The 55,202-nt window shown below is 66.6% G+C and carries 55 protein-coding genes (1 of these 55 running past the window's edge); 31 read left to right on the top strand and 24 right to left on the bottom strand.

Annotated features, from left to right (window positions below; translation table 11 throughout):
• The 3 genes from BO1_RS26845 to clpS all read right to left on the bottom strand — a co-directional run.
• Nucleotides 1–88 carry the 5' portion of an amino acid permease gene (locus tag BO1_RS26845; protein WP_043286614.1) on the bottom strand. It extends 1,325 nt beyond the left edge of the window, so the window shows 88 of its 1,413 coding nt (coding positions 1–88); its start codon is at nucleotides 86–88; its stop codon lies off the left edge, out of view.
• Between the two features lie 241 nt (nucleotides 89–329).
• On the bottom strand, nucleotides 330–2,621 hold the full coding sequence (gene clpA / locus BO1_RS26840; protein ID WP_028220202.1) for an ATP-dependent Clp protease ATP-binding subunit ClpA: 2,292 nt from the start codon (nucleotides 2,619–2,621) through the stop codon (nucleotides 330–332).
• Nucleotides 2,618–2,932: an ATP-dependent Clp protease adapter ClpS gene (gene clpS / locus BO1_RS26835; RefSeq protein WP_028205276.1), complete on the bottom strand. Its 315-nt coding sequence runs from the start codon at nucleotides 2,930–2,932 to the stop codon at nucleotides 2,618–2,620. The genes clpA and clpS overlap by 4 nt, the downstream gene beginning before the upstream one ends.
• Before the next feature lie 661 nt (nucleotides 2,933–3,593).
• Between clpS and cspD the strand changes: the two genes are divergently transcribed.
• Nucleotides 3,594–3,800 carry a cold shock domain-containing protein CspD gene (gene cspD / locus BO1_RS26830; protein WP_017776809.1) on the top strand — a complete coding sequence of 69 codons (207 nt, stop codon included), beginning with the start codon at nucleotides 3,594–3,596 and terminating at the stop codon, nucleotides 3,798–3,800.
• Nucleotides 3,801–3,934: 134 nt separating this feature from the next.
• Here the strand turns inward: cspD and BO1_RS26825 are convergent, their stop codons facing one another.
• Entirely contained in the window at nucleotides 3,935–5,548 is a 1,614-nt protein-coding gene (locus BO1_RS26825) for a multicopper oxidase family protein (protein ID WP_028220201.1), read from the bottom strand.
• 278 nt (nucleotides 5,549–5,826) lie between these two features.
• Here BO1_RS26825 and BO1_RS59445 point away from each other — a divergent pair, with 278 nt between their 5' ends.
• Both BO1_RS59445 and BO1_RS26815 read left to right on the top strand, forming a co-directional pair.
• Nucleotides 5,827–6,180: a hypothetical protein gene (locus BO1_RS59445; protein WP_156992412.1), complete on the top strand. Its 354-nt coding sequence runs from the start codon at nucleotides 5,827–5,829 to the stop codon at nucleotides 6,178–6,180.
• A 91-nt stretch (nucleotides 6,181–6,271) separates the two neighbouring features.
• Complete coding sequence (locus tag BO1_RS26815; protein WP_028220200.1) at nucleotides 6,272–6,853, top strand: lipid-binding SYLF domain-containing protein; 582 nt, start codon at nucleotides 6,272–6,274, stop codon at nucleotides 6,851–6,853.
• 185 nt (nucleotides 6,854–7,038) lie between these two features.
• Here the strand turns inward: BO1_RS26815 and icd are convergent, their stop codons facing one another.
• Nucleotides 7,039–8,295, bottom strand: a complete 1,257-nt coding sequence (gene icd / locus BO1_RS26810; RefSeq protein ID WP_028220199.1) for an NADP-dependent isocitrate dehydrogenase — start codon at nucleotides 8,293–8,295, stop codon at nucleotides 7,039–7,041.
• Between the two features lie 493 nt (nucleotides 8,296–8,788).
• Between icd and BO1_RS26805 the strand changes: the two genes are divergently transcribed.
• The 10 genes from BO1_RS26805 to BO1_RS60290 all read left to right on the top strand — a co-directional run bounded on the left by BO1_RS26805 (nucleotide 8,789) and on the right by BO1_RS60290 (nucleotide 21,357).
• Nucleotides 8,789–9,385 (top strand): pseudouridine synthase, encoded by a 597-nt coding sequence (locus BO1_RS26805; protein WP_028220198.1) that lies wholly within the window; start codon nucleotides 8,789–8,791, stop codon nucleotides 9,383–9,385.
• Nucleotides 9,386–9,740: 355 nt separating this feature from the next.
• Nucleotides 9,741–9,959 carry a hypothetical protein gene (locus BO1_RS57955; RefSeq protein WP_084688206.1) on the top strand — a complete coding sequence of 73 codons (219 nt, stop codon included), beginning with the start codon at nucleotides 9,741–9,743 and terminating at the stop codon, nucleotides 9,957–9,959.
• 246 nt (nucleotides 9,960–10,205) lie between these two features.
• Nucleotides 10,206–10,724 (top strand): DUF192 domain-containing protein, encoded by a 519-nt coding sequence (locus tag BO1_RS26800; protein ID WP_028220197.1) that lies wholly within the window; start codon nucleotides 10,206–10,208, stop codon nucleotides 10,722–10,724.
• A gap of 320 nt (nucleotides 10,725–11,044) precedes the next feature.
• The gene (gene fusA / locus BO1_RS26795; protein ID WP_028220196.1) at nucleotides 11,045–13,153 is read left to right on the top strand and encodes an elongation factor G; all 2,109 of its coding nucleotides are present in this window, start codon (nucleotides 11,045–11,047) and stop codon (nucleotides 13,151–13,153) included.
• Between the two features lie 216 nt (nucleotides 13,154–13,369).
• Nucleotides 13,370–13,885, top strand: a complete 516-nt coding sequence (locus BO1_RS26790) for a cupin domain-containing protein (protein ID WP_028220195.1) — start codon at nucleotides 13,370–13,372, stop codon at nucleotides 13,883–13,885.
• 290 nt (nucleotides 13,886–14,175) lie between these two features.
• A complete protein-coding gene (locus tag BO1_RS26785; RefSeq protein WP_084688205.1) occupies nucleotides 14,176–15,966 on the top strand; it encodes an ABC transporter substrate-binding protein in 1,791 nt (596 codons plus the stop codon).
• A gap of 29 nt (nucleotides 15,967–15,995) precedes the next feature.
• The gene (locus BO1_RS26780) at nucleotides 15,996–17,036 is read left to right on the top strand and encodes an ABC transporter permease (protein ID WP_028220193.1); all 1,041 of its coding nucleotides are present in this window, start codon (nucleotides 15,996–15,998) and stop codon (nucleotides 17,034–17,036) included.
• Between the two features lie 43 nt (nucleotides 17,037–17,079).
• On the top strand, nucleotides 17,080–17,946 hold the full coding sequence (locus tag BO1_RS26775) for an ABC transporter permease (RefSeq protein ID WP_043286632.1): 867 nt from the start codon (nucleotides 17,080–17,082) through the stop codon (nucleotides 17,944–17,946).
• Nucleotides 17,943–20,189: a dipeptide ABC transporter ATP-binding protein gene (locus BO1_RS52835; RefSeq protein ID WP_043286608.1), complete on the top strand. Its 2,247-nt coding sequence runs from the start codon at nucleotides 17,943–17,945 to the stop codon at nucleotides 20,187–20,189. Before BO1_RS26775 ends, BO1_RS52835 begins: the two co-directional genes overlap by 4 nt.
• A 631-nt stretch (nucleotides 20,190–20,820) precedes the next feature.
• The gene (locus BO1_RS60290) at nucleotides 20,821–21,357 is read left to right on the top strand and encodes a hypothetical protein (protein WP_028220191.1); all 537 of its coding nucleotides are present in this window, start codon (nucleotides 20,821–20,823) and stop codon (nucleotides 21,355–21,357) included.
• A gap of 256 nt (nucleotides 21,358–21,613) precedes the next feature.
• On the opposite strand, the gene BO1_RS26760 is transcribed toward BO1_RS60290, so the two are convergent.
• A complete protein-coding gene (locus BO1_RS26760; protein ID WP_028220190.1) occupies nucleotides 21,614–22,459 on the bottom strand; it encodes an aldo/keto reductase in 846 nt (281 codons plus the stop codon).
• A 156-nt stretch (nucleotides 22,460–22,615) separates the two neighbouring features.
• Between BO1_RS26760 and BO1_RS26755 the strand changes: the two genes are divergently transcribed.
• Nucleotides 22,616–23,362 carry a GntR family transcriptional regulator gene (locus BO1_RS26755; RefSeq protein WP_028220189.1) on the top strand — a complete coding sequence of 249 codons (747 nt, stop codon included), beginning with the start codon at nucleotides 22,616–22,618 and terminating at the stop codon, nucleotides 23,360–23,362.
• 55 nt (nucleotides 23,363–23,417) lie between these two features.
• Here the strand turns inward: BO1_RS26755 and BO1_RS26750 are convergent, their stop codons facing one another.
• On the bottom strand, nucleotides 23,418–24,911 hold the full coding sequence (locus BO1_RS26750; protein ID WP_028220188.1) for a CoA transferase: 1,494 nt from the start codon (nucleotides 24,909–24,911) through the stop codon (nucleotides 23,418–23,420).
• A gap of 122 nt (nucleotides 24,912–25,033) precedes the next feature.
• On the opposite strand from BO1_RS26750, the gene BO1_RS26745 reads away from it, so the two are divergent.
• On the top strand, nucleotides 25,034–26,278 hold the full coding sequence (locus BO1_RS26745) for a citrate synthase (RefSeq protein ID WP_028220187.1): 1,245 nt from the start codon (nucleotides 25,034–25,036) through the stop codon (nucleotides 26,276–26,278).
• Nucleotides 26,279–26,300: 22 nt separating this feature from the next.
• Here the strand turns inward: BO1_RS26745 and BO1_RS52830 are convergent, their stop codons facing one another.
• Entirely contained in the window at nucleotides 26,301–26,666 is a 366-nt protein-coding gene (locus BO1_RS52830; RefSeq protein WP_043286605.1) for a DUF2917 domain-containing protein, read from the bottom strand.
• Between the two features lie 241 nt (nucleotides 26,667–26,907).
• Between BO1_RS52830 and BO1_RS26735 the strand changes: the two genes are divergently transcribed.
• The 3 genes from BO1_RS26735 to BO1_RS26725 all read left to right on the top strand — a co-directional run bounded on the left by BO1_RS26735 (nucleotide 26,908) and on the right by BO1_RS26725 (nucleotide 31,568).
• The gene (locus BO1_RS26735; RefSeq protein WP_028220186.1) at nucleotides 26,908–28,350 is read left to right on the top strand and encodes an aminotransferase-like domain-containing protein; all 1,443 of its coding nucleotides are present in this window, start codon (nucleotides 26,908–26,910) and stop codon (nucleotides 28,348–28,350) included.
• Nucleotides 28,351–28,512: 162 nt separating this feature from the next.
• Nucleotides 28,513–29,961, top strand: coding sequence for a multidrug transporter subunit MdtD (mdtD, locus tag BO1_RS26730; RefSeq protein WP_028220185.1), 1,449 nt, complete (start codon nucleotides 28,513–28,515; stop codon nucleotides 29,959–29,961).
• Nucleotides 29,962–30,299: 338 nt separating this feature from the next.
• Nucleotides 30,300–31,568, top strand: coding sequence for an EAL domain-containing protein (locus BO1_RS26725; RefSeq protein ID WP_028220184.1), 1,269 nt, complete (start codon nucleotides 30,300–30,302; stop codon nucleotides 31,566–31,568).
• A 10-nt stretch (nucleotides 31,569–31,578) separates the two neighbouring features.
• On the opposite strand, the gene BO1_RS52825 is transcribed toward BO1_RS26725, so the two are convergent.
• Nucleotides 31,579–32,691 (bottom strand): sigma-70 family RNA polymerase sigma factor, encoded by a 1,113-nt coding sequence (locus tag BO1_RS52825; RefSeq protein ID WP_167338392.1) that lies wholly within the window; start codon nucleotides 32,689–32,691, stop codon nucleotides 31,579–31,581.
• 213 nt (nucleotides 32,692–32,904) lie between these two features.
• Between BO1_RS52825 and clpP the strand changes: the two genes are divergently transcribed.
• Nucleotides 32,905–33,549, top strand: coding sequence for an ATP-dependent Clp endopeptidase proteolytic subunit ClpP (gene clpP, locus BO1_RS26715; RefSeq protein ID WP_043286602.1), 645 nt, complete (start codon nucleotides 32,905–32,907; stop codon nucleotides 33,547–33,549).
• A 4-nt stretch (nucleotides 33,550–33,553) separates the two neighbouring features.
• On the opposite strand, the gene BO1_RS26710 is transcribed toward clpP, so the two are convergent.
• On the bottom strand, nucleotides 33,554–34,195 hold the full coding sequence (locus BO1_RS26710) for a TetR/AcrR family transcriptional regulator (RefSeq protein WP_043286599.1): 642 nt from the start codon (nucleotides 34,193–34,195) through the stop codon (nucleotides 33,554–33,556).
• A gap of 62 nt (nucleotides 34,196–34,257) precedes the next feature.
• Between BO1_RS26710 and BO1_RS26705 the strand changes: the two genes are divergently transcribed.
• On the top strand, nucleotides 34,258–34,833 hold the full coding sequence (locus BO1_RS26705) for an isochorismatase family protein (RefSeq protein WP_028220181.1): 576 nt from the start codon (nucleotides 34,258–34,260) through the stop codon (nucleotides 34,831–34,833).
• Nucleotides 34,834–34,947: 114 nt separating this feature from the next.
• On the opposite strand, the gene sodB is transcribed toward BO1_RS26705, so the two are convergent.
• On the bottom strand, nucleotides 34,948–35,526 hold the full coding sequence (gene sodB, locus BO1_RS26700) for a superoxide dismutase [Fe] (RefSeq protein ID WP_028220180.1): 579 nt from the start codon (nucleotides 35,524–35,526) through the stop codon (nucleotides 34,948–34,950).
• A 265-nt stretch (nucleotides 35,527–35,791) separates the two neighbouring features.
• The gene (gene xseA / locus BO1_RS26695) at nucleotides 35,792–37,162 is read right to left on the bottom strand and encodes an exodeoxyribonuclease VII large subunit (protein ID WP_028220179.1); all 1,371 of its coding nucleotides are present in this window, start codon (nucleotides 37,160–37,162) and stop codon (nucleotides 35,792–35,794) included.
• A gap of 573 nt (nucleotides 37,163–37,735) precedes the next feature.
• On the opposite strand from xseA, the gene lpxK reads away from it, so the two are divergent.
• From lpxK to BO1_RS26670, 5 genes are all read left to right on the top strand, one after another.
• Entirely contained in the window at nucleotides 37,736–38,788 is a 1,053-nt protein-coding gene (gene lpxK, locus BO1_RS26690; protein ID WP_028220178.1) for a tetraacyldisaccharide 4'-kinase, read from the top strand.
• Nucleotides 38,769–38,972, top strand: a complete 204-nt coding sequence (locus BO1_RS26685; RefSeq protein ID WP_028220177.1) for a Trm112 family protein — start codon at nucleotides 38,769–38,771, stop codon at nucleotides 38,970–38,972. The genes lpxK and BO1_RS26685 overlap by 20 nt, the downstream gene beginning before the upstream one ends.
• A 2-nt stretch (nucleotides 38,973–38,974) precedes the next feature.
• Entirely contained in the window at nucleotides 38,975–39,778 is an 804-nt protein-coding gene (gene kdsB, locus BO1_RS26680; protein ID WP_028220176.1) for a 3-deoxy-manno-octulosonate cytidylyltransferase, read from the top strand.
• 183 nt (nucleotides 39,779–39,961) lie between these two features.
• Complete coding sequence (gene adk / locus BO1_RS26675; protein ID WP_028220175.1) at nucleotides 39,962–40,624, top strand: adenylate kinase; 663 nt, start codon at nucleotides 39,962–39,964, stop codon at nucleotides 40,622–40,624.
• Nucleotides 40,625–40,791: 167 nt separating this feature from the next.
• Entirely contained in the window at nucleotides 40,792–41,550 is a 759-nt protein-coding gene (locus tag BO1_RS26670; RefSeq protein ID WP_028220174.1) for a 3-hydroxyacyl-CoA dehydrogenase, read from the top strand.
• Between the two features lie 95 nt (nucleotides 41,551–41,645).
• Here the strand turns inward: BO1_RS26670 and BO1_RS26665 are convergent, their stop codons facing one another.
• Genes BO1_RS26665 through BO1_RS59435 form a run of 3 tightly spaced genes read right to left on the bottom strand, consistent with a single transcriptional unit; the run spans nucleotide 41,646 to nucleotide 44,268 of the window.
• Nucleotides 41,646–42,485 (bottom strand): SirB1 family protein, encoded by an 840-nt coding sequence (locus BO1_RS26665; RefSeq protein ID WP_043286625.1) that lies wholly within the window; start codon nucleotides 42,483–42,485, stop codon nucleotides 41,646–41,648.
• Nucleotides 42,486–42,490: 5 nt separating this feature from the next.
• Complete coding sequence (gene murJ, locus BO1_RS26660; protein ID WP_028220172.1) at nucleotides 42,491–44,041, bottom strand: murein biosynthesis integral membrane protein MurJ; 1,551 nt, start codon at nucleotides 44,039–44,041, stop codon at nucleotides 42,491–42,493.
• Nucleotides 44,038–44,268, bottom strand: coding sequence for a hypothetical protein (locus tag BO1_RS59435; RefSeq protein ID WP_156992411.1), 231 nt, complete (start codon nucleotides 44,266–44,268; stop codon nucleotides 44,038–44,040). The genes murJ and BO1_RS59435 overlap by 4 nt, the downstream gene beginning before the upstream one ends.
• A gap of 161 nt (nucleotides 44,269–44,429) precedes the next feature.
• On the opposite strand from BO1_RS59435, the gene rpsT reads away from it, so the two are divergent.
• Complete coding sequence (gene rpsT / locus BO1_RS26655; RefSeq protein ID WP_028220171.1) at nucleotides 44,430–44,702, top strand: 30S ribosomal protein S20; 273 nt, start codon at nucleotides 44,430–44,432, stop codon at nucleotides 44,700–44,702.
• Between the two features lie 246 nt (nucleotides 44,703–44,948).
• On the opposite strand, the gene BO1_RS26650 is transcribed toward rpsT, so the two are convergent.
• Nucleotides 44,949–45,296, bottom strand: coding sequence for a DUF3579 domain-containing protein (locus BO1_RS26650; protein ID WP_028220170.1), 348 nt, complete (start codon nucleotides 45,294–45,296; stop codon nucleotides 44,949–44,951).
• 535 nt (nucleotides 45,297–45,831) lie between these two features.
• Here BO1_RS26650 and argF point away from each other — a divergent pair.
• Entirely contained in the window at nucleotides 45,832–46,761 is a 930-nt protein-coding gene (gene argF / locus BO1_RS26645; RefSeq protein ID WP_028220169.1) for an ornithine carbamoyltransferase, read from the top strand.
• A gap of 69 nt (nucleotides 46,762–46,830) precedes the next feature.
• Here the strand turns inward: argF and BO1_RS26640 are convergent, their stop codons facing one another.
• Complete coding sequence (locus tag BO1_RS26640; protein WP_043286594.1) at nucleotides 46,831–47,646, bottom strand: IclR family transcriptional regulator; 816 nt, start codon at nucleotides 47,644–47,646, stop codon at nucleotides 46,831–46,833.
• Nucleotides 47,647–47,856: 210 nt separating this feature from the next.
• Between BO1_RS26640 and BO1_RS26635 the strand changes: the two genes are divergently transcribed.
• Nucleotides 47,857–49,047 carry an acyl-CoA dehydrogenase gene (locus tag BO1_RS26635; RefSeq protein ID WP_028220167.1) on the top strand — a complete coding sequence of 397 codons (1,191 nt, stop codon included), beginning with the start codon at nucleotides 47,857–47,859 and terminating at the stop codon, nucleotides 49,045–49,047.
• Nucleotides 49,048–49,175: 128 nt separating this feature from the next.
• Here the strand turns inward: BO1_RS26635 and BO1_RS26630 are convergent, their stop codons facing one another.
• Nucleotides 49,176–49,814, bottom strand: a complete 639-nt coding sequence (locus BO1_RS26630) for a peroxiredoxin (RefSeq protein WP_028220166.1) — start codon at nucleotides 49,812–49,814, stop codon at nucleotides 49,176–49,178.
• A gap of 378 nt (nucleotides 49,815–50,192) precedes the next feature.
• Here BO1_RS26630 and BO1_RS26625 point away from each other — a divergent pair, with 378 nt between their 5' ends.
• From BO1_RS26625 to BO1_RS26615, 3 genes are all read left to right on the top strand, one after another.
• Nucleotides 50,193–50,495, top strand: a complete 303-nt coding sequence (locus BO1_RS26625; protein WP_028220165.1) for a DUF883 family protein — start codon at nucleotides 50,193–50,195, stop codon at nucleotides 50,493–50,495.
• A 259-nt stretch (nucleotides 50,496–50,754) separates the two neighbouring features.
• Complete coding sequence (locus BO1_RS26620) at nucleotides 50,755–51,141, top strand: phage holin family protein (RefSeq protein WP_028220164.1); 387 nt, start codon at nucleotides 50,755–50,757, stop codon at nucleotides 51,139–51,141.
• A 48-nt stretch (nucleotides 51,142–51,189) separates the two neighbouring features.
• Entirely contained in the window at nucleotides 51,190–51,666 is a 477-nt protein-coding gene (locus BO1_RS26615; RefSeq protein ID WP_028220163.1) for a DUF3318 domain-containing protein, read from the top strand.
• A gap of 31 nt (nucleotides 51,667–51,697) precedes the next feature.
• Here BO1_RS26615 and BO1_RS26610 read toward each other — a convergent pair whose 3' ends face one another.
• The 6 genes from BO1_RS26610 to nrdR all read right to left on the bottom strand — a co-directional run bounded on the left by BO1_RS26610 (nucleotide 51,698) and on the right by nrdR (nucleotide 55,158).
• Nucleotides 51,698–52,141, bottom strand: coding sequence for a type IV pilin protein (locus tag BO1_RS26610; protein ID WP_028220162.1), 444 nt, complete (start codon nucleotides 52,139–52,141; stop codon nucleotides 51,698–51,700).
• A 20-nt stretch (nucleotides 52,142–52,161) separates the two neighbouring features.
• Entirely contained in the window at nucleotides 52,162–52,686 is a 525-nt protein-coding gene (locus BO1_RS26605) for a pilus assembly PilX family protein (RefSeq protein WP_028220161.1), read from the bottom strand.
• Entirely contained in the window at nucleotides 52,683–53,471 is a 789-nt protein-coding gene (locus tag BO1_RS26600) for a PilW family protein (RefSeq protein ID WP_028220160.1), read from the bottom strand. Before BO1_RS26600 ends, BO1_RS26605 begins: the two co-directional genes overlap by 4 nt.
• Nucleotides 53,472–53,482: 11 nt before the next feature.
• Entirely contained in the window at nucleotides 53,483–53,932 is a 450-nt protein-coding gene (locus BO1_RS26595; protein ID WP_043286591.1) for a hypothetical protein, read from the bottom strand.
• On the bottom strand, nucleotides 53,929–54,465 hold the full coding sequence (locus BO1_RS26590; protein WP_028220158.1) for a GspH/FimT family pseudopilin: 537 nt from the start codon (nucleotides 54,463–54,465) through the stop codon (nucleotides 53,929–53,931). Before BO1_RS26590 ends, BO1_RS26595 begins: the two co-directional genes overlap by 4 nt.
• A gap of 210 nt (nucleotides 54,466–54,675) precedes the next feature.
• Nucleotides 54,676–55,158, bottom strand: a complete 483-nt coding sequence (nrdR, locus tag BO1_RS26585; protein WP_028220157.1) for a transcriptional regulator NrdR — start codon at nucleotides 55,156–55,158, stop codon at nucleotides 54,676–54,678.
• Between the last annotated feature and the right edge of the window lie 44 nt (nucleotides 55,159–55,202).

The following is a 55,202-nucleotide window of genomic DNA, read 5'->3' as shown; positions in this document are numbered from 1 at the left end:
TCGTCATCTGGCCTGCGGACAAGCCCTGGCGCAGCCCCTGCTCGCGCTCGACGATGGAGTCGAACGCGCCCGATTTACGTGGTACCACTATTACACCCCTGCTTTGCGCAAGCGCTTTGAGGCACTGCGCATCGTGAAAACGCCGACGGCGAGATAAACCCGCATTTTACTTTGAGGCGGCTCATCGGCCGTGGCGCCCCGGTACCGGTTCGCGCAACGGGTCGCCCAAATTTGCTTCGGATTCCTGATTCTTATCACCAAAATAAAACGGCGTAGCCCATATCGAGCTACGCCGTTGCGCCTTGACGCTTGCGCGCTTTTCGCGCCGCTTACTCCACTTCCACCGCTTCCGGATTGCGCGGCGCCGGCTGCGCGTCGAACGTGAGCTGGATCTTGTCCTCCGCGTCCACGTCCACGGTCACGCGGCCGCCGTTCACGAGCTTGCCGAACAGCAGTTCGTCGGCGAGCGCACGGCGGATCGTGTCCTGGATCAGGCGCTGCATCGGCCGCGCGCCCATGAGCGGGTCGAAACCGTGCTTGGCCAGATGCTTGCGCAGGGCGTCGGTGAAGAGCGCGTCGACCTTCTTCTCATGCAGCTGGTCTTCCAGCTGCATGAGGAACTTGTCGACCACGCGCATGATGATTTCCTCATCGAGCGCACGGAAGCTGATCGTCTGGTCGAGCCGGTTGCGGAACTCGGGCGTGAACAGGCGCTTGATGTCGGCCATTTCGTCGCCCTGCTCGCGCCGGGTCGTGAAACCGATCGTCGACTTGTTCATCGTGTCGGCACCCGCGTTCGTCGTCATGATGATGATGACGTTGCGGAAGTCCGCCTTGCGGCCGTTGTTGTCGGTCAGCGTGCCATGGTCCATCACCTGCAGCAGCACGTTGAAGATGTCCGGGTGCGCCTTCTCGATTTCATCGAGCAGCAGCACGCAGTGCGGCTTCTTCGTGACGGCTTCGGTGAGCAGACCGCCCTGGTCGAACCCCACATAGCCCGGCGGCGCGCCAATCAGACGGCTCACCGCATGACGCTCCATGTATTCCGACATGTCGAAGCGGATCAGCTCGATGCCGAGCGTGAACGCGAGCTGGCGCGCCACTTCGGTCTTGCCGACGCCGGTCGGGCCGGAGAACAGGAACGAGCCAATCGGCTTGTCGGTCTTGCCCAGACCCGCGCGCGCCATCTTGATCGAGGCGGCGAGCGCGTCGATGGCCGGATCCTGGCCGAACACCACGGCCTTCAGATCGCGGTCGAGCGTCTGCAGCTTGCTGCGATCGTCCTGCGACACGCTTTGCGCCGGCACGCGCGCGATCTTCGAGATGATCTCTTCGATCTCGCTCTTGCCGATGGTCTTCTTCTGCTTGGACTTCGGCAGGATGCGCTGCGCCGCGCCCGCTTCGTCGATCACGTCGATGGCCTTGTCGGGCAAATGACGGTCGGTGATGAAGCGTGCCGAAAGCTCAGCCGCCGCATTGAGCGCGCCCGACGAATACTTCACGCCGTGGTGCTCCTCGAAACGCGACTTCAGACCCCGCAGGATCGCGACCGTCTGCTCGACCGTGGGCTCGACCACATCGACCTTCTGGAAGCGCCGCGACAGCGCCGCATCCTTTTCGAAGATGCCGCGGTATTCCGTGAAGGTGGTCGCGCCGATGCACTTGAGCGTGCCCGACGACAGCGCCGGCTTGAGCAGGTTCGACGCATCGAGCGTGCCACCCGAAGCGGCGCCCGCGCCAATCAGCGTATGAATCTCGTCGATGAACAGGATCGCGTGCGGACGCTCCTTGAGCTCCTTGAGCACCGTCTTCAGACGTTGCTCGAAGTCGCCGCGGTATTTCGTGCCCGCCAGCAGCGCGCCCATGTCGAGCGAGTAGACCTGCGCATCCGCGAGAATGTCCGGCACTTCGCCGCGCGTGATGCGCCAGGCGAGGCCTTCCGCGATCGCGGTCTTGCCCACGCCGGCTTCACCCACGAGCAGCGGATTGTTCTTGCGGCGGCGGCACAGCACCTGCACCACGCGCTCGACTTCCGACTCGCGGCCGATCAGCGGATCAATGCGCCCGTCCTTCGCCATCTGGTTCAGATTCTGCGTGAACTGGGCGAGCGGGGTTTCCTTCTGGCCTGCCGCGTCTTCGGCTTCGGCATTCGCGTCGCTGGCCTTGGCGGCTTCGCCGCTACCGGTCTTCGCGATGCCGTGCGAAATGAAATTCACCACGTCCAGACGCGTGACGCCCTGCTGCTGCAGGTAGTACACCGCGTGCGAGTCCTTCTCGCCGAAGATCGCGACCAGCACGTTCGCGCCCGTGACTTCCTTCTTGCCGTTGGAAGTGGACTGCACGTGCATGATCGCGCGCTGGATCACGCGCTGGAACCCGAGCGTCGGCTGCGTATCGACGTCGTCCGTGCCGGGAACCGTAGGGGTGTTGTCGTGAATAAAGTTGCGCAGGTTCTGTCGCAGGTCTTCGATATTCGCGGCGCACGCTCGCAGCACTTCCGCCGCCGTTGGGTTATCCAACAGCGCCAGCAACAAGTGCTCGACCGTGATGAACTCATGCCGCGCCTGACGTGCTTCCATGAACGCCATGTGCAGGCTGACTTCCAGTTCCTGGGCAATCATGCTTCCTCCATCACACACTGCAGCGGATGTCCCGCTTGCCTTGCATGGGTAACGACTTGCTCAACCTTGGTCGACGCGATGTCCCGCGTATAGACCCCACAAACGCCCCTGCCCTCGCGATGCACCTTCAACATGATCTGTGTTGCGGTCTCGCGGTCCTTATTGAAATATTCCTGCACGACCATCACGACGAATTCCATCGGCGTGTAGTCGTCATTCATCAGCACGACCTTGTACATGGAGGGCGGTTTGACCTTTTGCTCCTGCCGCTCCACTACAGTTGAATCCTGCTTGTCCGGGATAATCGCCATACACCCATTCTAAACAACTCGGACAGGCCCGCAATCCTGCCGAAACCCGACCGGCCGTCCGGTGAACCGGGCCACGGCGCCTCGCGGACAATCCTGGCGCAGCCCCCGATTCCGGACTCGATCAGCCTCGCCCAAGCCACACTTCAAACCACATTGTGGCGGGCGCCCGGCTGCGGGGCCGGTTCGAACCATTGTGCCAGCAGCTTTCGGGCCACCGTCGAATCGAGTATCGCACAACCTGCGCGAGCACGTGGGCAGCTACTGTCGGCATCCGCACGCACGCTGTCAGATTTCGTGCTGCAGTGCATCCCATGTGAGTCGATTATGCGACTTTTCAAGACAGCTCGTGCAACTCGGACCGGATAAAAAACGAACCCGATGAATGCGTCGACAACCGGCTGCGATTCCTGTCAGACAGAGGCGCAAGAAAAGCCGGAAAAACCCTGGAAATGCGTTCTTTACAACGCGTCAGTGGACGTCTCAAAATATTCTTGACAGCAGAATAAAGAGCCTCAACAATCAAGCTGGCACTTTTTTCAACCGCCTTTATTTTCGAAAAAATGCCGTTGGTGAGCTTGTGAGGAGGGGGCGGTCGCAACATGCGATCTGTTAGCTTTTCGAACTGCTCGTGGTAGTGACATGAGTTACAGGGGAAGTTGGTATGGCAACCGGTACGGTCAAGTGGTTCAACGACGCGAAGGGTTTCGGATTCATCACGCCGGATGAAGGCGGCGAGGATCTGTTCGCTCACTTTTCGGCCATCCAGATGAATGGCTTCAAGACCCTCAAAGAAGGTCAGAAGGTGAGCTTCGAGGTCGTGCAAGGCCCGAAGGGTAAGCAGGCATCGAACATTCAGGCAGCGGCCTGATCTGTTCGGTACCTGTACCTGAGAAAGAAACCCGGCTTCGGCCGGGTTTCTTTTTGGGCAAACACCCGGGCGCGTTAGACGATTCATTCGATACCGCGTCCGCCCGCTTTCAGGCGGATTTCACCATGCGTGCGCTAGATCACGCGCAGCGTGCCCATCATGCCGAGGTCCTCGTGCTCGAGGATGTGGCAATGGAACATGCGCTCGCCCGCGGCGTGCTGCACGGTCGCGATCCGCACGCTTTCCCCCGGCTGCACATTGACGGTATCGCGCCATGCGAGATACGGCTCGTCCGCGCGCACGCCGCCCGTCTCGCGCGAGAGCACCTGGAACTGCGTGCCGTGCAGATGGAACGGATGGTCCATGTCCGTGTGGTTCGCAATCGTCCACTGCTCGACTTCGCCTCGGCGGCTCGTGAGCGTGATGCGCGCGGGATCGTATGTCTCACCGTTGATCATGAATTGCATGCCTTGGGGCATCCCCGATTTTGATGCACCTGGCTGGTGCATCGCGTGCATGTCCATGGCCTCGCTGAACACCACCGATTTCTGCGGCAGCGATGACGCGAGCGAGCCGTCCGGCGCCAACGGCGCAAGCGCGCGCAATTGGGCAGGCAGCGCCGGCGCCTCGCCACGCGGCGCGAATTGCACCTGAGCCAGCGCGACCGCTGGCGTGGGCGGCAGGCTGCCGTGCGACATCGCCATCTTGCGCCGGTCGTACTGCGCGACCATCAGGCGTGCACGCGAGGCGCTCCGCCCGGCGCGCACGATCAGCTCGGCGCGCTCGCCGGGCGCGAGCAGCAGCGAGGTCACTCCCTCGCGCGGCGCGGCAAGCAGGCCGCCATCGGTGCCAATGTGCATAAACGTGCGGCCGTCATCGAATGCGAGTTGCACATAGCGCGCGCTGCTGCCGTTCCAGACGCGCCAGCGCTCGTCGCGCACGACTTCGATGCGCGGCTCGCGCGCGCCGTTCACGAGCACGAACTGGCCTTCGCGGCCGTTCATCCAGTCCATCATGCCGTTCGCGGGAATCGTGCCGTCGGCGGCAAGCTTGAGGTCGGAGACGAACAGGTGACGCTCGGGCCAGGCGGCGAGCGGATCGTCGGCGGCACGCACGACGATCGGGCCCGCGAGCCCGCGAAACACCTGCTCGGACGCAAGCATGTGCGGATGCGGGTGATACCAGTAGGTGCCGGCACTGCCCTCGGGCAGCGTGAACCGATAGACGCGTTCGGCGCCCGGCGCCACGAGATTCATCGGATTGCCGTCCTGATCGGGCGGCACGGGCAGGCCATGCCAGTGGATCGTGGACGGTTGCGGCAGCCGGTTGACGAAGCGGATCTCGAGCGTGTCGCCTTCGCGCACGTCGATCATCGGGCCGATCCCGGGGCCCGCCTCGTCACCCTTCCCGGCTGTGCCCGCATCGTATTGCCAGAAGGTGGTCGGCGCCTGGCCAGCGAGCAATGGCCGCGCGACGGGCCGGGCGATCAGTGTCGCGCGGAAATGCCCCGCTTCGCGGCTCTCGTTCGCGAGCGTGCGCAGCGCAGCCAGCGGCGCGCCGGCGGGCAAAGCGTCGGCAGCCGCAAGCGGTGCCTGCGCGTGCAGCATGGCGCCGGGCATCGCGCCCATCTCCCCCATGCCGGACATGCCATGCATCGCATGCCCGCTCTCCTGGGCCCATACCGGGCGCGCGAACAGCGACGCCGTAGCGGCGCTCAACGCGCCGGACAAAAAAGTTCTGCGTTTCATCGATGAAATCCTCAAACACACCTGACGACGCGACGCGCGATGACAGCGCGACGCGCGTGCGGCGATTGGCTTCGCGTGCGCATCATTGCGCGACGAAGCCCCTCGGGCATGCATCGGGCCGACTCCGTCAAGACACGGAGTGCCCGCGTTCAGACGATCGGAGGCGGTAACGGAGGTGCGTGGGTGATACCGGCGCGCAATGCGCTGGCAAGAGCAAAACGTGGAGAACGCCCGGGCAGGCCTGCACCGATGCGCGTTCCGGCAGGCGACGCGCCGCAATGCACGCAGCAACCCACGGCACAACCGCTCGCATGGCCAATGCAGCCGCTGTGCGAGCCGGTGTGTTCCGTGGCGCCGCAATGATCGCCCGCCACGACGATCGGGTGCGCGGCAAGCGGAACAGGCGACAAGCCGGCACCTCGCTGCATGGACTCGCATGCGCTCGCGCCACTCATGGCGAAGAGCGCAAGCAGCCCAACGAGGAGGAGACGACACAGGACAGTCATGCTTGGCGAAGCGGCGAAGGAACTCAATTGATGCACATCATGATAGCGCACAGTCGCTTCGTGACGCGCGCCAGATCGTACTGCGGCCGCGAGTACGACAAGGAAACCGCGAGACGTGCTCGATAAGATCGTTGCGGGCTCGCCGGCCTGAAGAAGTGCCATGCAAGTGCCATGTTCCGGCGAGCGCTGCCCATACAAAAACGGAGCATCACTAATCATGTCACTGAAATCCGTACGCGTTGCCACGCTTCTTGCTGCTCTGCTCGTTGCCGCCTGCTCGACCACCCTCACGAATTCCCCCACTTCCGCCACCAGCGAAGCGTCTTCGCGTGCACAACTCGAACAGGCGGCCCGCAAAGCCTTGAATACGCTTTACGAGACCACGCCGGCCGCAAAAGCGCTTGGGTCGAAGTCCGCCGGCATCCTGGTCTTCCCCAGTGTCCTGAAGGCGGGTTTCCTGCTCGGCGGCTCGGGCGGCAACGGCGTGCTGTTCTCGGCTCAAGGCGAAGTTCTGGGCTATTACAACTCCAGCACGCTCTCGTGGGGTCTGCAGGCAGGCGCCCAAGACTTTTCCGAAGCCATGTTCCTGACGACGCCTCAATCGATGCAGTACCTCAATAGCTCCGAAGGCTGGTCGGTCGGCGTCGGGCCGAGCGTCGTCGTTGCCGATTCGGGCATGGCCACGGACTTCAGCACCACCACCGCACGCTCCGACGTCTACGCGTTCATTTACGGGCAATCCGGCATCATGGCCGGACTCGGCGTACAAGGGCAGAAAATTACGCGCCTCAGCGATTAAGCATTCGCCGCGCCGGGACTCGGATCATGCCGCACACTGGATTTCGCAAGTAACACCATCTCAATAAATTCGCAGTTCGAATCAATTCAAGATAGATGTTCGACAAGCAGAAATGAAAAACCCCGACAGCCTTTTCGGACTGTCGGGGTTTGGGTCGTCTCTGGTGCGAACGTGCTGCGATTCGCTTACATATTGTCGATCATCACCTGCCCGAAAGCCGAGCACGACACCTGCGTCGCCCCTTCCATGAGCCGCGCGAAGTCATACGTCACGCGCTTTTGCAGGATCGACTTCTCCATCGAAGCGATGATGAGATCCGCCGCCTCCGTCCAGCCGAGGTGGCGCAGCATCATCTCCGCCGAAAGAATCTCGGAGCCCGGATTCACGTAATCCTTGCCCGCATACTTGGGCGCCGTGCCGTGCGTCGCTTCGAACATCGCCACCGAATCCGACATATTCGCGCCCGGCGCGATGCCGATGCCGCCCACTTGCGCCGCCAGCGCGTCGGAGATGTAGTCGCCGTTCAGATTCAGCGTGGCGATCACGTCATACTCGGCCGGACGCAGCAGGATCTGCTGGAGGAACGCATCGGCGATCACGTCCTTGATCACGATGTCGCCACCCGTCTTCGGATTCTTGATCTTCATCCACGGGCCGCCGTCGATGAGCTCCGCCGCGAATTCCTTTTGCGCGAGCGCATAGCCGTAGTCGCGGAACGCGCCTTCGGTGAACTTCATGATGTTGCCCTTGTGCACGAGCGTCACCGAGCGGCGCTCGTTGTCGATCGCGTACTGGATCGCCTTGCGCACGAGCCGCTCCGTGCCTTCGCGCGAGACCGGCTTGATCCCCAAGCCCGAGCTCTCCGGGAAGCGGATTTTCGAGACGCCCATCTCTTCGCGCAGAAACTTGATGATCTTCTTCGCGCCTTCCGACTCCGCCGGCCACTCGATACCCGCGTAGATGTCTTCCGAGTTCTCGCGGAAGATCACCATGTTGACCTTCTCGGGTGCGCGCACCGGCGAAGGCACGCCCTTGAAGTACTGCACCGGACGCAGGCACACGTAGAGGTCGAGTTGCTGGCGCAGCGCCACGTTCAGCGAACGGATGCCGCCGCCCACCGGCGTCGTGAGCGGGCCCTTGATCGACACGACGTATTCCTTCACCGCTTCGAGCGTCTCTTCGGGCAGCCAGACGTCCGGGCCGTACACGCGCGTGGCCTTCTCGCCCGCGTAGATCTCCATCCAGTGAATCTTGCGCTTGCCCGCGTAGGCCTTCTGGACCGCCGCATCGACCACCTTGAGCATGACCGGCGTGATATCGACGCCGGTGCCGTCACCCTCGATGTACGGGATGATCGGCTGATCGGAGACATTGAGCGAGAAATCCGGATTGACGGTGATCTTCTCACCGCTAGCCGGGACCTTGATGTGCTGATACGGCATGATCAACTCCAGTAGAGGGATCGGTCTGTCGACCGCGATTTGAATCGAAAACGGTTGCGCCGGCTGCGGGCCCGATCCGGACAGACTCGAACGGGTACGATTGCCGTGCGTGCGTGCCGAAGCGGCACGGCCGGCCGCGCTGCTTCGAATTCTCGTGCGTCTACCGTGCGGCGCTTTCACGCATCCCGCGTAGCATGAAACCTGCGGTCCTGCATGCGGCGGGCGGCGCCAGGGTCTGGACGTTATTCTAGCCCACGCCCCGAACGCACGTGCCACCGCCTCGGCGACGCGCTCTTGCTGCGCCGCAGCGCGCGCACGGCGGCGGCGGGCAGGCTCATGACCCGCCCCCTGGGCCATTCCATAATCGGTATCCGATGCTCGATGTCTTATATCTTATATAAGACTCGAGACTCACCGCGGCTCATTATGCATTAATATCGCGACGCGCTCCCGTTCCCGCCTTTTACCCGTCCATACGCTTGCTCTATCCGCCATGCGCTTGATCGCCCTCAATAAACCGTTCGGCACGATTTGCCAGTTCTCGCCGCACGAAACACGCCAGTCGCTTGCGGACTGGGTCAAGACGCCGGGCGTCTATCCGGCTGGCCGTCTCGATGCGGACAGCGAAGGCCTGTTGCTGCTCACCGACGACGGCTCCCTGCAAGCGCGCATCGCCGAACCACGGCGCAAGCTCGTGAAGCGCTACTGGGCGCAGGTCGAAGGCGCGCCGGGCGTTGATGCGCTGGCCGCGCTCGAGCGCGGCGTCGATCTCGGCGACTTCGTGACGCAGCCGTGCCGTGCGAAAAAAATCGCCGATGCCGACGCCGATCTCCTGTGGCCGCGCACACCGCCCATTCGCTACCGCGCGGCGATTCCGACCACGTGGATCGAGCTGGCCATCAGCGAAGGCAAGAACCGCCAGGTCCGGCGCATGACCGCAGCAGTGGGATTTCCGACCTTGCGTCTCGTGCGCGTCGCGATCGGCTCGCTCGATATTTTTTCGCTGGGCCTCGCACCCGGTGCGAGTGTCGAAGTGCCCACCGATGCGCCCTGGCGTCGCGCGACGCCCACGCGCAGCGCGCACAAGTGACTGTTGCGCAAGCACTTTTCCTTCTTTCACGCCCTGCTGCACGCATCGCACTCGTGCGGGATGTGTTTGCGTTGTCATGCGGATTGAGCGCGTGACGAAGCAAATAAAAATTTCGCGTCAACCGGTACGCGAAACCATGCGTTATTTCACGCAGATGCCGCCGAAGCTATCCGGCATTCAGCCTTCCGGGTCCTCGTGTAGCAATGCACGGTCCCGACCGCTGGCAGACACGTTCGCGAATTTGTTCTGAATTTGTCGATCGAGACTGTCAACCGAAAGGTGGATGGCACGTTTACCGACCTGACTCCAATAACCGGGTCACTTGGTTAATTAACTCAAGCTGAGGATTCACAAAATGAACAAACTGATCGCTGCTCTGGTCGCTGGCCTCTTCGCATCGGCTGCATTCGCACAAGCTTCGGCTCCGGAAGCTGCTCCGGCAGCTGCGACGGCAGCAGCTCCGGCTGCTGCTTCGACGGCACACAAGTCGTCGACGCACAAGAAGTCGTCGCACAAGAAGTCGTCGCACAAGAAGGCAGCTAAGGCTGAAGCCGCTTCGGCAGCTTCGGAGTAAGCCTGTTGTAAAGCGCTTCGAAGAACGGCCCATCGTGCCGATCTTCACTGCGTGCGAAAGGCAGAGTGTCGCAAGGCGCTCTGCCTTTTTGTTTTTGCCTCCCCCCATTCAGCGTCGAACGCGCCCTGCGCCGCGGCAACGCCCCAGCATCGCGTCACGCATCGTCCGCCTGTTGCCGCAAGTTTTGACCCACGCTGACGCACTCGCGTAACATGCGCGGATTATTCTCAAGCAAGGAGTTCACTCGTGCGATTTTCCCTGCGCCCGCTCATCGCGCGTTGCGCGCTTGCCGTCGCTTTGCCGCTTGCCGCCGTCGCGGCCCTCACGTTGACGACGGCCGCCACCAGCAGCGTCGCGCATGCCCAGCAAATGCCCCCCGGCGCCAAGCAGCCCGGCGACTTTCCGCACCTGAAACTCACCGCTGGCATGTTCGTCATCGACGCCAGCGTCGCCGCCAATGACGCCGACCGCGAACAAGGCCTCATGTATCGCACGCAGCTCGCGCCGAACGAAGGCATGCTGTTCGTGTTCGGCGAGAACGCCGTGCACTGCTTCTGGATGAAGAACACGCTGATCCCGCTGTCGATCGCCTTCATGCGCGCCGACGGCACGATCACCGACATCGACGAAATGCAGGCCGAAACGACCAACAACCACTGCCCGCGCAATAACGGCACCTATGCGCTCGAAATGAGCAAGGGCTGGTTCACTGCGAAGGGCATCCAGCCTGGCATGAAGATCGAAGGCCTGCCGCCGCTGCAGTAAGCGCGCGGGCAAGTGCGACTCGCCGCCGCCGGGCGGCAGTCGTGCCGCAGTGCAACTGCCCCGCGCAGCGCTTTCCCGCTCCCGCCCCACCCCGCCTGCCCGCGCCGCGGCGCCCCGGCAAGACGCGTTTTCGCGCGCCGGCGCTCGTCCAGCAAAAGCGCCGCGCAAGCGCTATCCTAGTAATCCGCCGCGCGTCGGCGCCTGCTCGAAGCACTCTGAAACACCCCGAGCACGCCGCCGCGCGGGCTGCCGGGCCGCGTGCAGGCCGCGCCGCGCGCCGCCCGGCACTTTCCATGGCGCGTTATTCCAAGGAGATCACCGTGCCTCGCAAGACTCCCATCGAGCGCTATCGCAACATCGGGATCAGCGCTCACATCGATGCCGGCAAAACCACGACAACCGAGCGCATCCTTTTCTACACCGGCGTGAATCACAAGCTGGGTGAAGTTCACGACGGCGCGGCGACCATGGACTGGATGGAGCAGGAGCAGGAACGCGGCATCACCATTACTTCGGCTGCGACCACCGCGTTCTGGAAGGGCATGGCCGGCAATTATCCCGAGCACCGCATCAACATCATCGACACCCCGGGACACGTCGACTTCACCATCGAAGTCGAGCGCTCCATGCGCGTGCTCGACGGCGCCTGCATGGTGTACGACTCCGTGGGCGGCGTGCAGCCGCAGTCGGAAACCGTGTGGCGCCAGGCGAACAAGTACAAGGTGCCGCGCATTGCGTTCGTCAACAAGATGGACCGCATCGGCGCGGACTTTTTCCGCGTGCAGCGGCAGATCGGCGAGCGCCTGAAGGGCGTGGCCGTGCCCATCCAGATTCCGGTGGGCGCCGAAGACCACTTCCAGGGCGTGGTCGACCTCGTGAAGATGAAGGCGATCGTCTGGGACGACGAGAGCCAGGGCGTGAAGTTCGCGTACGAGGAGATCCCCGCGAATCTGGTCGAGCTCGCGCACGAGTGGCGCGAAAAGATGGTCGAAGCCGCCGCTGAAGCCGACGAAACGCTGCTCGAGAAGTATCTGCACGACCACGAGAGCCTGACCGAAGAGGAAATCAAGGCCGGGCTGCGCAAGCGCACGATCGCCAACGAGATCGTGCCGATGCTCTGTGGCAGCGCGTTCAAGAACAAGGGCGTGCAGGCGATGCTCGACGCCGTGATCGACTATCTGCCCTCGCCCGTGGACATCCCCGCGATTCTGGGCCACGACCTCCACGACAAGGAAATCGAGCGTCACCCGAGCGACGAGGAGCCATTCTCGGCGCTCGCGTTCAAGATCATGACCGACCCGTTCGTCGGCCAGTTGATCTTCTTCCGCGTCTATTCGGGTGTCGTGAATTCGGGCGACACGGTGCTCAACGCCACGAAGGACAAGCGCGAGCGCCTCGGACGCATCCTGCAGATGCACGCGAACGAGCGCAAGGAAATCAAGGAAGTGCGCGCGGGCGACATCGCGGCGGCGGTGGGCCTGAAGGAGGCCACGACGGGCGACACGCTCTGCGATCCGGCGCACGCCATCGTGCTCGAAAAGATGATCTTCCCCGAGCCCGTGATCTCGCAGGCCGTGGAGCCCAAGACCAAGGCCGACCAGGAAAAGATGGGCATTGCGCTGAACCGCCTCGCGCAGGAAGATCCGTCGTTCCGCGTGCAGACCGACGAGGAATCCGGCCAGACCATCATTTCGGGCATGGGCGAGCTGCACCTCGAAATTCTCGTCGATCGCATGAAGCGCGAGTTCGGCGTGGAAGCAACCGTCGGCAAGCCGCAGGTCGCGTATCGCGAGACCGTGAAGAACAAAGTCGAGGATGTCGAAGGCAAGTTCGTCAAGCAGTCGGGCGGACGCGGCCAGTACGGGCACGCGGTCATCACGCTCGAGCCGCAGCCGCCGGGCAAGGGCTACGAGTTCGTCGACGCCATCAAGGGCGGCGTGATTCCGCGCGAGTTCATCCCGGCCGTGGACAAGGGCATTCAGGAGACGCTCAAGGCCGGCGTGCTCGCGGGCTACCCCGTGGTCGACACCAAGGTCACGCTCACGTTCGGCTCGTACCACGACGTGGACTCGAACGAAAACGCCTTCCGCATGGCCGGCTCGATGGCCTTCAAGGAAGCGATGCGCAAGGCCAAGCCGATTCTGCTCGAGCCGATGATGGCCGTCGAAGTGGAGACGCCCGAGGACTTCATGGGCAACGTGATGGGCGACCTCTCGAGCCGCCGCGGCATCGTGCAGGGCATGGAGGACATCGCGGGCGGCGGCGGCAAGATCGTGCGCGCCGAAGTGCCGCTCTCGGAGATGTTCGGCTACTCCACCTCGCTGCGCTCGCTCACCCAGGGCCGCGCCACCTACACGATGGAGTTCAAGCACTACGCCGAAACACCGCAGAACGTGGCCGAAGCGGTCATCAACGCGAAGAAGCAGTAAGCCCTCCGCGCAGGCCTCGCATGCATGCGAGGCCTGCACGCCGGTTAGCTCGAAGCCCGTCCCGCCAGGGGCGGGCTTTTTTCATGCGCGCTGCGGCAGGTTGCTGATTGCTCGCTCACACGAGCGATGCACGCCTGAGCGAGCGGCGCCATATTGACCGTGCCACAATATTGCGACCCCGCTGTGCAGCCGCAGCCCACGAAAGGAGACACCGCGATGAGTCACGACCATGAGCACGATCACGATCATGAGCACGCGCACGAAGACAAGCCCGATTGGCGCGAGAACGGCGTCAAGGTGATTCGCGGCGACCAGCTCGACACGAACACGGCGCAAACGCCCGGCATGAACCGCGCCGCCGCCATCAATGCGGCGCGCGTGGGCGCACAGAAAATCTGGGCCGGCACCGTGACGATCCATCCGAACGCGAAGACGGGCGCGCATCATCACGGCGCGCTCGAAAGCGTGATTTACGTGGTGCGCGGCCACGCGCGCATGCGCTGGGGCGAGCACCTCGAATTCACCGCGGAAGCCGGCCCCGGCGATTTCATCTTCGTGCCGCCCTACGTGCCGCACCAGGAGATCAACGCGAGCACCGACGAGCCGCTCGAATGCGTGCTCGTGCGCAGCGACAACGAAGCCGTGGTCGTGAACCTGAACATCGACGCCGTTGAAGCGCCGGAAACGGTTTATTGGGTCGATCCGATCCATCGCCATCCGCACGAGCATTGATTCGCCATCATCGACCATAGCGCATGACGTTTCCCCCCCGCCCTGCGCGGGATCGCGTGTTCGCTAAAGCCTCAAAACATCCGCACTGGCGTATGGCGCACGCGCTCGCACCTGCAACTCGCCGCGTTCGCACGCAACCCGGTACAACCCGTGCTACGGCCATCTGGCCGAACATGGCCGAAAGCGCCTAAACTGGACGCTACTCGTCGTCTGCCGTACCGCATGCCGCTGTCGCAGCCGCCTCCATGGCGGCCGCGCCCCTCCACGGAACCGCACGGAAACCCGCGCCGATGAAACGTCAGCCGCCCTCGCCGCCTAGCCCTGTCACGCGTTCGTCGCTCTCCTCGCAAGAGCCGCAGTCGACGCCATCCCCTCGCTCGGCTGGCTTGCTCCAGTCGGCCCAAGCGTCCTCCTCGGCTGCCGCGCGCGGCGTCGATGCGCTGCGCCGCGACGCTGGCGACTACGGCAACCACGCCATCGACGAATTCCTCGCCGGCCGCCTCACGCGCCGCGAGTTGCTGCGCTATGCCGGCGTGCTCGGGCTTTCGAGCCTCGCGCTCGCGGGCGGCGGCCTCGTCGCGCCACGCAGCGCGCGCGCTCAAGGCACATCGGGCGCTTCCAGGCCCGGCAGTCAGACCATCCGCGTCGCGCACCTGATGCCGGCGGGCGCGGTCGACCCGCTCACGGTGACCGACGCGGGCGCGCTGTGCCTCTTGAACCAGACAGGCGAGTTCCTCGCCAACGACGACGCCAACGGCCAACTGCAGCCGGCGCTCGCGCTCTCGTGGCAGCCCAACGCGAAGGCCGACGTCTGGACCTTCAAGCTGCGCCCCGGCGTGCAATTTCACGACGGCCAGGCGTTCGGCGCGAAAGACGTGGTGGCCACGTTCGACCGGCTCGCCGATCCGGCAAGCGGCTCGGCGGCGCTCTCGGTGCTCAAGGGCGTGCTCTCGAAGGGCGGCACGAAGCTGGTCGACGAGCATACCGTCGCGTTCCATCTCGACGCGCCCAACGGCAACTTCCCCTACTACGTTTCTTCGGACAACTACAACGCCGTGCTGCTGCCCGCGAATTACGCGGGCAATTACGAAAAGAGCTTTATCGGTACCGGGCCGTTCAAACTGGAGCGCTACGAGACGCGGCGCGGCGCGAGCTTCGTGCGCAACGACGCCTACTGGGGCGAGAAAGCGCTGCCCGAGCGCGTGCAGTTCGCGTTCTACGCCGACGAGCAGGCGCAAATCCTCGCGCTGCAGGGCCATCAGGCCGATGTGATGGGCACCTTCACCGTGCAGGGCGGCATCGGCATCCTGAACAATCCCGACTTCAAGGTGACAGGCGTGCGCTCGAGCGCGCATCGTCAGATCCACATGCGCAACGACGTGCCCACGTTCAAGGACAAGCGCGTGCGCCAGGCGCTCGCGCTCGCGCTCGATCGCGACGTGATGGTGCGCGGGCTCTTCAAGGGCCGCGCGGTGCTCGGCAACGACAGCCCGTTTGCGCCCATCTTCCCTTCGACGGCAGGCACCGTGCCGCAGCGCAAGATCGATCTGGCCAAGGCACGCCAGTTGCTCGCGCAGGCGGGCGTCGCCAATGGCTTCGACGTCACGCTCACGACCGAGAAGTACATGGAGATTCCCGATCTCGCCGTGGTCGTGCAAAACGCGGCGAAGGCGATCGGCGTGCGCATCGCGCTGAAGGTGGAGAGCCAGTCGCAGTACTACGGCGCCGGCACGTACGGCAAATCGGACTGGCTCGACTCGCCGCTCGGGATCACGGACTATGGTCATCGCGGCGTGCCCAACGTGTTCCTCAATGCGCCGTTCACGAGCGGCGGCACGTGGAATGCGGCGCACTTTCGCAATGCGCAGTACGACAAACTGGTCGCGCAGTTCGCGGCGACGCTCGACGTGGCCGCGCAAAAGCAGGTGGCCGCGCAGATCCAGACGCTGCTGCTCGACGAGACGCCCGTGATCATTCCGTACTTCTACGACCAGTTGATCGCGCAGCGCACCGCGCTTTCGGGCGTGCACTTCACGGCGCTCGCGCAGCTTTATTTCGACCGCGCCACGCTCGCGGCGTAAGCGCCCGCCATGCCTGCATCTGGAGTCCGATGGCTACACCGCTGACGAGACCGCCCTCATCGAACCCGCGCTATCCGCCCGGCGCACGCGCGCTGCGCGCGGCGCGCGGCAGGGGCGCCGCGCGCTTTCTCGCGCAGCGCGCCGTCTGGGCGCTGTTCACGCTCTGGCTGCTTTCCGTGCTGGTGTTCGCGGGTGGCCAGCTGCTGCCTGGCGACATTGGGCGCGCGGTGCTCGGCCCGCTAGCCGATGCGCGCGCCGTGGCGGCGCTCAACCACGCGCTCGGCGCGGACCGCCCGCTGCTCGACCAGTACCTCACGTGGATCGGCCACGCGCTGCGCGGCGACTTCGGCACCTCGTGGACCTTCCGCGAGCCAGTTGCGCCGCTGGTGGGCGACGCCCTCCTGCAATCGGCGAAGCTCGGGCTGCTCGCGTTCGTCGTGGTCGTGCCGCTCGGCATCGGCGGCGGCGTGTGGGCCGCGCTGCACGGCGGGCGCTGGCTCGACCGGCTCATCAGCACGCTGGGGCTGTGCGCGAGCGCGGTGCCGGAATTCGTTTCGTCGATCGCGCTGATCCTCGTGTTCGGCGTGTGGCTGCGCTGGCTGCCGATCGAGGCCGTCGCGCCGTCCGATGCAGGCGTGCTCGACACGCTGCGCCACCTCGTGCTACCGGTGCTGCCGCTCGTCCTCGTGTTCTTCGGCTATCTCGCGCGCATCGCGCGCGCGGGCATGCTCGAGGCGCTCGAAGCCGACTACACCCGCACCGCGATCCTCAAGGGGCTGCCGCGCCGTGTCGTGATCGTGCGCCACGTGCTGCGCAACGCGCTCCTGCCGAGCGTGACGGTGGCCGCCACGCAGCTCGGCTATCTGATCGGCGGGCTCGTGGTGGTCGAGTCGCTGTTCCGCTATCCGGGCATCGGCTCGCTGATCTACAACGCGGCGAAGGCGAAGGACTTTCCGCTGCTCGAAGCAGGCGTGCTCACGGTGGGCCTCGTCTACACGCTCGCGAACCTCGGCGCCGACCTGCTGCACGCGCTGTTCGATCCGCGGCTGCGCGCGCATAAGGGGGCTTGAAGGGCTCACGGGAACGCGCATGAACGATACGGTATCCGAATCGATGAACGACGTAACCGCGCACGACGCACTGGCCGGGCCCGCGCCATTCGTGGCCGTGCTGCGCCTCTTGCTGCGCTCGCCCACCTTCGTGCTGGGCGCGCTGATCCTGTTCGCCTGGATCGTCTGCGCGCTCGCGGGCACCTGGATCGCGCCCTACGACGCCTACGCGTCCGACCCGCTCAGCTCGCTCCTGCCGCCCGATCACGCGCACTGGTGCGGCACCGATCAGCTCGGCCGAGACATCTGCTCGCGCGTGATCGTCGGGGCCCGCGACATTCTCACGATCGCGCCGCTCGCCACCTTGACGGGCACGCTCGCGGGCACGGCGCTCGGCCTCTTGACCGGCTATGTCGAAGGCTGGGCCGGCACGCTCGTCGCGCGCGCGCTCGACGCCGTGCTCGCGCTGCCGCTCGTGATCGTGGCGCTGCTCGTGCTCGCGGCCGTGGGCGCATCGAATCTCGCCGTCGTGCTCGTGATCGGCATCACCTTCGCGCCGCTCGTCGCGCGCACGGTGCGCGCCGCCGTGCTCGCCGAGCGCCATCTCGACTACGTGGCCGCCGCGCGGCTACGCGGCGAGCGTGCGTACTACGTGATGTTCGCGGAAATCCTGCCGAACGTCTGGCCGCCGATCGTTGTGGAAGCAACGGTGCGGCTCGGCTATGCGATCTTCGCGGTGGCCACGCTCTCGTTTCTCGGCTTCGGCATCCAGCCGCCTTCCGCCGACTGGGGCCTCGCGCTCGCCGAGTCGTACACGCTGCTCGCGGGCGGCGCGTGGTGGACGGTCGCCTTCGATGCGCTCGCGATCGCCTCGCTCGTGGTGGCGGTCAACCTGATCGCCGACAGTCTCGCCGAGGTGCTCGGCTCATGAACCCTCCGCGCCCCGCCCTCGCCACCTTCAGCGCCCCGCGCGCCGACGACGCGCTCGCGCTGGTCGGGCTCACGGTGGCCTACCGCGTGCGGGGCAAGGACCGCGACGTGCTCACCGATGTCTCGCTGCGCGTCAAGCGCGGCGAAGCGTATGGGCTCGTCGGCGAGTCGGGTTGCGGCAAGTCGACGGTCGCGCTCGCCGCGCTGCGCTATCTCGCGCACAACGGCCGCGTCAAGGCGGGGCGCATCGCCATCGCCGGCGTCGAGGTGCTCGCGCTCGATCGCGAAGGGCTGCGCATGCTGCGCGCCCACAAGGTGTCGATGGTCTATCAGGACCCGGCGAGCGCGCTGAACCCGACGCTCACGATCGCCCGGCAGTTGAGCGAAGCCTTCGAAGCCGCTGGCGTGGCCCCGGCCGACGCGCTCGCGCAGTCATACGCGATGCTCGAGCGCGTGCGCATCGCCGACCCGGCGCGCGTGATGGCGAGCTGGCCGCATCAGCTCTCGGGGGGCATGCAGCAGCGCGTGGTGATCGCGATGGCGCTCGCTTCGAACCCAACGCTATTGATCCTCGACGAGCCCACCACGGGCCTCGACGCCACCGTCGAAGCCGAAGTGCTCGCGCTCATCGCGCAATTGCGTTCGGAACTCGGCATGGCGGTGCTGCTCATCAGCCACGACCTGGCCGTGATCCGCAGGATGTGCGAGCGCGTGGGCGTGCTCTACGCGGGGCGGCTCGTGGAAGAAGGCACGACACGCGACGTGTTCGCACGCGCGCGCCATCCGTACACGGTGGGCCTGCTGCGCTGCCTGCCGGCGCCGGGGCGCAACAAGGCCCACGGTGCGCTCGACACGATACCGGGCGAGCTGCCCGCGCCGGGCACGCTCACGCACGGCTGCGTCTACGCGCCGCGCTGCCGCCTCGCCGACGCGCGCTGCCGCGAGCACGCGCCGCCGCCGCATCGCATGGAAGCGGCGCACGGCGAGCAGATGTCGCGCTGCCACTATCACGAGCGGGCCGTCGAATTGCCCGCCGCCGACGTGGCCGATATCGCCGAAGCGAACGACGCACCCGACATCGCCGATATGCGTGCTAATGCACAGACAAATGCGCCGACCGTCGTACAGTCGAATCTGCAGACAAACGAACAAGCTGAAGAAACGCGCAGTGAGCCGGATGCACGCGATGCGAAAGTGGTGCTGCGCGCGGCGAATGTCTCGCGCACCTTCGGCCGCGGCTCGCATGCACAGCGCGTGCTCGACGACGTCTCGCTCGAGTTGCGCGCCGGGGAAACGCTCGGCCTCGTCGGCGAATCGGGTAGCGGCAAGACGACCCTTGCGAAGCTCCTGCTCGGCCTGCATGCCGCCGACCCGGGCGGCACGGTCGAGCTCGACGCCAAGCCGCTCGCCGAGCAGCTCGCACGGCGCGACACACAGCAGTTGCAGGCGATGCGCATCGTGTTCCAGCATCCCGACGCCTCGCTCAATCGCGCGCTGCCGGTGAGGCGCCTCGTGGGGCGCGCGCTCGCCCGCGTGCAGCGCAGTGCCGCGAGCGATGCGCCGCAAGAAGGCTCCGACGCGCACGAAGACGCCGAAGCGCGCAACGCGGCGCGCATCGCCGCGCTGCTCGAAGCGGTGCGCGTGCCGGTGCGCTACCTCGCGTCACGCGCGCGGCAGCTCTCGGGCGGCCTCAAGCAGCGCGTGGCGATCGCTCAAGCATTCGCGGGCGAGCCGCGCGTCGTGATCTGCGACGAGCCTACCTCGGCACTCGACGTCTCGGTACAGGCCGCGATCCTGAATCTGCTCGCACGTCTGCAGCGCGAGCGCGGCGTGAGCTATCTGTTCATCTCGCACGACCTCGACGTGGTGCGCTATCTCGCGGACCGCGTCATGGTGCTCTACGCGGGCCGCGTGCTCGAGAGCGGTCCCGCCAGTGCCGTGCTCAACGGCCCCTGTCATCCCTATACCGAAACGCTGCTGAATCCCGGCTTGCTCGCGCGCGACACATCCGCAAGCGATGGCTGGGCCGGCGCGCCCGCGAGCGGCATGCCGCGCGGTGCTACAGGTGGCGCGGCAGGCTGCGTCTTCAGCGCGCGTTGTCCGCGCAAGCTCGGCGCGATCTGCGATGAGGCAGCGCCGCCCTTCGAAGCCGACGCCGACGGCCATCGCATCCGCTGCCACATCCCGGCTGCGCAACTGCGCGAGCTCCAGGCCGAGACCGACCCGGCGCACAGCGATCCCTGACCCCCGCGAAGGTCAGACGAAACTCGTTGCGTTGTCCGCTTTTGCAACGCAAATGCCCCCTCCAGGCGCATGCGTTTCATCATCGAAACGTTTTCGGCGACTTTTTTCGCCTCGAGATCGTAGGGGAATGGTTAAGTCCGCCACGCGCGGACTTCCCGGACCGATGGCACAGAACTCGCTACATCGAGACCAGGCATCCGGTCGCCACCCATCAGCGTGAAATCAGCGCGAAGCGCGCAGTTCGTCGCGCCGGGCGAACGGATGGCCGGCCGCATGATGCGCTTGCTTTCTGCCGCCCCGAACACGGGCTCCGACAATCGGCAAGGAGTCCTGTATAAGCTGGCCAGCCGGCGCAAAACCGTCCGGGTGCCAAGTCTACCGCCCGCGCCGGCGAGGCTGTGCCGCACGGCATGAAGCGCGCGTCGGCACGAAGCGGTTTTAGCCTGACGGGGGACGGTGCCTGCGCACGAGCGGTGCAGCGCCGGACACAAGGCACAAGAAAAGAGAAGCGAAGCGGGTACACGCTATCGCTTCCCGGGAGGAAGCAAAGAAAAACAATACTCTTCATCAGTACTGCTACGGGGTTAGCCGGGGGCTCGCAATCGTTGCCATCGGCGCGGCAGGCGCCAGTGTGCTCCTGCCGGCCGAAGGCGCACATGCCGCCGACAACGCAACGGCTCCGGGCTGGGGGATCGTCGCCGACGCCGCGCTGCCTGCGAGCGGCGCGGCCGGCACGACTGACGCCGGCATGCCGGATGAAGGCGCTCCGCCTGAGGCGCCTGCGCCATCGGCAACGACCTCCGGCTCCGATCCGGGCCATACAGACGGCGCCGATACGGCGGGCTCAGGCAAGTCCACCGTGGAGACGGCCGCCGTGGAGACGGCCAGCGCGGCAGACGATGCCGCAATCGTCTTCGAACCGAAGAACTGCTACGGCGGCAGTGCCGGCAACTGTGGCCACGGCGGCGGATCGACGGGGAGTTCCGCGAGCGCCGGGGCGTCGGGCGGCCCGAGCTCCGGCAGCAGTTCGGGGCCGGGGCGCGGCAGCGGCACCTCGGGTGGCTTCGGCGGAGGATTCGGTGGAGGATTCGGCAAGGGTGAACCGTCGGGCGGCCCGGGCGGCGGGTACGGCGGCGGCTCAGGTGGCGGCAAAGGCGGCGGCCATTGAGCGCGCACAGCAGTGCGAGCCTGCCGCCGCAACCACCCCGAATTGGCGCGACGGCCGGTCGCGTCATTCCAGGCAACGGCGGCGACGTACCGGTCCCCCGGCCGAGCGCCGCCGCCGGTCGCCGGAAGCCTGTCGCGCACGCCGCACACTCCAGCTACTCGCGATCCGGCTGCGTCTTTTCCAGATCGGCAAACGTACAACGGCGCGTACAACGGCGGCGCGCATCCCCCCTTTGCTTCGGCTTCGCGTGTGCGCGCTACAGCATCTCCAGCGGCCGTTTGCTGCGCGGTGGCTTGAAGTACGCGTCCAGCGCCGCATGGTCCGCGGCGCTCAGCACCAGATCGAGCGCGGCGCGATTGTCGCGTACGTGATCGACGCGCCCCGCCTTCGGAATCGCGCAGACATCGGGCTGGCGCAGCACCCACGCCAGTGCCACCTGATAAATCGACACGCCATGGCGGGCCGCGATGTCGTCGAGCGGCGAGCGCTTGGGCAAACGCGCATGATCGACGGGGCTGTATGCCATCAACGGCATGCCGCGCGCGCCGCTCCAGGGCAGCAGGTCGTACTCGGGGCCGCGCCGCGCGACGTTGTAGAGAATCTGGTTCATCGCGCAGGCGTCGCCACCGGGGACCTCGAAGAGCTCTTCCATGTCCTCGGTATCGAAGTTGCTCACGCCCCAGTAGCGGATCTTGCCCGCGCGCACGAGCGCCTCGAATCCCTGCACCGTCTCCTCGAGCGGCACACCGCCGCGCCAGTGCAGCAGATACAGATCGAGCCGGTCGGTGTCCAGGCGCTTCAGGCTGGCTTCGCAGGCCCGCTCGACGCCGCGCCGGCTCGCATTGTGCGGATACACCTTGCTCACGAGAAACACCTCCTCGCGCAGTCCTTGCAGGGCTTCGCCAACGAGCGTTTCGGTCGCGCCGTCGCCGTACATTTCGGCGGTGTCGATGAGCGTCATGCCGAGCGCGACGCCCTCGCGCAGCGCGGCGATTTCGTCGGCGCGACGCGACGCGCGCTCAGCCATTTCCCACGTGCCCTGCCCGAGCTTCGCGATACGTTCGCCGCCCGGCAGCGCGATACTGGCAATTTCAGTGGTCATGTGCTTTTCGGTCCCATGCAAAATCTGCGCTTGCAGCGAACGGCCAGTGTATCGCCTTGCGCGGCACGGGGTCATGCGTCGACGAGTAAGTCCATCATTTCCTCGCCACGCCGCCTATGACATAAAATTGCCGTTCGCCTCTCACGCCTGCCTCCCATGAACGCTCCCACGGAAGACCGCTGGCGCGGCCTGCGCCCGGACCCGGACAACGACACGCCGCTCTATCTGCAGCTCGCGCGCAAGCTGAGCGATGCGATTCACGAAAACCGCTGGGCTGCCGGCGAGGCGCTGCCGTCCGAGCGTGTGCTTGCCGATGCGCTCGGCGTCTCGCGCATCACCGCGCGCAAGGCCATCGCGCTGCTGGTCGAGCAAGGCATGATCCGCCGCACCCAGGGCGCCGGCAGTTTCATCACGCCGCGCTACGAAGACCCGCTCTCGCGTCTCACGAGCTTCAGCGAGATGCTGCGCCAGCGCGGCTTCACGCCGAGCTCGCGCTGGCTCTCGCGCGAGATCCAGCCCGCGAGCCGCGACGAGGTGATCCAGCTCGGCCTCTCGCCCGCCGCGGCCGTGACGCGTCTGAAGCGTCTGCGTCTGGCCGACGGCATCGTCATGGCCGTCGAGAACTCGACCTTCCCCGCCGCGCTGATCCCCGATCCGGGCGCCATCGGCGATTCGCTCTACAGCTTTCTCGAGCAGCGCGGCCTCGCGATCGTGCGCGCGCTGCAGCACTTTCGCGCCGTGAACGCGAGCGAGGAAATTGCGCGGCAGATGAGCATCGCGCCGAACGAAGCGCTACTGCTCATCACGCGCGTGGGCTACACCGCCGATCAGCGCGCCATCGAACTCACCGATACGTACTGCCGCAACGACTACTACGACTTCGTCGCCGAGCTGCGCAAATAGGCAACGCAGCAGCGACGCAACCAGGCGGCGTGCATGAGCGCGGTCTCTCGCCGCCTCACCCAGCCCATTGCGCCGCATCGGTCCCGATCGGCACACTCGGCCGCGCATAGAACGCCGGCGTGTGTTCGAGCCGCTCGGCGGGCGCCACGGCGCGCACGCGGCCGAACGGCGTCTCCGACTCCTCGAGGCAATCCGCAAGATCCTGCGCACGCAGGTCAGGTACGCGCTGACCTCCTGCGAGCGTGCCCATCGTCTGCAACCAGCGGCCCGTCTGCGCGAGCGACAGGCGCACGTGCCAGCTTCCGCCCTCCTGAGCACGCCGCGCGAGCGCGACCATCGCACCGAACGCAGCGAGATAGCCGGTGGCATGATCGAGCGCCTGGCAAGGCAGCGGACGCGGCGCATCGAAAGGCATAGCGATGAACGCCCCGCCGGCCGGCGCATCATCCTGCGCGGCCGGCATCGCGCCGCCCTGCGCCGCCGCCACGCTCTCGGTCCAGACGATCCCGCTCGCCGACTGCACGAGACTGTCGAAGCCGCGCCGCTCGTGCCACGGTCCGCGATGCGAGTACGCGCAAATCGACACGCACACGATGCCGGGCCGCTCGCGCGCGAGCGCCTCGGGCGCGAAGCCGTGCGCCGCCAGCGCGCCGGGGCGGTAGCCCTGCAGGAACACATCGGCGTCGCCTACGAGTGCGTGCAGTTGCGCGCGGTCCTCGGCCTCGCGCAGATCGAGCGTGGCCGAGCGCTTGCCGCGGCCGTTGTCGATCACGAGCGGCGCGATGTTCGGCAGATGCGGGCCGTTGATGAGCAGCACGTCGGCGCCATGATGCGCGAGCGCGCGCCCCGCCACGGGCCCCGCAATGATGCGCGTGAGGTCGAGCACGCGCACGCCGTCGAGCGGCCGCGCGCCGGCCTTCGGCGCGCTCGCTGCGCTACCTTCGCCATCGTTGCCATCGTCGATGCGCTCGATCTCGAAGAGCGGCAGGCCCGCCACGGCCCGCGCCTGCTCGTGCGCGGCCCATTCGCGCGGCGTGCGCACGAGCGCCGCGCAGAGCCCCGCCTGCGCGAGCGCCTCGTCGAGCGCGGCGCCGTCCCACTGGGTGCGGATCGCGCGCGCCACGTCGTCGCGGCTCTCGCCGCAGCCGAGCACGCGCAGGATGCCGTGCAGATGGTGCGCGAAGTTCGCGTGCAACTGAATCCAGCGACCATCGCGCGTCTGGAAGTATCCCGTCACGGGATGGCGCAATTCGAACGGAGCGCCGCCGTCGACGCTCAGATAGCGCTCGCTGCGGAACGCCGCGAGCGCGCGGCGCACGTCGATGCCGACGCGCTGTTCGGCGCCGCCACGCAAGCGGTGAAAGCGCGTCGCCGCCAGCCCCGCCGCGCCGATGCTCGCCGCCGCGAGCGTGCCGACGCGAAACACCGAAGGCAGGCCGGGATCGTCGCCGCCGATGTCGATCGAATCGAGCGCCGCCTTAAGGTCTTCGGCGCTGTCGTGGGGATGGGCCAGCATCCAGAGGTGTTCGAGCGCGTCGCGGGGCGTCATGGCGTGCGTCCTGTTGGCCAGGGGAAGGTGCAAACAGGTTAAAAGCGTGCCTGCATTCGGATCAATCTTGATTATGATGATCAATATAGATCGATTTTTCCGGTTTCACGAGGCGCGCCACCATGTCCGGCTATATGACCGCGGCCGAAGCCGCCGCCGCGCTCGGCATCAGCCGGGCCACGCTCTACGCCTATGTGAGCCGCGGCATGCTCACCTCGTCGCCCGCGGGCGATGCCTCCGCGGGTGGTGGGCCTCAATCGCGCCGTTACGCCGCCGCCGAAGTGCGCCGCCTCGCGCGCCGCAAGGCCGACGGCAAGCGCGCGGGCAAGGTCGCGCAGAAGGTGCTGGATTGGGGCGTGCCGGTGCTCGAATCGTCGATCACATTGATTGCGGACGGCAAGCTCTTCTATCGCGGCCAGGACGCCGTCGCGCTCGCACGCCACGCCTCGCTCGAAGAGGTCGCGGCGCTGCTCTGGGGCTGCCCGGCACGCCGCGTACTGGAGGCGAGCGCGGCGCCGATCGCCGTCGCGCAATGGTCGGCGTGGCTCAAGCTCTGGAGCGCCCATTCCCCGCTCGAACGCGCGCTCGTGCTGCTGCCGGCCGCCGCCGCGCAAATGCCGCGCATCTGGGCACAGGGCCGCGACGCGCAGCTCGACACGGCAGCGCAACTCATGCGCCTGCTGGCTGCAGCGCTGATCTGTGCGGCCCCTTCCAGCGAGCCACTGCATCGGCAGCTCGCGCATGCCTGGGGCCTGCGCTCGCGCACGCAGGCCGACCTGCTGCGCGCGGCGCTCGTGCTGTGCGCGGATCACGAGCTCAACGCCTCGACGTTCGCGGTGCGCTGCATCACCTCGACGGGCATGCACCTGTTCGGCGCGGCGGCGGGCGGACTCGCCGCGCTCGGCGGCCCGCGCCACGGCGGCGAAACCACGCGCGTGGCGGCGCTCTTCGAAGAGGCCGCGCACGTGGACGATCTGCACCGCTACCTCGGCGAGCGGCTCGTGGCGGACGAGTTCGGCGCGACGCCGAAGCTGCCCGGCTTCGGGCATCCGCTCTACCCGGACGGCGATCCACGCGCGCGGCTGTTGCTCGACATGCTCGCGCAGCACGCGAGCGCCCGCTCACCGATGGACGAAGTCGATGCGCTCGCGCACGCCGTCATGGAAACGACCGGCGCGCGGCCCACGCTCGACTATGCGCTCGCGGCCATCGAGCGCGTGCTGGCATTGCCGCGCGGCGCGGCGTTCACGCTTTTCGCGACTGCGCGCGCAACGGGCTGGATCGCCCACGCGCTGGAGCAGAACGCCGATGGCCGCCTGATCCGGCCACGCGCGCGCTATGTAGGCGAATTCGGCGACGCGAGTTGAGGCGCGCAACGCCGCACTCGGCTCATGCCGCGCGTGCGCCCCACTGCAGCCTTTCCGCACGCTCGCGCAGTTCCTGTGCGAGCCGCCCCGCGAACCCACTCGTGATTTGGACGCCCGGCGATGGCGCCACCGCACCGCGCCCCTCGCTGGCCGACGCGCCGCCGAGCGCAAGCATGAAGCGCGCGCCCTCGCGCCCCGCGCTCAAGTACACGCGCGCACCGGCCTCGAGACGCATCGACTCGCCGGCACGCAGCCAGTAGTCGTCGGCATCGCCGCCGAGCGTGAGCCAGAGCTCGCCTTCGCTCACGTGCAGTTGCATTGCTTGCGCGAGCCGCCAGGTCTCGGCGGGCTCGCCGTGCTCAAGTTCGAAAATACGGATTTCGCGCATTGCCGTGCTCCTTGCTGATGACTTGCGGGTCAGGGCCAAGGCCGCCTCCAGCGCACGCCAGATCGCGTGCAGAAGCGGCTTGAAGGGCCTTCCCGGTTAGCGCATTATTGCCGTCAGCGTGAAGCGATCCCATGCACAGTTCCGAACAGTTCACACGGAACTGTGCAGCTGAAAAACCGGACACTTGATCGCGCCCTTCAGCAACGACCAGGCAGCCGCCAGGCACCCCAGCGAGGCCCGCATGAAACTCGAACTCGACCGCGCCAGCAGCGTCCCGCTGACCGACCAGATCGTCGCCGGCGTGCAGACGTGGATCCGCTCGCGCGCCGCGCACCCGGGCGCGCGCCTGCCTTCGATCCGCCAGTTCGCCGCCGACTACCGCATCAGCCGCTTTCCCGTGATCGAGGCCTACGACCGGCTGGTTTCGCTCGGCTACCTCGACTCGCGGCACGGCTCGGGTTTCTACGTGAGCGAGCACGCGCGCCTGGGGCTGTCCGGCATGGGCATCTGCGACCCTTCGAACGCCGCCGACGAATCGGGCCACCTGCTCAGCCAGCTCAACCGTCCCGGCGAGACGCTGCAGCTCGACAGCGGCTCGATCCCGCAGGCGTGGCGCGACATCGAGGCGATCGGCCAGGCGATCCGCCACGTCTCGCGCACCAATCCGTCGAGTCTCGTCGATTACGGCTCGCCGCTTGGCGACGCCACGCTGCGCGAGCATCTGCGCAACCGGCTCGCGCCGCTCGGCATCGCCGTCGACGCCCAGCAGCTCCTCATCACCGAAGGCGCGAGCGAGGGCCTCGACCTCCTGATGCGCTACATGCTCAAGCCCGGCGACACGGTGTTCGTGGAGGATCCGGGCTACTACAACCTGTACGGACTGCTGAAGCTGCACGGCGTGCGCCTCGTCGGCGTCACGCGCACGGCGAGCGGCCCCGATCTCGAGCATCTGCACGCGCTACTCGCGCAGCATCGCCCGCGCGCCTTCTTCATCAACACGGTGTTCCACAACCCGACCGGCACGACCGTCTCGCCGCCGGTTGCATTCCGCCTGCTGCAGCTCGCGCGCGAACATGGCTTCACCATCGTCGAAGACGACATCTACGCCGACTTCCAGGCCGATCCCACCGACCGCCTCGCCGCGCTCGACCAGTTCGAGCACGTGATCTATGTGGGCGGGCTCTCCAAGACGCTTTCATCGTCGCTGCGGATTGGCTATGTGGTCGCGAATCCGGCGATCGTGCGCGACCTCGCCTCAATCAAGGCGCTCACGAGCTTGAGCGGCTCGCGCTTCACGCAAGCCGTGGCGGCCACGCTGCTCGAGCGCGGCGCGTACCGCAAGTATCTCGAGCGGCTGCGCCGGCGCATGGCCGAAGCGCTCGGCGCGGCCACGCGCACGCTCGAAGAGCACGGCTGGGAGCTGTTCGCGGGGCCGTCCTCGGCGCAGGCCAGCGTGCGCCCGTACGCGCAGAGCGGCGGCAAGTTCATCTGGGCGCGCGTGCCGCACGTGGACGATTCGGCGCGGCTCGTCCCCTGCGGCGAGCCGTTTGGCGTAAGCGCGTCGCCGGGCAGCCACTTCCGGCCCCATGGCGAGCCGAGCCCGTGGCTGCGCATCAACGTGGCGTTCGCGCTCGACCCGCGCGCGCAGGCGTTCTTCGCAGCCGCCGCGCGCGTTCCGGGGTGATCAAGGCGGATCGAGGATCGAGACTGCGGTAGCGGCAGCGCGATCCCGACCGCAAGCAAAACACGAAAACGCAACGCGCCGCGCGGCGCCATACGCACGCCGGATCGCCGGGTTCACTACAATGGCGGCTGCCAGCCACCGCCTGCGCGCCTGCCTTCTCCCATGTCCGAATCCACCGTCTCGTCCAGTTCTCCACCCACGCCTTCCGCCCGCAAGTTGTCCGTGATGTTGTGGCTCGTCGCCACGGGCTTCTTCATGCAGACGCTCGATTCGACTATCGTCAACACGGCCCTGCCCGCGATGGCGACGAGCCTCGGCGAACTGCCGTTGCGCATGCAATCGGTCGTGATCGCCTATTCGCTGACGATGGCGGTGATGATCCCCGTCTCCGGCTGGCTCGCCGACAAGCTCGGCACGCGCCGCGTGTTTCTCGGCGCGATCCTCGTCTTCACGGTCGGCTCGCTCTTGTGCGCGAGCGCGCACACGCTGAACCAGCTCGTGCTCTCGCGCATCGTGCAGGGCGTGGGCGGCGCGATGCTGCTGCCCGTGGGGCGTCTCGCCGTGCTGCGCACGTTTCCCGCCGAGCGCTATCTGCCCGCGCTCTCGTTCGTGGCGATTCCAGGCCTGATCGGCCCGCTCATCGGCCCGACGCTCGGCGGCTGGCTCGTGCAGATCGCCTCGTGGCACTGGATCTTTCTCATCAACGTGCCAGTGGGCGTGGCGGGCTGCGTGGCCACCTTCATCTTCATGCCCGACAGCCGCAACCCAGAAACGCCGGCGTTCGACGTGCCGGGCTACCTGCTGCTCGTCACCGGCATGGTGACGATCTCGCTCGCGCTCGATGGCCGCGCCGAGCTCGGCATCCCGCAAGCGACCGTGCTCGTGATGCTGATCGTGTCGCTCGCGGCGTTCGTGGCCTACGGGCTGCATGCGGCGCGGGCAACAACGCCGATCTTCTCGCTCGATCTCTTCAAGATCCACACGTTCTGCGTGGGGCTGCTCGGCAACCTGTTCGCGCGCATCGGCAGCGGCGCGATGCCATACCTGATTCCGCTGCTGCTGCAGGTCGCGCTCGGCTACACGCCTTTCGAAGCGGGCCTCATGATGCTGCCGGTGGCCGCGGCGGGCATGGGTTCCAAGCGCCTCGTCACGTATCTCATCACGCGCCACGGCTACCGGCGCGTGCTCGTGACCAACACGGTGCTGGTCGGCCTGATGATGGCGAGCTTCACGCTCTCGACGCCAGACGAGCCGCTGTGGCTGCGCATCGCGCAGCTGGCCGTATTCGGCGGCGTGAACTCGATGCAGTTCACAGCGATGAACACGCTCACGCTCAAGGACCTCGGCATGGGCGGCGCGAGCAGCGGCAACAGCCTCTTTTCGCTCGTGCAGATGCTCTCGATGAGCCTCGGCGTGACCGTTGCGGGCGCATTGCTGACGACCTTCACCGGCCTGATCCACCATGCGACGGGCTCGACCGTGATTCCGGCGTTCCATGCGACGTTCGTGTGCGTGGGGATCATCACGGCGGCCTCGTCGTGGATCTTCGCCCAGCTCTCCGACGACGTGCGCCGTACGGCGAAGAAGACCGATCCTTCGGAGCGCACCTGAAGCAAAGGGCGCCGCACAAAGGCCACATCAAGGCCCATACGCGGCACACATCCGCCGCCCCGGTGGTTCGACGGAGCGCGCCTGAAGCAAAGGACGCCACGCTGCGCACCGCACTGCACTGCAACGGTGCACGCAGCGATGCGCACGGTGCGCGCGAGCGGCGCGAAGGCGCCACACGAGTGCCTGATCACACTCGCACGCAGTCTCGAAATAGCCGATATCCCGCGCGCATGGCCCGATCCGCCATGTGTCTCAATGCGCATACTTTTTGCAAGGCTATCCAGTAATGTAAACTCGAGATTCGCGCGTACGGTTTGTCGCGCACGCCACCCAGCCCTATGACCAGCATGATCGAACTCGATCCCCCCGGCTTTCAGTCGCGTCCCGTCGCGGGCGAAGCAGGCGCGCGACGCACCGTGCTGTACGGCGGATACACCGTGTTCAGCGTGTTCCAGCCGGTGTTCTCGGTCGCCCACCGCCGCGCGATCGGCTACCACGCGTCGCTGCGCGCGCACGACGAGCATGGCGACCAGGTGCCGTCGCAGGAAGTCTTCACGCAGGCCGCGCGGCGCGGCGACCTGCTCGAGCTCGGCCGCCTCGCGGAATCGCTGCATCTGGGCAACTTCAACGCCTTCGATTCGCACGACGAATGGCTCTTCCTGAGCCTGCACCCCGCCGCGCTCATGGACACGAGCTATGGCGACGCCCTGCTCGCCGGCATCAAGGCGCTCGGGCTGCAGCCGCAGCGCGTGGTGCTGGAGGTCTCGGAGCAGGCGGGTGGCGAGAATTCGCGCTTCACGGAGATCATCGACGCCTTGCGCAAGGCGGGCTTCGTGATCGCGCTCGACGGCTTCGGCGCCAAGCACTCGAACATCGACCGCGTGTGGCATCTGCGGCCCGATATCGTCACGCTCGACCGCAGCCTGCTCGCGCAGGCGAGCCGTCACGCGCACATCGAGCGCGTGCTGCCGGGGCTCGTCTCGATGCTGCACGAGTCCGGCCAGCTCGTGCTGGTGGGCGGACTCTCGACCGAGCGCGACGCGTTGATCGCGCTGGAAAGCAACGCCGACTTCGTGCAGGGCGCGTACTTCGCGCGCCCCGACGTGGAGCCCGTCCCGCCCGCGACGGCCGCGCGCCTGATGGACGATCTCTCCGCGCGGCTGCGCGAGCGCGTGAGCGCGCGCGAGCGGACCCAGTGCGCGCGCCTCGCGCCCTACGTGAAGGCGCTCGAAGCGGCGGCGGCGCAGCTCGCCGCGGGCGTGAGCATGGTCGACGCCACGCTGCCGCTGCTCGGCCTCGCCGAGACGGCGCGCAGCTTCTTGCTGGACGCCTCGGGCCGCCAGATCGGCGACAACGTGCTGCCCGACGGGCGCTCGACGCAGCGCGCCAAGCGCTTCCGGCCGCTCCTGCATTCCGAGGGCGCGAGCTGGGAACGCCGGCCCTATTTCATCGGCGCGATGAAAGCGCCCGGCAGCGTGCAGTTCACGCCGCCCTATCTGTCGATCAACGAGGCGCACCTGTGCGTGACCGCCTCGATCGCCGCGCAAACGGCCCACGGCCTGCAGGTGCTGTGCGTCGACATCAACTGGGAAGCCGCCTCGCGGTAGTCCCGCGCGCTCAGGCTGGCTCGAGCGATCGGGCGAGCCGCGCGAGCAGCGAGCGCACCGCCGCTCCTCCGAATAGCCGATTGGCCGCCTGCAATGCGCTCCCGCGCGCGGTCGCGGCCACGCAGACCACCGGCGCGGCGCGCCCATCGTCGGCCACGCTGACGTGCAGCCACGCGGCCAGCTCGCCGTCCTCCGCCACCAGCGCAACGCCCGGCTCGCCATCGAGCGCGAGCATCTCGGCACGCAGGCGGCGCATTGGCGCGTGCGCGACGCCCGAGATCGCCACAGCCCCGGTCCCGGCGCGCGAACGGTGCGCCACCGCCGTGTCCGCCGTCGCGCCCGCCGCCACCAGCGCCGTCGCGGTCGCGCCCAGCAGGTCCATCAAGCCTGCGCGGTCCTGCGCATGGAGCACCTCGCGCAGCCGCTCGACGGTGAGCGCGTGCTGCGCCGCATCAGCGGGCGCAACGGGCTTGAGCGCTGGCTCGCGCGCCAGCCGCACGCGCGCGCGGCGCACGATCTGGCGGCAATGCACGGGCGTGCAACCGGTGAGCGCGGCAATCTCCGCGTAATCGCAATCGAACGCCTCGCGCAGCACGAAGACAGCCTGCTCGAGCGGCCCGAGCCGCTCGAGCAGCATCAGCAGCCCATCCGCGAGACGCGCGGCGCGCAGGCCCGCCTCCTCCGCCGAAGGCGCAGTGTCGTCGGGCCAGAGCCCGGCGCCGGGCACCTCGCGCTCGCCCGCGCGTTCGCGGCGCTGCTTGCGCAGCCGGTCGATCGCGAGGCGCACCGCGGCCGTCGCGAGCCACGCTTGCGGCACGCGTACCGCCTCCACATCGGCCTCACGCCAGCGAAACCACGCGTCCTGCACGACGTCCTCCGCCTCGGCACGGCTGCCCAGCACGCGCATGGCCAACGCCAGCAAGCGCGCACGCTCCTTGTCGAAGACAGCGGCGCGGCGGCCCTCGCTCCATGCGCCGCCTGGCGTGCCGGACGGTGCTTCGAGCGCCATCACGCGCCGCTCGCCATCGCGCGCGCAATCTTGCGGCGCTGCGGCGCTCGCCTGCGCGGCATCGCGCGCCTTGCGCACGTCTCGCACCTCCACTTCGTCGATCACCTGGGTCATTCGCTCCGCTCCTCTTCGCTGGCGCCTCGCGCGCCATTGCCGCGCCGGTTCTCCGCGGACGGCCCACGCCGCCCTCGCCCGTGAGACGACCGGCAGCGCGTCGATGTGACAGCCTCGTGCAAAAAAATTGTCGTCACGCGCGACGTGCGGCGGGCGTCTTGGGGGAAGCAGCGCAACGGCGCGGCTCCCGATCACCCAAACGCGAGGAATTTCATGCTTCCCACCGCTCAGCATCATGCAGCAATCGCGCCGCGCGCGCTCAATCTGGTTCCGACCGTCATCGAAACCTCAGGCCGCGGCGAGCGCGCCTACGACATCTACTCGCGCCTTTTGCGCGAGCGCATCGTGTTTCTGGTCGGACCGGTGACAGAACAGACGGCGAGCGTCGTCGTCGCGCAGTTGCTCTTCCTCGAAGCCGAGAATCCGGAGAAGGACATCAGCCTCTACATCAACTCGCCGGGCGGCTCGGTCTACGACGGCCTCGCGATCCACGACACCATGCAGTTCGTGAAGCCCGACGTCTCCACGCTATGCACGGGCTTCGCGGCGAGCATGGGCTCATTTCTGCTCGCCGCCGGCGCGCCCGGCAAACGCTTCGCACTGCCGAACGCGCGCATCATGATCCACCAGCCCTCGGGTGGCAGCCAGGGGACCGCCGCCGATGTCGAGCTGCAGGCGCGCGAGGTGCTCTATCTACGCGAGCGCCTGAACACGATGCTCGCCGCGCACACGGGCCACGACATCGAGCAGATCGCGCGCGACACGGACCGCGATCACTTCATGTCGGCGGAGGCGGCGGCGGAATACGGGTTGATCGACCGCGTGCTCGCGTCGCGTGGGGACGCGGTGCCGCGCTGAGGGCTCACGCGAGCCGCACGGCGAGCCAGGCGGCCAGCACGCCCTTGTACTCGGCCACCAGCAGCTTGCGCTCCTTCGGCTTCGCGCTCGCATAGAGCAGATTGAGGCTCTTGATGACCTGCAGCATGACCTCGGCAACGCGGTAAGCGTCGTCCGCGCCGAGCGCCGCGTTGTAACGGCTGAACAGCGCGGCAAAACGCTGGCGCAGCTTGTTGCGCGCCGCCGCGTCGCGACGAAAGTCCAGCGAGACGGAAAGCAGCGGCAGATACGCGGGGTACGCATCCATCAACTCGACCATCATGTCGAGCAGCCGTTCGGCGAGCTGCGCGGGCGGCAGCTCGCCGTTGACCTGCGCCTGCGCCTCGACGAGCGCGCTCCAGCGCGCATCCATTTCATCGCCGTAACGCTGACGCAAGGCGAGCGCAAGCGCTTCCTTGTTCGGGAAATACTGGTACGCCGCGCCAATCGAGACGCCGGCCTGCTGCGCGATGTGCGTCATCGTGGCGGCTTCGAAGCCGCGCTCGGCAAATGCATCGGCGGCCGCTTCGAGCAGCGCATCGAGCGTGCGCGCGGCGCGTTCCTGACGCGGCACGCGCCGCCCGGCGTCATTCGGCACGGTCTTGCGCCGCAGCGGTGCAACCGGCATAACTGAGGCCTCCCTCACATTCATGTATGATATGTGAGGCCATCCTCACATATTGGTGAACCATGACGCAAGCCCTTTCTCTGAACCCGCGCACGACCGCGCTCGTGATGATCGATCTCCAGCACGGCATCGTGAGCCGTCCCATTGCGCCCCATGCCGGCGCACAGGTGGTCGCCAACGCGAAGACCCTCGCCGATGCGCTGCGCGCCAAAGGCGGCACCGTCGTCTGGGTGCGCGTGCTGCTCAACGACCTCCTCGCGATGCCCGCCGACGCGCCCACGCGCGCCCCCGACGCCCCGGCGGCCCCCGCCATCGCTTCCGAGCTCGTGCCCGAGATCGGCGCGCAGGATGGCGACGTCGTCGTCTCGAAGCGCCAGTGGGGCGCGTTCTACGGCACCGACCTCGAGCAGCAGCTGCGCCGCCGCGGCATCGACACCATCGTGATCGGCGGCATCGCGACCAACTTCGGCGTGGAGTCCACCGCGCGCGCGGCCTTCGACCAGGGCTTCAAGCTCGTGTTCGTCGAAGACGCCACCTCGGCGCTGAACGAAGACATGCACCGCTTCACGTTCGAGAAACTGTTCCGCCACATGGGGCACGTGCGCTCGACGCAGGAAGCGCTCGCCGCGCTCGCTTAACTCGGCTTCGAAAGCGCGCTTCGGAAGCGCGCGCCAAAACAAAAAGCCCTCGATTCGCATCGAGGGCTTTTTTCTGCGCCGCCCGCATCGGGCGGCGCGGGAACAGGCGGCGCTTTAAGCGAAGTTCTTCGCAGCGAAGTCCCAGTTCACGATGTTCCAGAACGCTTCGACGAACTTCGGACGCGCGTTGCGGTAGTCGATGTAGTAAGCGTGTTCCCACACGTCGATCGTGAGGAGCGCCTTGGCGTCGGTCGTGAGCGGCGTGGCGGCGTTGCTGGTCGACACGATGTCGAGCGAGCCGTCGGCCTTCTTCACGAGCCACGTCCAGCCCGAACCGAAGTTGCCGACTGCAGCCTTCGTGAAGGCTTCCTTGAACGCGTCGTAGGAGCCCCATTTCGCGTTGATCGCGTCGCCGAGCGCGCCCGACGGTGCGCCACCGCCTTGCGGCGAGAGGCAGTTCCAGAAGAAGGTGTGATTCCAGACCTGAGCCGAGTTGTTGAACACGCCACCCGACGACTTCTTGACGATCTCTTCGAGCGAGAGGTTTTCGAACTCGGTGCCCGGAATGAGGTTGTTCAGGTTCGTGACGTAGGCCTGGTGATGCTTGCCGTAGTGGTAATCAAGCGTCTCTTCCGACATGGTCGGTGCGAGGGCGTTCTTCGCGAACGGCAGCGGCGGGAGCGTAAATGACATGATGCGGTTCCTTCGTCGTGTTATGGGGAGTTCTGCGTGATAACCGGCATGGAGCACTCGATTGTAGGCGAGTTGGAATAACCCCGCAAACGCGTGGACATTATGCCGATCATCGGTTTTGCAGGGCTTTTATGCAGCACTTATGTATCTGCTGCGCAGCGATTGCGTGGGCTTTTCAGCAAGCGCCGCGCCCGCTGCGAGCGGGCCTGCAACACGGCGCGCGGGAGTTCGCAAGGCGCGCGAAAGACACCATGCGCGCCCTTTTTCAGAAGCCTTCGGAGAGCCTGGGCTGCACGTCGGCGAGCGCGACGTCCGCGCTGCCCTGCGCGAGATGCACGGTCAGGCGCTTGCCCGGCTTGAGCGCGCCCGGCGAGCGCACGGCCGCGCCGCTCTGCGCGTCGAGCAGCGCCGCATAGCCGCGCTCGAAGGTCCGCTGCGGGCTGAGCAGTTCGAGACGCGCCGCCAGCCCGGCAACGCGCGCCGTTTCGCGCTCGCGCTCCCGTGCAAATGCGGCTTCGAGGCGCCGCCCGAGCGAGTCCAGCTGGGCGCGCTGCGCCGCTGCGTCGGGCCGCATGCGCTGCCAGCGCATCTGCACGACGTTGAACTGCGCACGCGCCTGCGCGCTCGCGCGCGAGCCCGCCGAAGCCAGCCGGATCGCCAGCTGGCGCAGATGCGTGCGCTGCTGCGCGAGCCGCTCGCCCGGCGAAACGAGGCGGCGCGCGAGCCAGTCGAGCTGCTGGGCGCGGCGCTCCATCAAGCGGCCGAAGCCCCGCGCGAGTGCGGCGTGGCGCTGGTCCAGCTCGCGCAGCAGCAACACGCGCTGCGGGCTCACGAGCTCGGCGGCGGCGGTGGGCGTGGGCGCCCGGACGTCGGCGGCGAAATCGGCGATCGTGAAATCGGTTTCGTGGCCCACGCCGCTCACCACCGGAATCGCGCTCGCCGCGATGGCGCGCGCGAGCGTCTCGTCGTTGAACGACCAGAGGTCCTCGATCGAGCCGCCGCCGCGGCACAGCACGATCACATCCACTTCCGCACGGGCGTTCGCGGCATCGAGCATGGCCGTGAGCTTTTCCGCCGAGCCCGCGCCTTGCACCGGCGCCGGATAAACGATTACGGGCACGTGCGGCGCACGGCGCGCCAGCGTCGTGAGCACGTCGCGCAGCGCCGCTGCCTGCATCGACGTAATCACGCCGATCGCACGCGGATGGGTGGGCAACGCGCGCTTGTGCTCGGGGTCGAAGAGCCCCTCGGCCTCCAGCTGCGCCTTCAGGCGCAAAAACGCCTCGAACAGACGCCCCTGCCCCGTGCGCCGGATCGCCTCGACGTTCAGCTGCACCTCGCCGCGCGGCTCGTACATCGTGACGAGCGCGCGCACCTCGATGCGGTCGCCCTCGCGCGGCGTGAACTCGGCGTATTGCGCGCGGCCGCGGAACATCACACAGCGCATTTGCGCCTGCGCATCCTTGATCGAGAAGTACCAGTGCCCGCTCGCGGCGCGCGTGAAGTTCGAGACTTCACCGGAAATCCACGCGAGCGGAAACGAACGTTCGAGCATCGAGGCGATCGCGCGGTTGAGCGCCGAAACCGGGACGACGACGTCGCCGCCGGGCGCGGAAGAAAAGCGGTCGGAATTCATGAGCAGGACGTGAGTGAACGATGGGTCGAAAATAGCCCGGACAGACGATAGACCGTTCGGGGTGCGGCAGTCCAGCAGGAAGCGCTCCCATCGAACAAGGGCTGCGAGGTGTCCACATCGACCCCGTCATGTGACATATTTGCTGCAATTCCGTAAAAATCTCTTAAAAACCGCGCCATCCCGTTGATTTAAATACGTTTTTTATCCCAATAACAATCCATTACGCCGATGAGACAGGCTATCAGCGGGCTTTTGCGGGCGCCGCCACCCGCTTTCTCCACAAAGTTATCCACAGGTTGCTTTTTCTTGGTGCGCGGGCCCATTACCACTGATCAGGCGCCGCTTGCGTGGCCTTGCAGCTTGCCGCCCTGCGCTCACCCGCGCTAGAGTGCCGGGTTCACGACGGCCCGTTCGCAACCTGAAAGCGCCGTCCTTGCTATCCCAGCGGCGCCCCCTACCCTTTAATGCGGCGCACGCCTCGAACTGGAGAACCGCTCCGATGCCCGTTCTGTCCGTCAGCCCCCGGTGCGTTCCGTACGCAAGGTACGCAAGGCCCGCGCGCGGCACACGCCGATGAGCGGTCCCGTCAGCGATTTCAAGGCGCGCGCCGAAGCGGGCCTTGCCCGCGAGTGGCAGCAGCGCGGGGCGCTCGCCTGGGCGCTCGCGCCGCTCTCCGTCGTGTTTGCCGCCGTAAGCGGTGCGCGCCGCGCGGCCTATGCGGCCGGCTGGCTCAAGGCGGTACGCGTGGGCGCGCCGGTCGTGGTAGTCGGCAACGTGACGGTGGGCGGCACCGGCAAGACGCCCACGGTGATCGCGCTGGTCGAGGCGCTGCGCGCCGCAGGCTATACGCCCGGCGTCGTCTCGCGCGGCTACGGCGCGAAAGTGCCGCGTCCGACGCCGGTGACGGCGTCCCTGTCTGCCCGCGCGTGCGGTGACGAACCGCTTCTCATCGCGCGCCGCACGGGCGTGCCGGTGTGGGTCTCGCCCGACCGCGTCGCGGCGGCGCAGGCGCTGTGCGCGGCGCACCGCGACGTCGACGTGATCGTCAGCGACGACGGCCTGCAGCACTACCGCCTCGCGCGCGATGCCGAGCTGGTCGTGTTCGATCACCGTCTGGGCGGCAACGGCTTTCTGCTGCCCGCCGGGCCGCTGCGCGAGCCGCTCTCGCGGCGGCGCGACGCCACCCTCGTCAACAATCCGTTCGAGCGCACGCTGCCCGACTGGCCGAACACCTTCGCGCTCAAGCTCGAGCCCGGCGAGGCCTGGCACCTGGCGAATCCCGCCCTGCGCCGGCCGCTCGCGCAGTTCGCGGCGCAAGGCGCGCCGGGCCAGCCGCCGCAGCGCGTCGTGGCGGCCGCGGGCATTGGCTCGCCGGAGCGCTTTTTCGCGACCCTGCGCGCGGCCGGCCTCGCGCCGCAGACGCTCGCGCTGCCCGACCATTACGACTACGCGGCCAACCCCTTCAGCGAGGTCGTTGCCGACGCGATCCTGGTCACCGAAAAAGATGCCGTAAAATTGGGGGCCTGGAACGACGCGCGCATCTGGGTCGTCCCCGTCGAAGCCGCGCTCGATCATCGCCTCATTACTCTGGTTGTGGAGAAACTCCGTGGACGCTCGTCTGCTTGAAATCCTGGTCTGCCCGATCTGCAAGGGCCCGCTCAGCTACGACCGCACCGCGCAGGAGCTGATCTGCAACGCCGACAAGCTCGCCTACCCGATTCGCGACGGCATTCCCGTCATGCTCGTCGACGAGGCGCGCCAGACCGTCGAGGGCACGCCCGTCGATCCGGCCGGCCCGAGCGGCGCCTGAGCATGACCGCGCCCGCGCAGCCTTTCATCGCCGTCGTGCCGGCGCGTCTCGCGTCCACCCGGCTGCCCAACAAGCCGCTCGCCGACATCGGCGGCAAGCCGATGGTCGTGCGCGTGGCCGAGCGCGCCCGCGCCTCGGGCGCCCAGCAGGTGCTGATCGCCTCGGACGCCCAGAGCGTGCTGGACGCCGCGCGCGAGCACGGCTTCGAAGCGGTCATGACGCGCGCCGATCATCCCTCGGGCACCGACCGCCTCGCCGAAGTCGCAGAGCACTTTGGCTGGAACGATGAGTTGATCGTGGTCAATGTTCAGGGTGATGAACCGCTGATCGACCCCGCATTGGTGTGCGACGTGGCGTCGCACCTCGCCGCGCATCCGGAGTGCGCGATCGCCACCGCGGCGCACCCCATCACCGCCCCCGACGAGATCCTGAATCCGAACGTCGTGAAGGTCGTGCTGGACGCGCGCGGCGTGGCGCTCTACTTCTCTCGCGCCCCCATTCCCTGGGCCCGCGACGCCTGGCAGCCGCACTGGTCGCCCGCGCGCCTCGATCTGGCCGCCATGCCCGCCCCGCCGGCTCCGGCGACCGTTTACCGGCATATCGGCCTGTATGCGTATCGGGCGAAATTCCTGCGCAGCTACCCCTCGCTCACGCACTCGCCGATCGAGCAGGTCGAGGCGCTCGAACAGCTGCGCGCGATGTGGCACGGCGAGCGCATCGCGGTGCTCGTCACGGCCGAAGCACCGGCGCCCGGCGTCGACACGCCCGCCGACCTCGCCCGCGTGCAGGCGTTATTCCGGTCTTAATAGCGGCCGTGGGCCGAAAATCCCATGGCATAATCGGTTGTTTGCGCGAGCCGTAGAAGCCTTTGTGCGTGGGGGGTTCCCCCCCATTTGGCCTGCTGGTGAGGAGACGCACGACGCCGCCGATGCCGCCCCCGAGGGCAGCCGCCGCGCCGCAAGAATTCACACAGATCGGAGAAAGTAGAAATGCGTTTGATCCTGTTGGGTGCCCCCGGCGCGGGCAAAGGAACCCAGGCAAACTTCATCAAGGAGAAGTTCGGCATTCCGCAAATCTCGACGGGCGACATGCTGCGCGCGGCCGTCAAGGCCGGCACGCCGCTCGGCGTCGAGGCCAAGCGCTACATGGACGCGGGCGAGCTCGTGCCCGACGCGCTCATCATCAACCTCGTGAAGGAACGCCTGCAGGACTGCGACTGCGAGAACGGCTATCTGTTCGACGGCTTCCCGCGCACCCTGCCGCAAGCCGAAGCGATGAAGCAGGCCGGCGTGGCCATCGACTACGTGCTCGAGATCGACGTGCCGTTCGACGAGATCATCGTGCGCATGAGCGGGCGCCGCGTGCACCCGGCATCGGGCCGCACCTACCATGTGAAGTTCAACCCGCCCAAGCAGGACATGGTCGACGACGTGACGGGCGAGCCGCTCGTCCAGCGCGACGACGACAAGGAAGAGACCGTGCGCAAGCGTCTGGACGTGTACGTCGCGCAGACCAAGCCGCTCATCGCCTACTACAGCGACTGGGCCAAACGCGGCGAGGAAAACGGCATGAAGGCGCCGCAGTACCGCGCCATCGCCGGTCTCGGCAGCGTCGAAGAAATCCGCAACCGCGCATTCGACGCACTCAAGTAAAACCTCTCTTGCCGGCCGCGCCGGGCAAGGTCCGGTGCTAGCGCCGGCCTCCCCGTCCGGCCGGTCCTGCCCTCGTTCTGCTCCTCTTTGCCGATGAGTCGCGAGCGGGTCCGTCACAGGGCCACGCCGCAGAAAAAATACTCATCGAGCAGCAAGGAGGAAGACAGATGCAAATCCGCGACAACGTATTCCTGATCACCGGCGGCGCATCGGGCCTCGGCGCGGCCAGCGCACGCCTCATCGCGGCCGAAGGTGGCAAGGTCGTGCTCGCCGACCTCAACGAGGAAGCGGGCAACGCCCTCGCCAAAGAACTCGGCGGCACCTTCGTGAAGTGCAACGTCGCGAGCGAGGAAGACGGCGCGCGCGCCGTGGCCGCCGCCACCGCGCTCGGCACGCTGCGCGGCCTCGTCAACTGCGCGGGCATCGCACCGGCCATCAAGACCGTCGGCAAGGACGGCCCGCACCCGCTCGACGCGTTCAGCAAGACCATCTCGGTCAATCTGATCGGCACCTTCAACATGATCCGCCTCGCGGCCGCCGCAATCGCGCAGACCGCGCCCAACGAAGGCGGCGAGCGTGGCGTGATCGTCAACACCGCATCGGTGGCTGCGTACGACGGTCAGATCGGCCAGGCGGCCTATGCGGCCTCCAAGGGCGGCGTCGTGGCGATGACGCTGCCGATTGCGCGCGATCTCTCGAGGAACGGCATCCGCGTGATGACGATCGCCCCAGGCCTCTTCGAAACGCCGATGCTGCTCGGCATGCCCAAGGAAGTGCAGGATGCGCTCGGCGCGATGGTGCCGTTCCCGCCGCGCCTGGGCAAGCCCGACGAGTACGCGATGCTCGTCAAGCAGATCGTCGAGAACCCGATGCTCAACGGCGAGGTCATCCGTCTGGACGGCGCGATCCGCATGCAGCCGAAGTAAGACGCCACGCGCTCACGCATGGCGTAAAAAAGCCCGCGAATTCAATCTTCGCGGGCTTTTTTTCGTCTGCGGAAAGCGCACGCTTGCGCCGCCGGTCAATCATTGTCGAGCGTACGCTGGCGCAGTTCCTGCAATTGCGACTCGACGACCATCGCGTCCTCGGCGTCGGGGCGCTCGTCGAGATAGTGCTCGAGGTCCTCCAGCGCGGGCCGCAGGTAATCGAGGCGCGCATAGGCGAAACCGCGATCGCGCACCTCCTCGATGCTTTCCGGCAGCAGGATCACAAGCCGCTGCTGGATGCCGAGCAGGCGCTCCCAGCGCTCGGTCTGCAGGTACACCGACTTCAGGTTGCGCAGCATGCGCGCGACGATCTCGCGCCGCGTGGCCGGCTCGAGCAGCATGCGCAGCGCGCGCGCGACGGAGTCGCCCGCGTTCGCCACGTAGGGCTCGAGCATCTCGACCATGTCGGACTCGGAGAGCGCGCGGCCCGTGGTGGGATCGAGCATGGCGTCGCCGTCGGGCAGCGAGACGCGCAGCAGGAAATGTCCCGGAAACGACACGCCCTGCACCGGCAGCCCGAGTTGGCCCGCGATCTCGAGATAGATCACCGCGAGCGAAATGGGGATGCCGCGCCGGCGCCTGAGCACGACGTTCAGATGGCTGTTGTCGGGATCGAAGAAGTCGTTGAGATTGGCCGCGAAACCCATCTCGCGAAAGAACACACGATTCAGAAACGAGACCTGCTGGCGCAAGTCGGCGCCCTCGGGCATGCGCTTTTTCGCGCGCAGCGCGAGCTCGTCGATTTCGGCGAGCGTGCCTTGCAGGTCGAGGTCCGGGTAGGCATCCTGCGCGATCGCCAGCGCCGCTTCCGTGAGCGGCAGGCTCTCGTCGTCGGCCACCAGCGTGCTGAAATAGTCCAGCACCCGCGTGTTCATCGTGATCACTTCGCGCGCCTCTTGAAGTATGCGTATTTGAAGCCCATGAGCCAAAGCATACCGAAATATAGCGTCGCGAACAGCACGAGACAGGCCGCGAGCAACGCGATGCGCGCGAGCGGCTCGCGATGCAGGCCGATCCAGTCGTAGCTGATCGCACACCAGTGCATCGCGCCTGAGAGCACGAGGCATGCGCCGAGCAATTGCACGAAGAAAGTGGCCCAGCCTGAAGACGGCATGTAGATGCCACGACGACGCAGGCCGATGAAGAGCAGCAACGCGTTCATGCAAGCGCCGAGCCCGACGGAGAGCGTGAGGCCCGCGTGCGCAAAGATCGGCACGAAGATGTAGTTGCTGAGCTGCGTGGCGACGAGCACGCCCACGCCGATCTTCACGGGCGTCTTGATGTCCTGGCGCGCGTAGAAGCCAGGCGCCAGGATCTTGATGAGAATGAGCCCGATCAGCCCGACACCATAGGCGGTCAGCGCGCGGCCCGTCATGACGACGGAATTCGCGTCGAACTTGCCGTAGTGAAACAGCGTGGCCGTGAGCGGCTCGGCGAAGAAGAACAGCGCGACGGCCGAGGGCGCCGCGAGCAGGAAGGTCACGCGCAGGCCCCAGTCGAGCAGCGCCGAATATTCGTGCGGATCGGCGTCGACGTGCGCTTTAGAGAGACTCGGCAACAGGATCGTGCCGAGCGCCACGCCCAGCAGCGCCGTGGGGAACTCCATCAGACGGTCGGCGTAATTGATCCACGAGACCGCGCCCGGGCCCAGACGCGAAGCGATATTCGTATTGATGATGAGGCTGATCTGCGCCACCGACACCGCGAACATGGCCGGCACCATTTTCGCGAGCACGCGCTTGACGCCGCGATGCGCGAGCGCCTTGACCGGATTGAGGCCGATGCGCGGCATCATGTCGATCTTCTTCAAGCCCGGCAGCTGCACGAGGAACTGCAGCACGCCACCGACGATCACGGCCCACGCGAGCGCAAAGACCGGCTGCTTCATGTGCGGCGCGAACGCCACGGCCGCGGTGATGAACGCCACGTTGAGCAGCACCGGCGCGAACGCGGGCAGCGAGAACTGCTTGTACGTGTTGAGCACCCCGGACGCGAGCGACGTGAGCGAGATGAACACGATGTACGGGAACATGATGCGCGTCATCGTGACGGCGAGCTGGTACGCCTGGCCATCGTTCTTCAGGCCCGAGGCGACCACGGTCACGACGAAGGTCGCGCCCACGATGCCGAGCACCGAGAGGATGGCGAGCGCCCACGCGAGCACCGTCGAGGTGGCGTCGACGAGATCGCGCGTGGCATCGTGCCCCTTCTGGTTCTTGAACTCCGCGAGGATCGGGACGAAGGCTTGCGAGAACGCGCCCTCCGCCGAGATCCGGCGCAGCAGGTTGGGGATGCGGAACGCGACGTAGAAGGCGTCGGTGTACTGGCTCGCGCCGAATGCGCGGGCAATCAGCGTTTCTCGGGCCAGTCCGGTCACGCGCGACAGCAGCGTGAAGCCGCTGACCGTCAGCAGGGCTCGGAATAGATTCATGGGGCGCTTATTATACGGGTGCCGCCCGGTCCTTCGCCGATGCGCGGCGCCAAGGCCGTCACTGCGGCGGCGCGGCAGCCCAGTGCGGGCTTTGGGGCGCCCTCGCTCGCCGGGTGCCAGGCGATTGCCACGTCCATGATTTTGTTGCTATAATTCGCGGTTTCGAGTTTCGCAAGTACTCGGAAACGCGTCTTGGAAAGGGAGCAAAAGGCGGCCGTGAATTTCATGGGCCCTTGCGCTTCGGCACAAAAGGCGCGGCCGGCAAGCCCGGCGAATACCGTTTTGCGCTTACGGGCAATCGTTCCCGCAAGTTCAAATCCAGGCAAAGAGCGTTGTCCCGCTTGACCGAACGTCGGCGGCTGGCGCTCTCGAAACATAAGGAACCAACATGGCAAATTCCGCACAAGCACGCAAGCGCGCCCGTCAGGCCGCCAAGGCAAACTCGCACAACTCGGCGCTGCGCTCGAAGTTCCGCACCGCTATCAAGGCTGTCCGCAAGGCAATCGACGCCGGCGACAAGGCAGCGGCCGCAGAAATTCTGAAGGCCTCGGCAAAGACGCTCGACATCATCTCCGACAAGAAGATTGTTCACAAGAACAAGGCTGCTCGTCATAAGAGCCGTCTGGCTGCTGCCGTCAAGGCAATGCAAGCTGCGCAGTAAAGTTTCGGGCCGTCCGCCACGGCGGGCGCCTCCTGATTCTGCTGCAACAAAGAACCCGCTTCGGCGGGTTTTTTTGTGGCCTTTTGTGGCCACGGGTCAGCCACAGCGCTACCCCCTCTTCCTGCGCGATTTCCACCATGCCACGCGCGGACGCAAAAAAACCCGCCGCAGCGGGTCGTTCAGACGAAGTGGCGCACCACCCCGCTCTTCTTCGCGCACCTTGCGGCGCGCTCGATGTCTTTCGGCTCAGCGGCCGCCACCCTGCTGCGTCGCGTGATCGAGCGGCAGCTCGCACGCCTCGGTCACCACGAGATCGTTGTCCTTCGCGAAGCTCATCACGAAGTTGAAGGCCATCGGCTCCACGTCCTTCAGGCGCGAATCCAGCACCACGACCTTGAGGTCGCCGATCATCGTCGGCCGTACGTAGAGCGAATAGCGCAGATAGGCGTTCGGCCCGCGCGCATTGGCCGACGCCTTCGGGCCGAAGCTCGACATCACCCCCGCCAGGCGCTCCGACCAGTCGCTCGGGCGAAACTTCTTCCCGGTACTGGTGATGCCTTGAATGAAGTATTCGGTTGGAGCTTCGTCGGCCATGTAGGGTACCTGTATGACTGCGCGGCGCCGCGCTGCCGCGGTGCGCTTATGCAGCTGAAACTAGAGCACGAGCGCGTCGCCCGCGCTTGTGCCGCGGAGCTCCAGCCGCGGGCAGTTCGCCCGATGGCCGCGCGCAAATACAGTCCAATGGAGAGGGGAGAGGCCGTTCGCGCACCTCGACCGGTGCGACGCCACATCGAACGTGCGACGCATTTGCCGGCCAGCGCACAGACCACTCCCGCGAGCCCCGCGCCTTGCGCGTCGAGCCCGCCGTCGTGCGTGAAAAATCTTTGAGATTATAGCGCAGCAGCTCTTTTGACGCACCGCACATAAGACACTTGACGGTGGTCTGCACCCGCCCTCGCCTGCTCGCGCGACACCCGGCGAGAAAGCTGACCCTGCCCTGGCCATCCCTCCGGGCCGACTCGTCAAAGTGCGCAAAATCCTTTATGCTGCATTGACTTACCACCAACCGCAGCGGCGTCGCCGGCTCAATCCTGCAGTTCGAGGCCGGATCGGGCGCCGTTTTCGTTTCATGACCTCCCGGACCATACGCCATTACCTGCAGTTCAAGGATTTCTCCCTTGACGATTATGAATATGTGCTGGAGCGCGCGCGCATCCTGAAGCGCAAGTTCAAGAACTACGAGACCTATCATCCGCTGCACGATCGCACGCTGGCGATGATCTTCGAGAAGAGCTCCACGCGCACGCGCCTCTCGTTCGAGGCAGGCATCTTCCAGCTGGGCGGCCACGCCGTGTTCATGAACACGCGCGACACGCAGCTCGGCCGCGGCGAGCCCATCGAGGATTCGGCCCAGGTCATCTCGCGCATGGTCGACATCATCATGATCCGCACGTTCGGCCAGGACATTCTCCAGCGCTTTGCCGAAAGCTCGCGCGTGCCGGTCATCAACGGTCTCACGAACGAATATCACCCCTGCCAGGTGCTGGCCGACATCTTCACGTACTACGAGCATCGCGGCCCGATCCGCGGCAAGACCGTGGCGTGGGTGGGCGACGCCAACAACATGCTCTACACGTGGATCGAAGCTGCACAGATCCTCGACTTCAAGCTGCGCATCTCCACGCCGCCGGGCTACCCGCTCGACCCCGCACTCGTCGCACCGGAAAGCGCGCCGTTCTACGCGGTGTTCGACGACCCGAACGAAGCCTGCGCAGGCGCCGACCTCGTGACCACGGACGTCTGGACCAGCATGGGCTTCGAGGCGGAAAACGAGGTGCGCATGAAGGCCTTCGCCGACTGGTGCGTGGACGCCGAAATGATGGCGCGCGCCAACCCCGACGCCCTCTTCATGCACTGCCTGCCCGCGCACCGCGGCGAGGAAGTGAGCGCCGAGGTCATCGACGGTCCGCAAAGCGTGGTCTGGGACGAGGCGGAAAACCGTCTGCACGTCCAGAAGGCGCTCATGGAGTTCCTGCTGCTCGGCCGCCTGAACCACTAAGCCGGACGCACCGCTTCATGCAAAAAGCCGACCCTATGGTCGGCTTTTTTTCGCCTGCTGCGACGCGGATCACACCGTCTCGCCGAGCCTGCGCGCCAGCGACTTCAAGAGCGGCGCCACGCGTTCGCGAAACACGTCCGGCCCCATCGACGAAGCCGGCCCGCTGCAGCTGAGCACAAGCCAGCGGCGCTCGCGCGGCTCGCGAAACGGCACCGCCACGGCGTTGACGTCTTCGTGCCAATCGCGAAACGAATAGCAGACGCCCTCCTTCGCAAAGATCTCGATCTCGCGCTTGGCCGCCGCAACCTGGGCGGGGCCGTCGGCGCCTGCCGCCTTTTCCAGCTCCGCAAAGAGCGCCGTGCGGACGTCGAGCGGCTGCACCGCGAGGTACGCGCGCCCCATCGAACTCGTCAGCATCGAGAGGTGCGAGCCCGAGGCAAGCCCCAGCGTGAGCGCCGTCTCGCTGCGGATGGTCTCGAGGTACACGACGTCGAGACCATCGCGACATCCCAACGACACCGCCGCCCCCACCTCGCGTGCGAACACGCGCATGTGCGGGCGCGCGAGCTCGAGCGTGTCCGTGCCCGCGAGCAAGGCGAAGCCCAGCGAGAGCACGCCGGCGTCGAGCGCATATTTGCCGAGCGATTCGTCAAAGCGCAGATAGCCGAGCATGGTGAGCGTGTACGCGAGCCGGTTGACGGTCGCCTTCGGCAAGCCGGTGCGCTCGACGAAATCACGGTTGCCGAGCAGCGTCTCGCCGGGCCGGAAGGCGCGCAGCAGCTCGAGCCCGCGCGCGAGCGCCACGACGAACTTGCGCTCGTCGATCGGGCCCTCTGCCAGCGCGGAGGAAAACGATGAAGATGCATTCATTTCAGGTGCAGACATGAGCGGGCTGGTGATACACTAGGATCAATTTGCAAAACATTGTTCCGCATAGCGGAACCTCAGTCAAGCGCAAATTGCCCATTTCGAGAGATTCCGCAACCAACTTGCATGGGATCGCAGTAAGTGCTCTGCATGGGGCCGGAGTAAGTGCTGAAGCACTAACGCCGGCCGACAGCTCAAGCGCTAACTGCGTTCGACAGGAGAGACACCATGGCCGCACATGCCCAGTTCCATTGGGAAGATCCGCTGTTGCTCGACCAGCAGCTCACTGAAGACGAGCGCATGGTGCGCGACGCCGCCGCTGCCTATTCACAGGACAAGCTCGCGCCGCGCGTGCTCGAAGCGTTCCGTCACGAGAAGACCGACGCCTCGATCTTTCGCGAAATGGGCGAAGTCGGCCTGCTCGGCCCGACGATCCCCGAGCAATACGGCGGCCCCGGCCTGAACTACGTGGCCTACGGCCTGATCGCGCGCGAAGTGGAGCGCGTCGACTCGGGCTATCGCTCGATGATGTCGGTGCAGTCGTCGCTCGTGATGGTGCCGATCTACGAATTCGGCTCGGAGGCGCAAAAGCAGAAGTACCTGCCGAAGCTCGCGAGCGGCGAATGGATCGGCTGCTTCGGCCTGACCGAGCCGAACCACGGCTCCGACCCGGGCAGCATGGTCACGCGCGCGAAGAAGGTGAACGGCGGCTACTCGCTCTCGGGCGCCAAGATGTGGATCACCAACTCGCCGATCGCCGACGTATTCGTCGTCTGGGCGAAGCTCGAGGAAGACGGCAAGGACGACATCCGCGGCTTCATTCTGGAGAAGGGCTGGAAGGGTCTTTCCGCACCGGCGATCCACGGCAAGGTGGGCCTGCGCGCGTCGATCACCGGCGAGATCGTGCTCGACGAAGTGTTCGTGCCCGAAGAGAACATCATGCCGGACGTGAAGGGCCTGCGTGGTCCGTTCACGTGCCTGAATTCGGCGCGCTACGGGATCGCCTGGGGTGCGCTGGGCGCCGCCGAGGCGTGCTGGCACACGGCGCGCCAATACGTGCTCGACCGCAAGCAGTTCGGCCGCCCGCTGGCCGCGAACCAGCTGATCCAGAAGAAGCTCGCCGACATGCAGACCGAAATCACGCTCGGCCTGCAAGGCTGCCTGCGCCTCGGCCGCATGAAGGACGAAGGCACGGCGGCGGTCGAAATCACCTCGATCATGAAGCGCAACTCGTGCGGCAAGTCGCTCGACATCGCACGCCTCGCGCGCGACATGCTGGGCGGCAACGGCATCTCCGACGAGTTCGGCGTGGCGCGCCACCTCGTGAACCTCGAAGTGGTGAACACCTACGAAGGCACGCACGACATCCACGCGCTGATCCTCGGCCGCGCGCAAACGGGTATCCAGGCGTTCTTCTAAACGCGCTCCTCGCAGCCGTTGGCGTATGAAAAAAAGCGCCGCACGAGTCGACTCGTGCGGCGCTTTTTGCTTTCTTGCCCCCGCGCTCCGCGCCGCGCGCGATGCGCAGCGTGGCCGGGCGGCTTGCCTTACTTGTTCGGCTGCGGCGTCAGGCGCAGATATGGACGCACTGCCTTGTACCCCTTCGGAAACTTCTGCTTGAGAACCTCTTCGTCCTTCAGCGACGGCACGATCACGACATCGTCGCCCTGCTTCCAGTTGCCCGGCGTGGCGACCTGGTAGTGGTCGGTGAGTTGCAGCGAATCGATCACGCGCAGCACTTCGTCGAAATTGCGGCCCGTGCTCGCCGGATACGTGATGATGAGGCGCACCTTCTTGTTCGGATCGATCACGAAGAGCGAGCGCACCGTGAACGTCTCGTTCGCGTTCGGGTGGATCATGTCGTACAGCGTGGAGACCTTGCGGTCGCCATCGGCAAGAATCGGGAAGCCGACGCTCGCCGCCTGGGTCTCGTTGATGTCCTTGATCCACTCGTTGTGCGACTCGGCGCTATCCACCGAGAGCGCGATCGTCTTGACATTGCGCTGCGCGAATTCGTCCTTCAGCTTCGCGGTCAGGCCGAGTTCGGTCGTGCAGACCGGCGTGAAGTCGGCCGGGTGCGAGAACAGCACGCCCCAGCTATCGCCGAGCCAGTCATGAAATTGGATGCGGCCAACGCTCGAATCCTGCTCGAAGTCGGGTGCGATATCGCCAAGACGCAGACTCATGGTGCGGTTTCCTTTGAACGTGGTGGACCAACCATTGCACGCGGCCCGTTGATCCAGTGGACATTTACTACATTCAAGCATACAGGGTCTGCTCATGCCCCGAGAACGAACATCGGGTCAGACCGTTATGAGTTTTAGTAATTTTGGCCACGATCGCGGAAACTTTGGGTACCAGATCAACTCCATTTGTTTTACTGTGAATGCCAGTGCGCTCACAGCATGCGCAAGGCAGCGCCGAGCGATCCGCTGAATAGCCGCCAGGCGAGCCCGCAGGAACGAATCATGCGGAATTCTTGCCCGGTGGCGGCCAGCCAAGCTTGCCAGCGCTCGTATCTTTGTTACGATTCACGCGTGATGTGACACGATGGGAGCTAGTCAATGTCAGAGGTCAACAAGGAGAGGCTGATGTCGGATATCAAAACCGTCCTCGCGGATGCGGAGGACCTGCTCAAGCAAGCAGCGAGCGCCACGGGCGAGCGCGCTTCGGAGCTTCGCGAAACGGCCCTCACGCGCCTGAAGCAAGCCAAGGAAAAGGCGGCCGACGTTCAGGTCGTCGTGGTCGAGAAAGGCAAAAAGGCGGCGCGCGCCACCGACGACTACGTGCACGAGCATCCGTGGACGTCGATCGGCATTGCCGCCGGCGTGGGCGTTCTCGTGGGCTTGTTGATCAACCGCAAGTAAAAACGCGGTGTGCAGCCGCGGAGCGCTCGCCACCACACGTGGTGGGCGGCCCACGCAAGGCGGCTGACGATGCGCACAGCGTTCACGGCGATGCTGGGCACAGCAGCCCGGCGCCACAAGGTCACCGTGACCGTTACGTGAGCGTTACGCGGCCGAACCACAAGCCTGCAGGCCGGTGCACTGCACCGGCCTGTCTTTTCCGGGCGCTTCCCTCGCGCATTCGCCTCGCGCGCACACGCGCTCGCCAACCGCATTCGCCATGACGACAGACACCCACTCGCAGCGACAAGAACACGGACCGGTGCGCCGTCTCCTCGGCTCCGCATTCGCGATGCTTCACACGCGGCTCGAGCTGATCGGCATCGAACTGGCGGAGGAGAAGGAACGCCTGCTCGGCGTGCTGTTCCTCGGACTCGCGTCGATGCTGCTTGGGGCCATGGCGCTGATCGCGCTGACCGCACTCGTCGCGATCGCTTTCTGGGACACCTGGCGCTGGCAAGCGCTCGCCGGGATCACGATCTTCTATGCGCTCGGCGCGCTCATCTGCGGCCTGAAGGCGCGCAGTGGCCTGCGCAATGCGCCGCTCGTCTTCCAGGCGACGCTCGAAGAATTCGAGAAGGATCGTGAAATCCTTCGCAAGCCCTAGTCCACGTTTGCCAACCGCCTGCCGCGCATCCAAGCCCGAACCGAATCCATGAGCCAACCCCGACCGGACAACGCCTTTCGCCCTGAACGCACGCGTACCCGCGACCTGTCGACGCCGCAATTGCGCGCCTTGCGCAAGGAACTGCTGATCGTGCGCGCGAGCGTCGAGCGCGCCGAGATGGCGGCCTCGGTTGTCGAGCTTCGCGAGGCCGTCACACACTTCAGCTGGCTGCGCTTTCTCGTGCCGGGTTTCGGCGGCACAGGCGCAAGCGTGGGCCGCGTGGGCGCCGGTCTCGGCAATCTGCTCAAGCAATATCCCCTCTTGAGCTCCATCGCCTCGCTCGTGCTGGCCAAGCCGCTGCGCGAGAGCGTCGCTTCGGCTGCCCGCCCGGTCGTGAAATGGGGCGGTCTGGCGCTCACGGCGTGGGAGGCCTGGCGCATCTGGCAGCAGGTGCGCCGCCAGCGCGGCGCGCCAAACGGCGGCGCGCGGCGCTACGCGTCCGAAGAAGACGACATCACCGGCTAAAGCGCGGTTCGAGCCGGCCCCCGCTGCCCGCTCATCGGTCCCGCCAGCACTCGCGCGAATTGGGAACCGTCACGGGCGCGGCCGCATGATTGAGGCCAGGCGCCTGATTGCTGCGCGTGCCATTCGCATCGAGCGTGAAAGCGCCGCAGGGATCGTCACGCATCGGGCCCGTTTCCGTGGGCGTGGCCACGATCGTATAACCACCGTTCGTTTCGTCTGCCGCCACAAGTTTCAGCCGGTAAACCGCCGCTCCCCCCGGCGGCGCCTGATCCATGCCATCAGGGAGCGAAGCCGGCGCCGGACTTTGCGCATCGACGAATTGCGCCGCGCGATAGAGCGCCGCGACGGCATCGATCCGATGCCCGCGCGCGATCTGATTGCGCCATCCCGGCAACGCGAAAGCCGCGACGATGGCCATCGCCGCCAGCGCGACGACCAGTTCGAGCAAGGTAAAACCACGCCCACTGCGTTGCATCTCCCCTCCTTTTGCCGCGCTCAAAACGGCCTCGCTACGACGCGCCGCCAATGACGCTCGATGCGCGTGCCTTCCAGGACGAGCTGCATCTGCAGCCAGCTTTGCGCGTCGTCCGTGGAACCGAATCCGCGCGCCGTGACCAGAAACGCGCGCACTGCCGGCCGCGCCTCGATACGCCATGCTTCGACGAAGCACTGTGGCGGCCTCACGGAACCGGGCCACGACCGCAAGGGCGCCGTGGCCTGCGCCCCGAACGTCTCCTGACGGCGCCAGCCCTGCGGCTCGCCCGGCTGGGCCGGCGCCGGCGGCGTGATCGCCGTGCCGTCCGCCAGTGCACGCGTACAGAGCACGAGCGCCGCGTCGGCCGCATGGAAGGAGCGCAGCTGATCGATGGCGGCGCCTGAGTTGCGGGCCTCGAACAGCGCCGCCTCGAACCACGCCGCCGCCGTGGCGAGCATCATCGAAACGATCAGCAGAACGATCGGTAATGCGACGCCGTACTGATTCACGCGCCGGTTACGCGAACACCGCGCCGCGAAACTCATGACCGTGCCGCCAGCACATTGCGCAGCGCCACGTGGCGCCAGAACGCCTGCCGCGCGCGACCATCCGCAGCGCTGGCCGACGCGCCGTCGCAATCGACGTAGCGCACGCGCCTGGCAAACGGCGCGCCACGCACGAGCACGCATAGATCGACGGCCACGACCGAGTCCCATTGGTCGCGCGAGAGCGCCGCGGCGTCCACGGCCTGCGCGGCGCCCGCCAGCCAATAACGCACACGCATGCGCTCGACGCCCTCCACGAGCGGCTGCGCCGTACCGGCTTTGCCGGAGCCTTCGCAGTAGAGCTCGGGCTCGCCGGTCGAACTGCTCGCCTTGGCATGAAAACGATTGAGCACCTCGGCCGCGGGCGGCCCGACCGCCTGCCCGAGGCAATCGGTGACCTGGCCATTCGCGGCCAGCCAGGTGGACTCTGCGTCGCCCCGATAGCGCACCGCTACGCCGTCCGAGCGATTCGAAAGCGCCTCGCAGGTCCAACTCGCATTGGCACCGGTGGGGCGCCCGGCGCTGCAGCCAAAGATCGGCGGTCCCGCGAGCCCTGCCGGAGCGTCGGCGCCCACGAAGCCGGCCATCTGGATCTGCTCGCCCATGAGCGTCAGCGCATTCACGCCGGCCTCGTGGATACGCGCGGCGTCGATCGCAGCTGCGAACGCCTGACGCTGCGAGCGATATGCGGCAAGCGCGCCCGCGATCACGACGAGACCGAGCGCCACGGCAATCGTGAATTCGAGCAACGTGTGCCCTGCGCTGGCGCGCGAGCGCAGCAGCAGCACAGCGCGCTTCACTGGACGAACGCGAGCGCAACGCAGGCTCGCCCTTGTGCAGGTTCCGCGCCGCCGGCTTGAGCCTCTTCGCATCCGTCGGCGGGCGGCAGCGAGCGAGGCGCGGCCTCATCGCGCAGTGCGGCCCATGTCAGCACGACTAGCGAGGCCTCGCCCGCCGTAGTGGACACGGTTGCGTGCCCCTCGGGCACGATGAGCGCAGCGCGCGCCTTCCATTGATCGCGCGGCGCCGTGCCCGCTTCCAGCGCAGCCTCGGCGATCGCGTCGGCGGCAAATACGGCGCGCGCCCGTACGGCGGAGGCAACCGCATGGCGCGCCAAGCCGAGCTGCGCACCGAGCAGACCCAATCCGCACATGGCCATCAGTGCCATCGCCAGCGCGACTTCGAGCAAGGCCGCACCGCGCCCGATGCGTGGACCGCTCCGAAAATGCCTGCTTCGCACGCTCATGACGCCGCTCCGCATGCACCGTCGCTCACGCGCGCGCGCCCACCCGCGGCAACGCGTATGCAGCGACGCCACCCAGTCCCCCGCATTGAAGCGGCAGCGGCGCGCGGCGCGATCTCGAAGTTGCGCAGACTGCCGATCGCCTGCCCCGCGGGCGGTGTGAACGTGAGCGCCGTCAAGCCCGACGCCACGGCAATCTCATCGAGCGCCGGCTGCGCACGCAACAGCGACAGCACGCCCGCGCGCTCGGCTATCACGGCCCAGCCGCACGACCAGTCCGCCCGCCCGGACGGACAGCTCTTGCCAGCCGCAAGGCAATGGCGCGTGGCGTCGATACGGCAAACGCTCACGCGCACCTTGCGCCGGATCGCTTCGCTGCGCGCGTAAGCGAGCGAGCCGAGCAACGCGTTCGTGCGCGCATCGACCTGGTCGCGCGCGCGCCACGATGCGAACGTGGGCGCGGTTGCCGTGGCGCACAGCGCAAGCAGTACGATCACGACCATCGTTTCGATCAGCGTGAAGCCGGCGCATTTCATCTGCAATCCTTATCGTCGAGGGATTGCAGTCACTCTACGGATGAACGCGAAACGGAACAATTAGCCGAACGGCCAGCTTATGCGCACGGAGCCCTCCCGCGACAATGCAAAGGTCACGGGCAACGGCAGGGAGAACGGGAAATGCGGGGAAGGAAAACGCGCGAACGCAAGGAGCAAACGCGCAAGCGCTCAGATGAAACGCGCAGGCACTCAGCGCTTCTTCGGCGGCGTGGCAGCGCCGCTTGCACGGCGAAACTCTTCGATTACGTCCTCGAATTCGGAGACGTCCTCGAAGCGCCGGTACACGGAGGCAAAACGCACGAACGCGACCTTGTCGAGCTCGCGCAATTCGCCCATCACGAGCTCGCCAAGGCGCTCGCTGCGCACCTCGCGCTCGCCGCTGCCGAGCAGTTGATACTCGATGCGGGCGACCGCCGCGTCGATCGCGTCGGCAGCAACGGGCCGCTTGCGCAGCGCCAGTTGCATGCTCGCCATGATCTTGCGGCGGTCGAATTCCGTGCGGCTGCCGTCCTTCTTGACGATGGCCGGCATCGCCAGCTCGACCCGCTCGTACGTCGTGAAACGCTTGTCGCAGGCCGGGCAGCGGCGGCGGCGCCGGATAGCGGCGCCGTCCTCGGACACGCGCGAGTCAACCACTTGCGTGTCTTCGTGCCGGCAGAAGGGGCAGCGCATGATGGATTACAGCCTGGCTCAGCGATAGACCGGGAAGCGCTTGG

The sequence above is a fragment of the Paraburkholderia oxyphila NBRC 105797 genome (genome assembly GCF_000685075.1).
GTDB classification, from domain to species: Bacteria; Pseudomonadota; Gammaproteobacteria; order Burkholderiales; family Burkholderiaceae; genus Paraburkholderia; species Paraburkholderia oxyphila.
Note: the sequence above shows the minus strand (reverse complement) of the source record. Positions and strands in the feature narration are given on the sequence as shown.

Excerpts from the sequence above, each read along its gene's own strand:
- clpA (WP_028220202.1), bottom strand. The coding sequence starts at position 2,621 with ATGATTGCCCAGGAACTGGAAGTCAGCCTGCACATGGCGTTCATGGAA.
- clpS (WP_028205276.1), bottom strand. The coding sequence starts at position 2,932 with ATGGCGATTATCCCGGACAAGCAGGATTCAACTGTAGTGGAGCGGCAG.
- cspD (WP_017776809.1), top strand. The coding sequence starts at position 3,594 with ATGGCAACCGGTACGGTCAAGTGGTTCAACGACGCGAAGGGTTTCGGA.
- BO1_RS26825 (WP_028220201.1), bottom strand. The coding sequence starts at position 5,548 with ATGAAACGCAGAACTTTTTTGTCCGGCGCGTTGAGCGCCGCTACGGCG.
- BO1_RS59445 (WP_156992412.1), top strand. The coding sequence starts at position 5,827 with ATGCACGCAGCAACCCACGGCACAACCGCTCGCATGGCCAATGCAGCC.
- BO1_RS26815 (WP_028220200.1), top strand. The coding sequence starts at position 6,272 with ATGTCACTGAAATCCGTACGCGTTGCCACGCTTCTTGCTGCTCTGCTC.
- icd (WP_028220199.1), bottom strand. The coding sequence starts at position 8,295 with ATGCCGTATCAGCACATCAAGGTCCCGGCTAGCGGTGAGAAGATCACC.
- BO1_RS26805 (WP_028220198.1), top strand. The coding sequence starts at position 8,789 with ATGCGCTTGATCGCCCTCAATAAACCGTTCGGCACGATTTGCCAGTTC.
- BO1_RS57955 (WP_084688206.1), top strand. The coding sequence starts at position 9,741 with ATGAACAAACTGATCGCTGCTCTGGTCGCTGGCCTCTTCGCATCGGCT.
- BO1_RS26790 (WP_028220195.1), top strand. The coding sequence starts at position 13,370 with ATGAGTCACGACCATGAGCACGATCACGATCATGAGCACGCGCACGAA.
- BO1_RS26785 (WP_084688205.1), top strand. The coding sequence starts at position 14,176 with ATGAAACGTCAGCCGCCCTCGCCGCCTAGCCCTGTCACGCGTTCGTCG.
- BO1_RS26780 (WP_028220193.1), top strand. The coding sequence starts at position 15,996 with ATGGCTACACCGCTGACGAGACCGCCCTCATCGAACCCGCGCTATCCG.
- BO1_RS26775 (WP_043286632.1), top strand. The coding sequence starts at position 17,080 with ATGAACGACGTAACCGCGCACGACGCACTGGCCGGGCCCGCGCCATTC.
- BO1_RS52835 (WP_043286608.1), top strand. The coding sequence starts at position 17,943 with ATGAACCCTCCGCGCCCCGCCCTCGCCACCTTCAGCGCCCCGCGCGCC.
- BO1_RS26760 (WP_028220190.1), bottom strand. The coding sequence starts at position 22,459 with ATGACCACTGAAATTGCCAGTATCGCGCTGCCGGGCGGCGAACGTATC.
- BO1_RS26755 (WP_028220189.1), top strand. The coding sequence starts at position 22,616 with ATGAACGCTCCCACGGAAGACCGCTGGCGCGGCCTGCGCCCGGACCCG.
- BO1_RS26750 (WP_028220188.1), bottom strand. The coding sequence starts at position 24,911 with ATGACGCCCCGCGACGCGCTCGAACACCTCTGGATGCTGGCCCATCCC.
- BO1_RS26745 (WP_028220187.1), top strand. The coding sequence starts at position 25,034 with ATGTCCGGCTATATGACCGCGGCCGAAGCCGCCGCCGCGCTCGGCATC.
- BO1_RS52830 (WP_043286605.1), bottom strand. The coding sequence starts at position 26,666 with ATGCGCGAAATCCGTATTTTCGAACTTGAGCACGGCGAGCCCGCCGAG.
- BO1_RS26735 (WP_028220186.1), top strand. The coding sequence starts at position 26,908 with ATGAAACTCGAACTCGACCGCGCCAGCAGCGTCCCGCTGACCGACCAG.
- mdtD (WP_028220185.1), top strand. The coding sequence starts at position 28,513 with ATGTCCGAATCCACCGTCTCGTCCAGTTCTCCACCCACGCCTTCCGCC.
- BO1_RS26725 (WP_028220184.1), top strand. The coding sequence starts at position 30,300 with ATGACCAGCATGATCGAACTCGATCCCCCCGGCTTTCAGTCGCGTCCC.
- BO1_RS52825 (WP_167338392.1), bottom strand. The coding sequence starts at position 32,691 with ATGACCCAGGTGATCGACGAAGTGGAGGTGCGAGACGTGCGCAAGGCG.
- clpP (WP_043286602.1), top strand. The coding sequence starts at position 32,905 with ATGCTTCCCACCGCTCAGCATCATGCAGCAATCGCGCCGCGCGCGCTC.
- BO1_RS26710 (WP_043286599.1), bottom strand. The coding sequence starts at position 34,195 with ATGCCGGTTGCACCGCTGCGGCGCAAGACCGTGCCGAATGACGCCGGG.
- BO1_RS26705 (WP_028220181.1), top strand. The coding sequence starts at position 34,258 with ATGACGCAAGCCCTTTCTCTGAACCCGCGCACGACCGCGCTCGTGATG.
- sodB (WP_028220180.1), bottom strand. The coding sequence starts at position 35,526 with ATGTCATTTACGCTCCCGCCGCTGCCGTTCGCGAAGAACGCCCTCGCA.
- xseA (WP_028220179.1), bottom strand. The coding sequence starts at position 37,162 with ATGAATTCCGACCGCTTTTCTTCCGCGCCCGGCGGCGACGTCGTCGTC.
- lpxK (WP_028220178.1), top strand. The coding sequence starts at position 37,736 with ATGAGCGGTCCCGTCAGCGATTTCAAGGCGCGCGCCGAAGCGGGCCTT.
- kdsB (WP_028220176.1), top strand. The coding sequence starts at position 38,975 with ATGACCGCGCCCGCGCAGCCTTTCATCGCCGTCGTGCCGGCGCGTCTC.
- adk (WP_028220175.1), top strand. The coding sequence starts at position 39,962 with ATGCGTTTGATCCTGTTGGGTGCCCCCGGCGCGGGCAAAGGAACCCAG.
- BO1_RS26670 (WP_028220174.1), top strand. The coding sequence starts at position 40,792 with ATGCAAATCCGCGACAACGTATTCCTGATCACCGGCGGCGCATCGGGC.
- BO1_RS26665 (WP_043286625.1), bottom strand. The coding sequence starts at position 42,485 with ATGAACACGCGGGTGCTGGACTATTTCAGCACGCTGGTGGCCGACGAC.
- murJ (WP_028220172.1), bottom strand. The coding sequence starts at position 44,041 with ATGAATCTATTCCGAGCCCTGCTGACGGTCAGCGGCTTCACGCTGCTG.
- BO1_RS59435 (WP_156992411.1), bottom strand. The coding sequence starts at position 44,268 with ATGAAATTCACGGCCGCCTTTTGCTCCCTTTCCAAGACGCGTTTCCGA.
- rpsT (WP_028220171.1), top strand. The coding sequence starts at position 44,430 with ATGGCAAATTCCGCACAAGCACGCAAGCGCGCCCGTCAGGCCGCCAAG.
- BO1_RS26650 (WP_028220170.1), bottom strand. The coding sequence starts at position 45,296 with ATGGCCGACGAAGCTCCAACCGAATACTTCATTCAAGGCATCACCAGT.
- argF (WP_028220169.1), top strand. The coding sequence starts at position 45,832 with ATGACCTCCCGGACCATACGCCATTACCTGCAGTTCAAGGATTTCTCC.
- BO1_RS26640 (WP_043286594.1), bottom strand. The coding sequence starts at position 47,646 with ATGTCTGCACCTGAAATGAATGCATCTTCATCGTTTTCCTCCGCGCTG.
- BO1_RS26635 (WP_028220167.1), top strand. The coding sequence starts at position 47,857 with ATGGCCGCACATGCCCAGTTCCATTGGGAAGATCCGCTGTTGCTCGAC.
- BO1_RS26630 (WP_028220166.1), bottom strand. The coding sequence starts at position 49,814 with ATGAGTCTGCGTCTTGGCGATATCGCACCCGACTTCGAGCAGGATTCG.
- BO1_RS26625 (WP_028220165.1), top strand. The coding sequence starts at position 50,193 with ATGTCAGAGGTCAACAAGGAGAGGCTGATGTCGGATATCAAAACCGTC.
- BO1_RS26620 (WP_028220164.1), top strand. The coding sequence starts at position 50,755 with ATGACGACAGACACCCACTCGCAGCGACAAGAACACGGACCGGTGCGC.
- BO1_RS26615 (WP_028220163.1), top strand. The coding sequence starts at position 51,190 with ATGAGCCAACCCCGACCGGACAACGCCTTTCGCCCTGAACGCACGCGT.
- BO1_RS26610 (WP_028220162.1), bottom strand. The coding sequence starts at position 52,141 with ATGCAACGCAGTGGGCGTGGTTTTACCTTGCTCGAACTGGTCGTCGCG.
- BO1_RS26605 (WP_028220161.1), bottom strand. The coding sequence starts at position 52,686 with ATGAGTTTCGCGGCGCGGTGTTCGCGTAACCGGCGCGTGAATCAGTAC.
- BO1_RS26595 (WP_043286591.1), bottom strand. The coding sequence starts at position 53,932 with ATGAGCGTGCGAAGCAGGCATTTTCGGAGCGGTCCACGCATCGGGCGC.
- BO1_RS26590 (WP_028220158.1), bottom strand. The coding sequence starts at position 54,465 with ATGAAATGCGCCGGCTTCACGCTGATCGAAACGATGGTCGTGATCGTA.
- nrdR (WP_028220157.1), bottom strand. The coding sequence starts at position 55,158 with ATGCGCTGCCCCTTCTGCCGGCACGAAGACACGCAAGTGGTTGACTCG.